Origin of the sequence: uncultured Phascolarctobacterium sp. (assembly GCF_905212365.1) — a bacterium.
In the GTDB taxonomy this organism is placed as follows: Bacteria; Bacillota; Negativicutes; order Acidaminococcales; family Acidaminococcaceae; genus Phascolarctobacterium_A.
On the sequence record NZ_CAJMEH010000006.1, the window covers coordinates 1 to 55,383 of the forward strand.

Here is a 55,383-nt window from a genome sequence, read left to right on the forward strand (position 1 = left end):
TTTTTACTGTCGCCGCCGCAGCCTGTCAGCATCATGGCCATGGTCAGAACCGCCATGAGCACAACTAAAATCTTTTTCATCGTGAACATCTCCTCTTTTTATATAATTTTTATAAATTAACGCTGTCGAGCTGGACGCAGGCAATATTCTGCCGCTTCCAGGTATAGGTAATATAAAGCGTATCGCCCTGAGCGATAATCGCCGGGTAGGAAAATTCCGCAGGCTCCGTTTCTAAATTCAGAACCCTGCGCCAGCTGCCGCCGTCGTCGTCCGACTTGAACAAGCTCAGGGGAGAACGCAGACCCCAGTTGGCTGCCACAGGATTGCAGACCAAGAACAAGACGCCGCGCTCCGTGCGCACTAAATCCAGGCCGCTGTTATTATTGGGCAGCTCCGTGGCGTAAGCTTCGCTCCAGGTTTCTCCGCCGTCGCTGCTATCGCTGCGGTAAATAAGGCCCTCGCTGCTGCGCAACAGCATATGCACGCTGCCGTCGCCGCTCTGCCACAGGCTGGGCTGAATCACGCCGCGGCCGTAAAAGGATTGCTGGCTGACGGCAATATCGCTTTCCGATGTTTTTTCTCCCTGACAGTAGTGCAGATTTTTGATAGCTACTGCAGAGGATTTACGCCAGGTTCTGCCGTCGTCGTCGCTGATATCGGCAAAGGCCTGCCACAGCCCCTGCTCCGTCGACGCTCCTGCCAAAACCCGTCCATTGGCTAAACGCACCGGCTTATTGCGCACCGGCCCGCGCCCGCCGCCGCGATCTCCCGGCACCAGCTCCACCGGCTCGTTCCATGTACGCCCGCCATCATCAGATAGCATGGTCAGCGTCTGCCAGGAGGCAATTTTTTGCCCTTGCTTGTAAAAGAGCTGCAGCGTACCGTCCCGCCTGCCAAACAGCACTGGGTTCCAGTTAGCCGCCGCCCCATCCGCCAGCTTTACAGGGCTGCACCAGCCCGCTTCGCCGCGCCTGCTGGCATAAATCGCAACATCCGGCTCACCCTCATGGCTGCCGCCGAACCAGCAGCACAGCAGCTGTCCGTCCGGCAAAGCAGCTATGGTCGACGCATGGCAAAAATCAGTGGGCAGCTGCGCCATAATCAATTCCTTACGCATTAGTATACACCTTCAAGAATTTGTAAAATTCCAATAACACAAATATTGTACCATATATTTTATAAAGCGTAAACTGCTTTATTCACATTTTTGCCAAAAGCACAGCTATGCTGCTATAACAGTAATAACAGGCGCACTGCAAAACAGCTCCCTGCCTCAAGTCAGGGAGCTGCATGCAATATAAAATTTTCAGCGAATCAATATGCGTCCATACCGTTGCGGCCGCCGCCAACAATGCGCACATTATCCACGCCAAAGGCCGCTTTGATGGCCGGCAGCCATTTAGCAGTCAGCGCCGTGCGCACCTTTTCGTCGCCCGTCAGCATCAGCAAAGCGTTGTCGCCCAGATTAACATTTTCCAAGCTGTTGATAAGGCGATTGAACTCGTCGCTGCCCATGACCTCCTTTAAAGCCTTCAGCCCGGCCAGCAGCTGCGGCTTTTCCTTTGCCGCCCGTTCCTCCAAAGCTTCAAAGGCCACCTGCACCAGCTTTCCGTTTACTGCGCCGACAAAGCTTTCCTCTAATTTACCGCTCATGCCCAAAAAATCCTCTGCCATAATAAAAACCTCCTTACTCGCTTAACTCATAAAGCCTTTTATATATGCCCTGCGTCGGCAGGAGCTGTTGATGAGTTCCTATCTCGGCAATTTCGCCGTTGTGCAGCACCACAATTCTGTCGGCGTTGATAATCGTCGATAAACGGTGCGCAATTATCAGTGTCGTTCTATTAGCTGCCAGCTTATCCAAAGCCTGCTGCACCTGCTTTTCCGTTTTCGTATCCAGCGCCGAGGTAGCCTCGTCGAAAACCATCACCGGCGGATTCTTCAAAAAAGCGCGGGCAATGGCAATACGCTGCTTTTGCCCGCCGCTCAGCTTGACGCCGCGCTCTCCTACTTTGGTTGCGTACCCGTCCGGCAGTTGGGCGATAAAATAGTCCGCAGCTGCCAGGCGAGCCGCTTCCGCAATTTCCTCCGCCGAGGCCTGCGCTCTGCCGTAAGCAATATTAGAGCTTACGGAATCAGAAAAGAGAAAAACGTCCTGCTGTACCAAGCCCACATGATTGCGCAAAAATGCCTGACTATAACGGTTGATATCCACGCCGTCCAGCAAAATGCGCCCCTGCTGCGGCTCGTAGAAGCGCAGCAGCAGATTAGTCAGCGTAGTTTTGCCTGCTCCCGTAGCGCCTACAAAAGCTATCTTTTCACCCGGCGCAATATCCAGCGAGAAATTTTTCAGCACCGGTTTATCGCCAAGATAGCCAAAGGTGACGTTTTCAAAGGTAATATGGCCTGCAATTTGCGCCTCCGTCACCGCATCAGCCGAGTCTTCTATTTCCGCAGGCGCAGCCATCAGCTCGTTAAAACGATGAAATCCCGCCATACCGCGCTGATACATTTCCGTAAAGACCATCAGTCGCAGAATAGGCTTCATAAATAAATTGACGTAGAGGAAGAACGCGACAAAATCGCTGAAGGGCAGCCTTCCCATGGTAATCAGCACACCGCCGCAGACCAGAACCGCCAGATTAGTAAAATTGGTAAAAAAATTTACGATGCCGGAAAAGTAGGACAGTATACCGAAGGACTGCCGCCGCACGGCAAACAGCTCGTCGCTTTTCTCCATAAAGCGGTTCAGCTCCCGCTCCTCGTTGGCGAAGGCCTTTACCAGACGAATGCCGCTTAAAGCCTCCTCCGCCTGAGCCGACACCTCGCCCGACTTTTCACGGCTGCGGCGAAAGGCAGCCTTCATTTTTCTATTAATGTAAACCGTATGCACAGTTTTCAGCAGCAGCAAAAGGCTGATAACTGCGCCCAGCTGCGGATTCATATACAGCATCATGGCGATAGTGCCCACCATACTGATGCTGCACACCAGCAAATCGTTGGGCCCGCGAAAGGTAAGCTCGCTGATTTCCACAATATCGCTGGTCAAACGGCTCAAAAGCTGCCCCGTTCTGGCGTTATCGAAAAAGCGGAAGGACATGGACTCGATATGACGAAACAGGTCGCGGCGCATATCGTTTTCAATGCCCGCGCTCATCACATGTCCATAATAATTGATGCCGAAAAGTAAAGCGAAATTGACAAGATAAAGCGCTAAAAGCGCAGCAGCCCAATAAAGCATACCCTCTAAATCACGCTGCGGTATTTCATTATCCAGTAAACGGCGCACCAGCACAGGAAACAGCAAATCCAAAGCCGCCGCCAGGCAGGAGCCAAGCATGACGCCGATAAGCAGGCATTTATAGGGCTTGTAATAATGCAGATATTTATTGAGCATGGCCTGTCCCTTCCTCGCCTTTATTATCCCAGAGATGCAGCCGGTAAGCGCCGATAATTTTGCCCTCCGGCGTTACTGCCGGAGCCTCAACGCCCGCCACCTGCCTGCCGTCGCCGCTGATAGCTATTGCCTGCAAGGGTCCTTCCGTACCGAAGAAATTATACCTGCTGCCGTTTTCCAGGTTTACTACCAAAGCTCCGTGAGCCTTGTAATTATGGGTACGCACATTGCGCCCGACAGCGCAAGCCGCAAATTTACCGGCAAAGGCCAGCTCCTCCATGGTGCCGTCGGCCTTATATTGGTAACGGAAGGAGCCGTCCGTATTAAAAACAAACAGGCTGTTATTGCTGGGATGCTCTACCGGCGTCGGCAGCTGCCAATTTTCCCGGTTAAAGGTATTGATTGTAGTAAAGAGAACGCCGTAAGGCGTCACAAAGCCGTCGCGGCCGCTGGCGTTAATCCAGGCGCCGTCCACCTGAGCGGGCCGCGATATAGAGCGCTGCCACAGAATATTGCCTTCGGCGTCAAACAAAAAGCCGCGCCCATCGCTGCAGGAGGCAGCCAGATAACGCCCGTCGCCGCTGAAATTGGGACTGCCGCGCATAACAGTATTATCAAAGGGCGGCACCGGCGGCACAAAGGTAGAATTAAGCAGGCTGCCGCTGCGCTTATCCAAAAAGTACATGGTATCCTTGTAGTTCATATCGCTGCGAAAATCGTAGGCCGAGGTGGAAATAACAACGCGGCCGTTATTATCGTTAACGTCGCACCAGTTTATCCAGCTGTCCATGGGCTCCCGTTCAGGGAACTGCCACAGCCTTCCGCCATCCCTGCCGACGGCCAGCATACGCCCATTATAGCTGCGGGCGCCATCCTTGCGTATCAAAAAGCGGTACATATTGGCGTAAACATTATCATCTTTATCCACTACAATATGAACAACCGAAGGATACGAGCGCTGCGAAGCGTCAGTACCGACAAAATCAGAGGCCTTATACTGCCACAAAATATCGCCGGTGTGCGTGTTGACGGCGTACAGCCTACCCTCCGGGCTCTGCTCGCCTACAAAGGCCACGCTGCCGTCCCGCGTAAGACACAGGGAAATAAGCTTGCCGATGCCCAGATTGCGTTTCCACAGCTGGCGACCGTCCGTATCGAACAAAAAGAGCTCGCCCCGCTCCGTACCAACCAGCCAGCCCGGCTCCGCGGCAGCATACCGCACCACGGCTTTGGTAAAGCCCATGCGGTCGTAATTCTGCGTGGGAATATCGCCTAAATACACGCTGACGCCGCTCTGCCCGCCGCCGGTTTGAAATTGATTCCAGGGCGTGCGGCTGCCTGTTATCCAATATAAGGCGCACCAGGATAAAATTAAAATAAGAATGGCTGCATAGCCTTTAAGCTTACTCATAGGTATAAAATAGTCCAATCATAAATTTTACGGAAAACGCCAAAATAAAAGCCCTGCTCGCTCAAAAGATAGAGCACCTTACTGCCTGCCACCGCCGCAGTCAAAAGCAGCAGGCAGCAGCAGCCGAGCTTTTCACGCCAGCGCCATACGTCGCCCTGCCTGGCGGCTCCCGCCAGGAAAAATCCCCTGCTTACTACGGATAGAGCCAGCGTCTGCGCCCGCCGCAGGCAGCGGGCCAGCAAGGGCTTAGCGATATAGGGCAAATGCCGCAGCACCGCCGTGCGTCCGCTTTGACTATCGCTGCGCAATTGCAGCGCCGTAATTACCTCGCCCGTTTCTGCGGCCAGCACTGGCAAAAAGCGGATAGCTGTCACCAGCATAAACGCCAGCTGCGGCGACAAGCGCCATGCCAGCAAAGCCTTTAGCAGCTGCCGTGGGTCGCTGGTCCAGCACACCAGCAGCCCCAAGGTCAGCATGCTGGCAGAGCGCAGTCCCTGCACCGCGCCGTACAAAATACCCTCGCGGTAAATATACAAACCGCCCGTAAGCTGTCCCAAAAAGGAGCTGTCCGGAGCAATAAGCGTAAACAGCGGCGTGCGCGGCGTTTGGGCAAAAAACAACGCTTGACTGAACATGGAGCCCCACAGCCCTAAAAGCAGCAGCACCGCCAGCACCTTCCATTTATAGACGGACGTTCCCGCCGCCAAATGCAGCAGCAAGGTAATAGTGAATAAGCCGAACAACGTCCGCGGATTATCCACCGTAATCGTCAAAATAGCGAAAAGGAACAAGGCTGCCAGCTTAGTGCGCCCGTTAAGCCGCTGGGCCCAGCCGTTGGCGTCAGTTCCCTCCCACAGCTGTCTTACGGACATAACGCAGCACCTCCTTAACCGTAACGCAGGGCGGCAGCTTGAGACTACTGCAAATAGCCAGCAGCGGCGAGGGAGTCAGCCCGCCCTCCTGCAAAAGCCGCTCGTCGCTTAAAACGCTGTTTGCGTCAGAATCGGCTATAAGCTGTCCCTGACGCAGTACCAGCGCCCTGTCGGCCACCTCTGCGGCCAGCTCCACATCGTGGGTACAGAGCAGCGCGCAGCCGCCGTTATTTTTACAATCCAGCAAAAGCTGCTTAATTTCGCCCAGGCTTTGCTCATCCTGACCGGTAGTAGGCTCGTCTAATAGCAGCAGCGCAGGCCGTTTAGCCAGCATAGCGCCCAGCACGACGCGCAGGCGCTGACCCTTGCTCAGGGCTAACGGGAAATCATCGGCGTATTCAGCCAGATTCAGCTTTTGCAGCATCGTCTCCAGGGCGGCTGGCGACAGCGTTTTGTTTTTCCAGCATAATTCCTCCCGCACAGTGTCGGCCAGCAGCATCAAATCCGGCTCCTGCCGCAAATAGCCCACCTGCCCCAAAGCCTTCTTAATATTCTGCCCTTTAAGCATAATGCCGCCGCGTTGAGTCACGGTCAAGCCTCCCAAAAGATTCAGCAGCGTGCTTTTTCCCGCGCCGTTAAAGCCCATCAGCGCGGTTATCTCGCCTTCATGCAGGGCAAAGGAAACGCCGCGAAGCGTATGCTCCTGCGCTCCCGGATAGGTATAATACACGTCCTGCACCTGTAAAATTTTCTTCCCCACAACGTCAGGCTGCTTCGCCACACAAGCGCTGCGCTCCACAGCGCAGTCGTGTTCAATCATTAGCACAATAGCGTCCGCAGATGCCGTCAACCGCGGCAGCTGCAAGGCTCGGCACAGCTTGACGCTCTGCGGCTCGCGCACGCCCACGTCAGTACGGCCGGTCAAGGCGTACCAGGCTTCGCTGATGGAGCCGTCGTAAATAATCCGGCCCTCACGCATCACGGCCAGCCGCTGAAAATAACGGCACAGCTCGTTGACGCGATGCTCGATCATTAAAATAGCGATGCCTTCCTCACGGTTAAGGCGCGTCAAAAGCTGCATAAAGCTCTGCACGCCCTGCGGATTCATTTGGCTTACGGGCTCGTCTAAAATCAAAAGCCGCGGCTTGGTTATTAATATAGAAGCCAGGGCCAAACGCTGCCGCTGGCCGCCGCTCATTTCCATAGGCTTATGCTCCAAACGGTCGCCCAGGCCCACGGCCTCCAAAGCCTTTTTGGCGCGCTCCATGCGCTCCTCCTCCTCCACGCCCGCGTAAATCAGGGGCAGAGCCACATTCGCCTGAGCCGTCAGCTTGGCCAGCAGATTAAAGTTCTGGAAAACAAAGCCTATTTTAGCGTTGCGTGTATGTGCCAGCTCGTCGTCGTTATAACCGGCAATCTCCTTGCCGTCCAAATAATACTCTCCGCTGGTAGGCCGGTCAAGACAGCCTAAAATATTCATCATGGTAGACTTGCCGCTGCCCGACGGCCCCATAATGGAAGTAAACTCGCCAAAGCCAATTTCCACGTTGACATGGTCCAAAGCATGAACGATACTGTCGCCCATCACATAGGTTTTCATTATATCCTTTAATTGGATAACAGTAGCCATTACAGTCGCCTCCTTATTACATGGGAGGACCCATTCTGGTATTAGTCTGCTTTGCTACGGCCTTCTTCACCAGCAAGCGCTCGCCTGGCTGCAAATCTGCGCCGGAAATAACGATGCTGCTGTCGTTGCTCAGGCCCACGGTAACGTCAACGTCGCGGCTTTCCTTGGTCTTTTCATTATATACCTTAACATAACGGCGCTTGCCCTCGCTGTAAACGCAGTTCAGAGGCGCCATCAGCACGTTCTGTTCCTCGGCGATAATGAATTCCGCTCTTGCCGTCATGGTCGGCAGCAGTTTGCCCTTAGCGTCGTCAACAGTTACATATACCTTATAGTAAATTACATTGTTTTCGGTTTCTGCGCTCTTGGATACTAAACGTACCTTGCCGGTAAAGGTTTCTTCAGGAAAGGCATCGACAGTAAAGCGCACCTGCTGGCCCACCTTAACCTGGCCGATATCGGACTCGTCCACCATGGTTTCAATCTCCATATTATCCAGCGTAGCAACGGACATAATTACCTGAGGCTCGCTGATACCGGAGCTGATGGTCTGGCCTACGGGCGTAGGCTTGCCGATAACATAACCGCTGATAGGCGTAACGATAACCGTATCGCTGACGTCGGAGGCAGCCTTGTCATAATTGCTTTTAGCTACCAGATAATCGGCATAGGCTGTATCGAAGGTAGCCTGGCTGATAGCGCCTTGGTTTACCAACTGACGGTAACGGTTATAGGTCAGCTCGGCGTCGACCAAACGCGCCTGCATCTGCGCCAAAGTAGCGCGCAAGGAGGTGTCGTCCAAACGCACCAGCACATCTCCGGCATTAACGTGCTGATTTTCCTTAACCAGCACCTCTACGATACGTCCCGTAATCTTGGAGCTGATATCTACATTATCCAGAGCGGACAAAGAACCGGTAGCGGAAATGGTTTCCGTCAAATTCCCCTTTGTCACCTCGCCCAGCTTTACCGAAACGGCGTCAGCCTGAGAGCTTTGATAATATTGGTAGCCGCCATAGCTGCCTGCCAGCAGAATGGCGCACGCGATAATGACGTACTTATTGTTTTTAATAAATTTCAGCATAGCGTATCCCTCATTCATCATTTTTTGTATCTATTATATACCTCTCTCTTTTTGAGGTCAAAGTTATCATACCAAAAAGATGTGTTTTTTTTATGACGGTTTAGCGTCCCGATGACTATTTTTCTTCGCTGACGCTTTCCGCAATTATCAGATTACTCTGCCATTGTACACCTTCCCGTCACAATATACACAAAGCGTTACGTTTTTCAGCTTAGCAAAAAATTTGCTTGACAAATCCGCAACTTGTTGCCATAATGTAAAGAACACAATGATGTGTTGTTGCCAAATTTAATACTCATCAGTAAATGCAATGAACGGGAAAATTTACCTGACCCAAGGCTTTCAGAGAGACGGCGCACGGTGCAAGCCGCCACCTTCCAGGCAAAGAAGCTCGCCCGCAAGCAGCCGCTTTGAACGAAGTAGAAGCGGACGCCCGACAGCGTTAAGTCCCCGAACGAAGGCTTCGGAAAGAATGAAGTAAAAAATTAGGGTGGTACCGCGATTTTTCGCCCCTATCTGTTATAAAAAAAGCAGATAGGGGCTTTTTATTAGGTAATAATCAACACCATATCAAAAAGAAAACATTGGAGGTCTTAATCTATGGGTATGACAATGACAGAAAAAATCCTTGCGAAGCATGCTCATCGCGACAGCGTCAGCGCTGGCGATTTGCTGGTTTCCCAAGTAGACTTGGTATTAGCCAACGATATTACCGGTCCCCCGGCTATCACCGAATTTGAAAAAATCGGCAAGCCGGTATTCGACAAAAATAAAATTGCTCTGGTTCCCGACCATTTTTCTCCCTGCAAGGATATTAAATCCGCTACCATGTGCAAACGTATGCGCGACTTCGCCCGCAAGCACGAAATCAAAAACTACTTTGAGGTAGGCCGTATGGGCATCGAACACGCTTTGCTGCCGGACCAAGGTCTGGTTGCTCCCGGTGAAATCGTTATCGGCGCCGACTCCCACACCTGCACCTACGGCGCGCTGAACGCGCTGAGCACCGGCATGGGCCAGACCGATATCGGCTGCGCTATGGCCAGCGGCACCACGTGGTTCAAAGTACCCCAGGCAATTAAGGTCAACCTGACCGGCACGCTGCCCAGATATGTGCGCGGCAAGGATATTATTCTCACCATTATCGGCATGATCGGCGTTGACGGCGCCCGTTATCAATCCCTGGAATTCTGCGGCGACGGCGTTGCCCAGCTGTCCATGGCCGACCGTCTGACCATCTGCAACATGGCTATCGAGGCCGGCGGCAAAAACGGCATTTTCCCCGTTGACGAAAAGACCATTGAATTTTTGAAGGAACGCGGCGTAACCCGCCCCTGGGAAGCAGTAACTGCCGACGAGGACGCAGAATATGCCCGCGTACTGGATATTAAGCTGGACGAGCTGGTACCAGTAGTCGCTTATCCGCATCTGCCGGAAAACACCCATCCGGCCAGCGAAGGCCATAACATTAAAATCGATCAGGTAGTAATCGGCTCCTGCACTAACGGCCGTCTGGAGGATTTGGCGCAGGCTGCGGAAATCATCAAAGGCCATAAGGTTTGCGACCATGTGCGCATGATCGTTATCCCCGCTACCCAGGAAATTTATCAAAAGGCTATGCGCCTTGGCTATCTCGATACCTTTATCGAAGCCGGAGCAGCCGTTTCCACTCCCACCTGCGGCCCCTGCCTGGGCGGCTACATGGGTATTCTGGCAGCCGGCGAACGCGCCGTTTCCACCACCAACCGCAATTTCCGCGGCCGCATGGGCCATGTAGACAGCGAGGTTTATCTGGCCAGCCCCTATACCGCTGCTGCCAGCGCAATCACCGGTTATATCACCAGCCCTGAGGAGGTAGTAAAATGAGTAAAGTTTGGCGTTACGGCGACCACGTCGATACGGACGTAATTATCCCCGCAAGATATTTGAATATCGCAGATTTCACCGAGCTGGCAGAGCACGCTATGGAGGACGCCAAGGAAAATCTAGTAGAAAACTTTGCCGCAGGCGTTCAGCCCGGCGATTACATTGTGGCAGGCAAAAACTTCGGCTGCGGCTCCTCCCGCGAGCACGCGCCCATGGTTTTAAAGGTTAAAGGCATCAAATGCATCGTTGCCGACAGCTTCGCCCGCATCTTCTATCGCAATGCTATCAACATCGGCCTGCCCGTTTTGGAAATCGGCGCTGACGTAGAAAAAATTCAGCCCGGCGATATCATCGACGTAGATATGAACGCCGGCGAAATTCATATTACCAATAAAAACATCACCATCAAAACTAAACCGCTGCCGGAATTTATTCAAAAAATCGCCGACTGCGGCGGTCTCATCAACTATTTAAAAGGAGAGCAGTAATAATGAAGATTTGCTTACTTCCCGGCGACGGCATCGGCGTAGAAATCGTAGACGCCGCAGTAGAGGTACTGGACGCTGCCGCAAAAAAATTCGGCTTTGCTATTGAATATGACAAGCAGCTCATCGGCGGCTGCGCTATCGACGCTACCGGCGTGCCCCTGCCGGAAGCCACTATCGCTTCCGCTAAAGCTGCGGACGCAGTGCTGCTGGGCGCCGTGGGCGGCCCCAAATGGGATAACGTAGAACCCTCCATCCGTCCGGAAAAAGGCCTGCTGGGCATCCGCAAGGCGCTGGGCTTATACTGCAACCTGCGCCCCATGACCGTTTCCAAATTCACCGCCCATTTATCCCCGCTGAAAACGGAACGTGCCGAAGGCGCAGACCTGCTCATCGTGCGCGAGCTGACCGGCGGTATTTACTTCGGCGAGCATAACGAGGCTCACCTCAACGCCGACGGCATTGAAGAAGCCAGCGACGTAGAGCTGTACACCCGTCCGGAAATCGAGCGCATTGCCCGCTTTGCCTTTGAGGCCGCTAAAAAGCGCCGCGGCAAAGTAACCAGCGTCGATAAAGCCAACGTGCTGGGCTCCAGCCGTATGTGGCGCAAAATCGTCGCTGAAATGCAGGCTAAAGATTATCCGGAAGTAGAACTGAACAATTTCTATGTGGATAACTGCGCTATGCAGCTGGTACTCAACCCCAGACAATTCGACGTTATTCTGACCAATAATATTTTCGGCGATATTTTAAGCGATGAAGCCAGCACCATCGCAGGCAGCATCGGCCTGCTGCCCAGCGCTTCCTTAGGCGACGGCACCGGCATGTACGAGCCCATTCACGGCAGCGCTCCGGACATTGCCGGTCAAGGTATTGCCAACCCGCTGGCTACCATTCTCAGCGTCGCTATGATGCTGCGTTATTCCCTCAACCAAAGCGCCGCAGCCGACGCTATCGAAGCCGCTGTGGACGCAGTAATGGAACAGGGCTATCGCACTCCCGACCTGTATGCCGAAGGCTTGAAGAAGGTTTCCACCTCTGAAATGGGCCGCCTTGTTGCCCAAGAGCTGTTGAAATAATGGCTTCGTCCCCTCGCAGCCGCGCCTTCCTCGAAGGTCTCCACGACGGTATTCCCATTGGCCTCGGCTATTTCGCCGTGGCCTTTTCCCTTGGCATCATTTGCCGCAGCAGCGGCCTCAGCGTTCTGCAGGGCTTCTTAGCCAGCCTGCTCAACAACACCTCCGCCGGTGAATTTGCGGCGATTACGCTCATCGGCGCAGGCGCAGGCTATGTGGAAATCGCTTTGGTGACGCTTATCGCCAACGCGCGCTATCTGCTCATGAGCTGCGCTTTAAGCCAGCGCTTTGCAGAAGGTACGCCCTTTGTGCATCGTTTAGGCGTCGCCTTCGCCGTCACGGACGAGCTGTTCGGCATCGCCATTGCCCGCCCCGGCATGCTTAACCCTTGGTACTATTACGGCGCTATGGCCGTAGCCATCCCCGGCTGGTCCAGCGGTACGGCGCTGGGCATTATTGCTGGCAGCGAGCTGCCTGCGCGTCTGGTAAGCGCTCTCAGCGTAGCCCTCTACGGCATGTTTTTGGCAGTCATCATTCCCCCGGCCCGCCAAAGCCGCGTCATTCTGACGGTCGTAGCAGTCAGCTTTGCCGCCAGCCTTATCGCCAACTATTGGCCGCTTTTAGCAGCTCTGTCCGGCGGCACGCGCACCATTCTGCTGACCGTCGCCATTTCTGCGGCGGCGGCGCTGCTCCATCCGGTGCGGCAGGAGGTGTAGCATGCAGGGCAATATTTATGTGCATATAGCCATCATGACCCTTGTGACCTACGCCATCCGCGTACTGCCGCTGACGCTGATCCGCAGGGAAATCAAAAACCCCTTTATCCGTTCCTTTTTATATTATGTCCCTTATGTAACGCTGGCCGTGATGACCTTTCCCGCCATCGTTTACGATACTCAAAACCCCCTGTCCGGCGCTTTAGCTCTGGCAACAGGCATTGCCGCTGCCTGGCGGGGTCTGAGCCTGTTCCACGTAGCCTGCTGCTGCTGCGCCGTCGTCTTTGCGGCGGAGCTGGCGCTGGTTCCGTAAAGCAGCAAAACACATTAAAATTGTTTACAATCCACACTAAGCTCAAGAGGACTGCCGCACAGCGCCAAAACGCTTCTGCAGCAGTCCTCTTTTTATTATCCTTTAATTTTTCTGCGCCTTTTTCTCCTGCGCACATTCTTCCCCGGCAAATTGGGGACGCGGGCAGTTAGACCCCGAAGGCTTCAAGGTAAAGCCGCGGCCAAAAACGTCGTTGACGTCGTTAATAATCATAAAGGCGTCCGGGTCTATCTCCCGGCAGATAGAGCGAATCTTCGCCAGCTGGGTCAGCTTAATCACCACAAACAAAATCTCCCGATGCTGATGGGTAAAGGCGCCTTCGCCGTGCAGATAGGTAACGCCGCGCCCCACCACCTTGATGATTTCCTCGGCAATTTCATAATGACGGTTGCTGATAATGATAACATTCTTTTTATAATCAAAGCCCGTAGTAAAGGCGTTACAGGTTTTGGTCATAATAAAGAAGGTCAGCAGGGTGTACAGCACGGGCTCAATACCAAAGAAGGACACGCTGGCAACCAGCAGGCATAAATTAAATAAAAAGCCCGTCGTACTGATGCTGATGGAATAATTCTTCTGGATGATAGCGCCGATAATATCCGTACCGCCGCTGCTGCCGCCTACGCGGTACATACAGGCCGCGCCGATACCGTAAAGCACGCCGCCGGCAATGCAGGCCAGCAGCTTATCATGCACCACCGTATATGAGGACAGAAAATGGAAAAAGTCCAGCGAAGCGGAAAACATTACGATACCAAACAACGCGCTGATGGTATACTGGCGGTCCATGAATTTATAGGCCAGGAAAAACAGCGGCACATTGCAAATCAGGCTGGTGGCGCCCATGGGCAGCCCGCCGATATAATAGGCCAGCACCGCTACGCCGCCGATACCGCCGCTGAGCATTTTATTAGGCATATAAAATACGTTCAGCGCCACGCCCATAATAACGCAGGCCAGCGTAACCATAAAATATTGATAAGCTATTTTTTTCAGATTTGTCGACATAAGCTTCTCCTTAAATTCTTTACTTCCTAGTATAGTAAACATTTTTTGCCAAAAAAGCAACCGGCAGATAAAGAATTTTTTCATGATTTTACATAAGCCGCGATGCTCAAAACATTACAGCTGTAACAGCCGGCGCATTTCTTACTAATAATATCTAAAAAAACTTGCGGTGAAGGCTAAAGCAGTATAAAATAATACTGTATACACTTATGGGCAGGTGAGCTTAGATGAAAACGATAACTGAAACAGCTTATGCTAAAATAAATCTCGGCTTGGACATTATCGGCAAGCGCTCCGACGGCTATCACGAGGTCAGCATGATTATGCAGAGCGTCGGCCTGAGTGACGAGGTCGTCATCAGCGCTGGGCAAAACAACGAAGCCATTACCGTAACAACGGATATGGCAGGCCTCAGCTGCGGCCCCGATAATCTGGCTTACAAAGCGGCAGAGCTTTTAGCCAAACATGCCGGTATCAAGCCCCATGTTCACATTGCCCTGAAGAAAAAAATCTTTTTAGCCGCAGGACTGGCAGGCGGCAGCAGCGACGCGGCGGCTGTGCTGCGCGGTCTCAACAAATACTGGCGGCTAAAGCTGAACGCAGACGAATTGAAACGGCTGGCAGCCCAATTAGGCAGCGATATACCCTTCTGCATAGAAGGCGGCACGGCGCTGGCTACAGGCCGCGGCGAAATCCTGACGCAGCTGGACGAGCTGCCCCCGGCCGTGGTAGTACTGGCCAAGCCCAAAGGCTTGGAGGTTTCTACCGCCTGGGTCTACCAGCATTATAACAAAGGCCGCGTAGTGCATGCACCCTGCATTTGGCAGCTGCAAGCCCGTTTGCAGGACGGAGCCCGCGCCTTAGTTCCCTATATGGGCAACGTACTGGAAACGGTAACTATTCCGGCGCACCCGGTCATCGCTTCCATTAAAGCCGCTATGCTCAGCGCCGGCGCTTATTACGCGCTGATGAGCGGCAGCGGCCCCACAGTTTTCGCCCTGGCCCCCGACCAAAAAACGGCGGCCAATATCACGGCGGCCTTAGCCGACTTTTCCGTAGAAACAGCCATTACTACTACCGTAGGGAGGATAAAATAATTATGTCTGGACATTTACAGCCAATACGACTTGACAGCTACAAGCCCTTGCGCGAGCTGGTATGTGAAAATATCCGTCAAGCCATCATCGACGGCACCTTTAGTCCCGGTGAACGATTGATGGAAATTCAGCTGGCCGACGAAATGGGCGTCAGCCGTACTCCCGTGCGCGAGGCTATCCGCAAGCTGGAGCTGGAGGGCTTTGTGGTAATGATTCCCCGCCGCGGCACCTATGTAGCGGATATTTCCATTAAGGATATTACCGAAATTTACGAGGTACGCACCTGCCTGGACGTACTGGCCGCAGGCCTGGCTGCCGAGCGCATTACCGACGAGGAGCTGGAAACTCTCAATGTTTATCTGCATGAAATCAGCCAGCACGTCGCCAATATGGATATCGACAAAATCGTTGAAATAGACACAGCCTTTCACGACGTTTTATATACCGCTAGCCGCAACGAACGGCTGCGCAGCATCATCAACAATCTGCGCGAGCAGCTGACAGGCATCCGCGGCCGCACCATGAGCTATCCCGGACGTCTGGTGGAAACCATGGACGAACACCGTTATCTGGTAGACGCCATTGCCGCCCGCGACGTAGAACGCGCTCAGCACGCCGCCCGCATTCACATTGAAAACGCCGAGCATACGCTGATGCGTTCGCTAGCTGAGCACGGCAATAAGAAGGCGTAAGCATGCAGCAATACGACGCCTTTATTGCAGCCGGGGGAAGCAGCCCCTGGCTGCAGGATATCTGCGGCACGCCATACCGCTGCCTGGCAGTTATTGGCGGCCGCCGTCTTATCGATTATATTACCGACGCCTTACTTGGCAGCGGCCGTATACACCGCATCGTAGTCGCCGCTGCACCGGAGGCTCTGGCTCAGCTGGAGGGTACGCTGCCAGCCAGCGTCAGCCTGTGTCCCGCAGCGCCTACGTTATCAGTTACAGCCTGCGACGCGGTGCAGTATTTTGGCGAAAGCTGCAGCCCTAAAATTTTAGGAGTCTGCGACGATATTCCGCTGCTGACGGCGGCAGGAGTGCAGGATTTTTTAAGCCAATGCGAAGCTTATCCGAACGGTCAGGTTTATTATCCCATTATTCCTCAAGCCGCCTGTCTGGAGCAATTTCCTCACGCTCAGCGCACCTACGGCAGACTTCGGGACGGCGCGTTTACCGGCGGCAATATGATGCTTATTGATAAAGCCGTCATACCACTGGCACGGGTCAAGGCCGACGAAATCTTTGCCCTGCGCAAATCGCCTCTGCGCCTGGCTAACTGGCTGGGCTGGAGCTTTATCTTTAAAGCGCTGCTGCACCGGCTGACTATTGAAGAAGCAGAACAGCGCTTCAGCAAAATTATGGACATGACCAGTAAGGCCGTCATTACCAGCCACGCCGGTATCGGTATGGATATAGACAAGCCAGCTGATTTACGCTTGGCAGGAAAATATTTAGCAAAATAAATTCCGTATAGGGAGAGGAGAATAGATATGTCTGATTTAGTTGCCGTTATTCTTGCCGCAGGCAAAGGCACCCGCATGCGCAGCAAATACCCCAAGGTGCTGCACAAGGTAGGCGGCAAGCCCATGCTGCAGCACGTTATCGACGCGGCCACCGCTGCAGGCTGCACGGAAAAGGTTGTTATCGTAGGCCATGAGGCCGAATTAGTAGAAGAAATGGTAGGCGCACAGGGCAAAATCGCTTTGCAGGCTCAACAGCTGGGCACCGGCCACGCCGTTATGCAGACAGCCGAAGCGCTCAATGGCTTTACCGGTACGGCGCTTATTTTATGCGGCGATACGCCGCTTTTAGAGGGCGAAGAGCTGAAGCGCTTTTGCCAGGCGCATAAGGAATCCGGCGCGGCAGCCACCGTGCTCACCGCCGTTATGGACGACCCCTTTGGCTACGGCCGCATTATCCGCGACGAGCAGGGCAATGTGCAAGGCATCGTGGAACAGAAGGACGCTACGGAAGCGCAGAAGGCCATTAAGGAAATCAACACCGGCATCTACTGCATGGAATGCCCGCTGATGTTCGACGTGCTGTCGACCTTAACCAACGACAACGCGCAGGGAGAATACTACCTGACAGACGTACTGGCTAAGCTTAATCAGGCAGGTCAAAAGGTGGGCGGCGTCAGCACTGCCGACAGCGATATGGTTATGGGCATCAATTCCCGCAAACAGTTGGCCACCGCCGAAGGCGTAATGCGCCAGCGTATTTTAGACAAGCTGATGGACGCAGGCGTAACCATTATGGACCCGGCCAGCACCTTTATTGAAGCCAGCGTAAAAATCGGCCGCGACACTGTAATTTATCCCTACACCTGGCTGGAAGGCAGCACGGAAATCGGCGAGGACTGCGAAATCGGCCCCAGCTCCCGTCTGACCAATGTTAAGGTGGGCGACGATAACCATCTGCAATTTATTTACGCCCACGACTGCGAGGTTAAGAGCCACGTTACCGCCGGGCCTTACGTACACCTGCGCCCCGATACGGTTATCAGAGACCATGTAAAAATCGGCAATTACGTAGAAGTAAAAAATTCCAACGTCGGCGAAGGCAGCAAGCTGCCGCATCTTACCTACATCGGCGACAGCGATATCGGCAGCGGCGTCAATATGGGCTGCGGCTGCATCACCGTCAACTATGACGGCAAGAAGAAGCATCGTACAGTAGTCGGCGACAACGCCTTCGTCGGCTGCAACACCAATTTAGTTGCGCCCGTCACCGTAGCCGCCAACACCTACATCGGCGCAGGCAGCACTATCACCAAGGAAGTGCCCGAAAACGCATTAGGCATCGCCCGCGCCCGGCAAAAAAATATCGAAGGCTGGGCCGAAAAATACAGAAACAGTTAAAAGCGTTACAAAAAACTTGTTAAAAGGCAGGCTTTTAGTGTATAATTGATGCTAGACAAAGCCTTTCGCACTACAAGAACAGCAAGGCGATTTTGGAGGGATTGGAAATGTTGTCTGATGAAAATAAGTTAAGAATTTTTACTGGTAATGCAAACCCTGATTTAGCGCGCGAAATTGCCGCTTACCTGGGAACCACCGTGGGCGATTCCGTAGTTAACCGCTTTAACAATGGTGAAATTCAGGTAATGATCAACGAAAGCGTGCGCGGCAAGGATATCTTTATCGTACAGCCTACCTGCGGCCCCATTGTTAACGACAATGTTATGGAGCTTTTGATTATGGCCGACGCCTTCAAACGCGCCAGCGCCAACCATATTACCGCAGTTATTCCTTACTATGGCTATGCCCGTCAGGACCGCAAGGCCCGCGGCCGCGAGCCCATTACCGCCAAGCTGATGGCCGACCTGCTGGAAACCGCAGGCATCACCCGCGTAGTGACCATCGACCTGCACGCAGCACAAATCCAAGGCTTCTTCAATATCCCCTTTGACCATATGCCCGGCGGCCCGCTGCTGGCAGAATACATTAAGAGCAAAAATCTGGACAACATGGTTGTCATCTCCCCCGACCTAGGCGGCGTAAGCCGTGCCCGCGGCTTTGCCGAAATTCTTAACGCCCCCATGGCCATCATCGACAAACGCCGTCCTGAACCCGGCGTAGCCGAGGTTATGAATCTTATTGGCGACGTTAAGGGCAAAAACTGCATTTTGGTCGACGATATGGTGGACACCGCAGGCTCATTAACCGAAGGCGCACGCGCACTCAAAAAATTCGGCGCTAACGAAATTTACGCATGCTGCACCCACCCCATTCTGACCGACCCGGCGCTGTCTCGTATCGCTCAATCCGATATCAACGAGCTGGTTGTGACCAATACCATTCCGCTGCCTCCTTCTAAGAAGCATCCGAAGATTAAGGTATTGTCCATTGCGCCTATTTTGGCAGAAACCATCCTGCGCATTTACAATGATTGGTCTGTAAGCCAATTATTCGACATTAAGAAATAAAAGCGCACAATCCAATAGTCTATTAAAGGCTTGCCTCAGGCAAGCCTTTTCTTTTAAAACGCTATGAGAATTATTTATATTATTATCACCAGCGCTTTGCTGAGCACAGCGCTGCTGTGGCTGGGACGCTTCGGCAAATTACAGCGGCGCACAGCCGCCATGCTGGCAGCCGTAAGCATGCTGTGCAGCGGCGTGCTGCTGCTTTTGGCCGTGCTGCCCGGCAACAGCTTTTACGGCCCTGTTCTGACCCACGGCATCAGCGGCAAAAAGCAAATCGCCCTGACCTTTGACGACGGCCCCTATCAGCCCTATACGCAAAAGCTGCTGCAAGTTCTAGCAGCTAAAAATGTCCGCGCCACCTTCTTTATGGTAGGCGAAAACGCCGCCCGCCATCCGGAAATAGTACGCTTAGTGCAAAGCCGGGGACACCAAATTGCCTTGCATGCCGGTTATCACCAGGACCTGCTGAAGCTATCTGCGCCGCAGCTCCAGGAAAATATCGCTTACGGCAAGCGCACTTTAGAACAGCTTACCGACCAGCCCGTGCGCTATATGCGCCCGCCCCACGGCTTTAAGGACTGGCAGGTTATGCACGCTATGGAAAGCGCAGGACTGCAGGCCGTCAATTGGAGCGTTATTCCCCGCGATTGGACCAACCCCGGCACGGAACAAATCGTCAGCCGCGTTTGCAGCAGCGCCGAGCCCGGCGCCATCGTCCTGCTTCACGACGGCGACAGCCCCAAGCAAACAGCCCCCCGCGAGCAAACCGTCGCCGCCACGGCGCAAATCATCGACCGTTTACGAGCGGATGGTTATGAATTTGTCACGATAGAGCAGCTTGTAAAATAACGTAAAATAAGCCATTACTTTATTTCTGAGGGAATTAGAGGTTTAGCTCATAAGTGCTTAGAACCATAGAAGCGAGGGCGTACCTTCCTGCGCTTATGCTGACAAATTTTCCCGCAAGCTTCGTTATGGTTCTGCACGCAATGAGCGTAAAAAACCGGAGTTGACCGAAGAAATATGTAATGGCGTGAACATAGTAAAATAAATTTACAAAGGAGAAAAAAGTAATGAAACTCATCGTCGGTCTGGGCAATATTGGCCGCGAATACGCCAATACCCGCCACAACATCGGCTTTATGGTAGCGGACGAGCTGGCCAAACGCTATGGCGTAGCCTTCGGCAAGGAGGACCGCAGCGCTTACTGCGCCGAATACCGCGCCCCCGAAAAAATTTTAATTATCAAACCCACCACCTATATGAATCTCAGCGGTATCGCCGTTGGCGCTTACGCCAATTTCTATCATATCGCGCCGGAAGACATCGCCGTTATCCAGGACGATATGGATATGCCCGTGGGACAGCTGCGCATTCGCCGCAAGGGCAGCGCAGGCGGCCACAACGGCTTAAAATCCATCATTGAGCATTTAGGCACCAGCGACTTTGCCCGTTTTAAAATCGGCATCGGCCATCCCGCCCGCAATAATCAAGCCGTTATCAGCCACGTACTGCATCAATTCCAAGGCGCAGATAAAGAAGCCATCGACCAAGCCGTGCAGGAAATGGCCGACGCTTTGCAGCAATGGGTTAAGACAGGCGATTTGGAGGCAGTAATGACCCAGCACAATAAAAAGAAGCCTAAAAAAGAGGAGCAGCCCGACGCTGCTGCAGTTGATAAGTAAGCCTGATTATAAAATTGCTAATGCAGATGAAGATAATTTTTATATTGCTACTTTTCAGAAGCTTACTTTCTTGCTAAAATATATTTAAGAAACAAAAGGAGGTAGCTCGCATGAAAAAATTTATTCTTTGCATTCTTTGCTTACTAATCTGTTCCATTGGCGCAGCGGCAGCTCCCGCCAAAAAGGTTGTGCTGTGGTATCAGGTACCGGACGTAATTTTAGAAGCGCAGAATCCGGAAAACGATACGGAAAAAGGCCAAAAGGAACTGGAAGCCTTCATTCAGGAACAATACGGCAAACGCTTCGCCATTCAATCGCTTAAACGCGCTCCGCAAAAAGAGCTCACCGTCGAAGACGTTTCTTTAATCACTCGCCCTGCCTGGATACCCGTAATCGTTAAAATCGATTTGGCAGGCGCAGGCACCGGAGAAAAATTAGTCGGCAAGTACGCCACCGTCAAGGTTTCGCTGCAAGAAAGCGTCGTTGCAGACGGTCAAATCTTTACTTACGATTACGGCATTAAGGAATACGACAGCAGTATGCTGCGCGTTGCCGGTTATGTTGTCGCCAGCGAGGACGACCCGCGCATCAATACCAAAAACGCCGTCAACGATTGCCTTACGGAAGCCTGCACCTTGAATACTAAAGTAAATCGCTATGCCGACCCAGCGGCTTATGAAAAAGAGAACGCTCGTTATAACGGCGAATTTCAAAATATAAAATAATTCAGGGCCAGCGCCCTTAGTAAAAAACAAAAGCTCTGAAGCTTAGCGCACCGCAGCAGCAAACTGCGGTCCAAGGCTTCAGAGCTTTTTATTTATCGTACATTATCTGCGACAGAGCTTTAATGATAAGCTGCAAAAGCTGCGCCGATTTTTCCAATGGCAGCGCCAATTTTTCGTCCAGCACCATTTCCGGCAGCAGCGGCACATGGACAAAGCCCACCTTCACAGCGCTGCCGGCAAAATGATGACAGGCCATAAAAAAATATCGTTGCACACATAACCGCCGGTAGTATAGCCCAGCTGCACCGGGTAATGCGCTGCCTGCAGCCGCCGCACCAGCTCATGCACCGGCAGCGTGGCAAAATAAGCCGCAGGCCCACCTGCAACAATAGTTTCATTCCACGGCTTGCGCCCCAAATTATCCTCGATTAAAGCGTCCCGCACATTAACAGCCACCGTATCCATATGCACATGACGGCTGCCGCTGTCCATTCCCGTCAGCAAAATCACGTCCGGCTGCACCTGCTCTGCTCGTTCCAGCAGCATTCTGCCAGCCAAGCCAAAAATATTGGGCAGCCGCAGCTTTTCAATTTTAAAATCGCCCACGCTCTCCGGCTGCGCACGCACCGCCTCCCACGAAGGATTGATTTGGTAATGGGCGAAAGGGTCAAACCCTGTTAATAAAAGCTTTTTCATTATTCGTTATTTCTTTCCAAATATACAAGCTAACCCTTAAGACACAAAATAAGACAATAAATGAATTATAAGAGCTATACTAATTATAAAAAAGCCCCTAGAGCCAGTCTAGGGGCGGTTTTACATTGGAGCTACTGACGGGACTCGAACCTGCGACCTGCTGATTACGAATCAGCTGCTCTACCAACTGAGCTACAGTAGCATGGAAAGTATGCGGTTATTAAGGTTTCTGGGCCGCTTCGCTTTCGGCAGCCTTAGCCGCAGCCATCTCTGCCTTCGTGCGGCGCTTTCTTGTCTTCTTCGCGCTGTTAATGCCGGATTTTTTAATGACCTTAGCCAGCTCGGAAATAATATGCAGCTCGTCCACCGAACAGCCTTTAAGTAAATCGGACAGCTCGTTGCAATAAATCTGCTCGCTGCGATGAATATTATCACATAACAGCTCGTCTACCGACACATCCAGCACATTAGCCAAATGAATAATCGTAGGCAGGCCCAACTTAGTATTACCAGTTTCTATATTGCTGATATGCGGAGTCGACAAACCGGTTAAACCAGCTATATTCCCTTGGGTTAAACCCTTACGCGCACGCGCAGCCTTAATCCGCAGGCCGATAGCCTTATAATCAATGTCTAACTTCACAAAAGTCTCTCCTTTTAATTAACTTACCGTGTTGTAATAACATTATGATTATAGCCGAAATTCTCTTAAAAGGCAAGATGTATCCACAATATTTTTTAATAAAACAGCATTTATTTTTTCAGCACCGGCACAGTCAAGCTGCCTTGAGGCATCAGCAGGATTTTATAATCGGATCCAACATATTTTTCAGCCAAAGCGATGGCCTCGTCCACATCGTCCACAGCTTCAAACAGCAAATCCTTGGCCAGCTTTTTATCAAGCGCCGACACCAAAATAAAACGCGCCTTTTTCATCAAGCGAGTGATAGCGAAGGCCTTATGCGCGCCAATGACGAAATTCTTAGCCAACTGCTCCTTAATCGCATCGGGAGAAGGATGTTCCTGCAAAGCCTTTTCCAAGGCGGCGCTGCCGCTGCCCTCCTCGCATTCGCCCAAAATAATAACCACGCCGCCTTCCTTTACAGCGCACCAGGCGTTATCCATCGTTTTTTGCAGCTGGTAAATATTGATATCCTTAGGATAACCGCCGCAGCTGGCGATAACGATATCCGCTGGCTGCTCGATAGGCGCGCCGTAAACCTGCTCCACAAATTTGCAAGCTTCCAAATGCGCCGTCTCCCAATGTCCGGCAAAAATTTTTAAGAATTGCTTCTGCGCGTCCAAAATAACATTGAACAGGAACATCTTATGCTCCTTGGCAAAAAGGCGCACGCCCTCTATCTGATCGTCGTACACCGGATTGCCGTGCAGCTTGCCCAGCTGCGAATCAGGGCTCATCATCAGGCTGTGATTTTTGCGCACGGTTTCCATAGCCGCCACGCCGGGCAGCACTGCCTTGCGCCCACCGCCAAAGCCGCTGAAGAAATGATACACAATAGTCCCGGTTAAAATTACCAGGTCGACGTCGCAAATCAATTTATTCAGCCACACCGGCGTGCCAAAAGACGTTTCGCCAAAATAAACGAAATCCTCCTGCGCATGGCAATCGCTGTTGTACATTAGCAGACGAGCCGCCGCGTCAGCGCCGACCTGCTCCACCATCTCCTCACGGCTCATGTTGCGATGCGTACCCAGAGCGAAAACTATGCGCATATCCTCGTCCTTTACGCCCAGCTTGTTCATCTCATTCAGCAAAATTGGCATAAAGTCATGCGTATTGGCGACGCGGGTAGAATCGTTGCAGATAAAAGCTACTTTCATTCCCGGTTTCACAAGCTTATCAATAGGCTCGCTGTCAATCGGGTGATAAAGCGCGTCCAGTATGGCAGCCTCTAAATTTTCCAAAGGAGGAAACTGCGCGATTTTAATTTCGTCCAGCACGCGCTCGCGCTCCAAAGTAAAAGTTTTGTAGCCACGCCCATATTTGTACTTATAAGTTGCCTGTGTCATTGTCCCACCTCCGCTTATTTTTAATAATATTTTACCATGTTTACTGCCGCTCTGTCACCATTACTCAATTCATCAGTTGTAAGTATAAGCCGAACTTTATAGTTGCCAGGCACAAGCTTTATCGGCTATTTCAGCTCCTACTTCTTCGGCAGCGACAAAAGCAGCACCGTAAAAATAATGCAGCCCATGCCGATTAAATCCGGCAGCAGCAGCTTCGTATCCAGCAACAGCACCACGGCGATAATCGAAGCTAAGGGCTCGGCGCAGGAAATCAGGCTGGCTTTAGTCGGCCCAACAATTTTCAGCCCCTGCAAATACAAAGCGTAGCTGGCCACAGTCGCGCCTAAAATCAAATAGCCCATCGCCAGCACCGCCGCCGTATCCCAACTGCCGACAGGCGCGAAAGGATTGCGCCAAAGCAGCAGAAACAAACCGGATAACAGCTGCCCCCAACCGATAATCACAGTCGCGTGATATTTTTTTAGCATCTCTACCGGCTTAATGCTGTAATATGCGTAGGACACCGCTGATGCCAAACCGATGGTCAAGGCCGCGGGCGACAGCGCCAGGCTGTCCAGGCTGCCATGGGTAGCAATCAAAAATACGCCCGCCACCGCGCCCACAATGCCTAACAGCTCGCGCCCCTCCGGCAGGCGGCGGTTCTTATAGCTCATCCACAGCATCACATAAATGGGCGCCATGTATTGCAGCACGGTAGCCGTCGCCGCGTTGCACAAAGCTATAGTGTAATAAAAGCCCAGCTGCGCGCCTAAAATACCTAAGAACGAAAATTCCAGCAAATCCCTGGGATTGGAATGCAAAGCCTGCACAATATTCTGCTTCTGCACCACAACGGCAAAGCTTAAAAACAGCAGGCCGCCGATAATCTGACGCACCATAACCAGCCACACCGCGTCCGCCTGATGATATTGATATAAATATTGACCGGATACGCCGCCCATGCCCCAGCAAGCCGCAGCGCCCACAATCAAAAGAATACCCTTAAGCACGTTGTTACTCCTCGTATACTAAAGTAATATAAATTTACTATAACACTTTTAACGCTACTTGTCTATGGAAGGAAACCAGAGTATTATTCCAAAATAAAAATACACAACAGCTGCTGATGTCCGTTGTGTATTGAAGCTCTGAGTTTTGGAAAAACGGGCATCCTACGTTGTGTTCTTTACTGACGTTTTCTCCCTATCCACAAGCTTTTGTTCCTCAACTTTGCGTAACCGCCATAAAAATAGCAGGACTACAAATAGGCGACCTCGACGAAAGGGGGCAGAGGTACGGATCTAATATAAAACAAGAAATTGTGCCCGCCGCCACATAACGCGGACTCTGTCTCTAAATTAAAGTCTAAAATTAAAGTAAAAAGCAGAGTAATGCGCTACACTTCTGTCGCATTACTCTGCTTTTATTTTCTCAAAATAAGCTAGTATTCTCCCCTTACTTTTCTAATTTTTCCAAACACTTCCGCAGGCATGCGAACCTTTCGGCCTCCAAAGCAAAAGCGCCCGCTGTAACCGCCTCGACTAAGCTTGCTCCCGCATATTTTTCGGTAGCTGCCAAATAGGCATACAATACGTGACGGCTGCGGTTACTTAATTTATTTTGCTGCCCGCGGCAATTATTTACGCTATCCACATATTCCTGACACACATTATATAAATTTATAAACTCGCCGCTTTCCGCCGTTTCAGGGCGCAGCACTTCCAAAAGCAGATCTTCCAAATAGCCGCTGCGCCATCTTTTCCCTTGCAATCTGCCGGGAAAGAAAAAATGCGCGCAATAAGGTATTTTAAAGAAGTAAGCGCTGCCGCGAACCACATCCAGCAGCTCTCTGCGCTCCTCCAAATTATTCCCGGCGTCGGCAAAAACAATAATTCTGCGCACTCGCTCGCTGCCCGGTATCAAGGGCAAGCGCTGAGCCAAAACAGAAAGCTGCTCCATACTGCGAAAAATCAAAAACTGACCTTGCGGCAAAGCTACCTTTTGTTTCTGCAAATACTGCATATAGGCCTGTACAAACTGCGCTATTTCCCTGCGCTCGCACAGCAGCAAAAATTCGCTGTTAATAACAAGCTGCTGCTTAGGCATCGGCAGCACCTGTAGCTAAAATAGTCAAAAACTTTTTCAGTTCCCCTAACGCTACATTATCCCAATCGTATGCACCCGCTCTAGCCGCTTCTCCTACCTTCATGCCAACATATTTATCTGTAGCCGAAAGATAAAAATGCAGTTGATTTTTATGCTGCCGTTTAAATTTATGCCCGCGCAGCTTTACGCATTCTTGCAAAAAACTACTGCTTAACGCTCGCGCTTGCCTTTTACTTAACTCATGCTCTTCGCTTTCACGAAAAATTTCCAAGCATAAATCCTCCAACGTACCATTTTGCCAATTACCTTGCTCATCCTTTCCCGGCAATAAAAAATAAGGATATGGGCTTATAATTTTCTGCAGCTCTGGGTCATTTGCCAAAACCGTATTCAAACTGCTAACTGCCGCCAAACTATCGGTTTCCGCATCCCGCATAATGGCAATACGTTCTACTTCATCAAAATTACCCGTGCCTTTAAGCGCAAGTAAATATTTAGCTAAATCCCTAATGCCGCCAAAATCCAGGATTTGAATTTTATCATACGCAAAATTTTCCCGAAGCAATTTATCATTTAAATACCATATCAGGAATTGCATTTCATCCATGCCTTCGCAAAGCAAAAGACACGGCTTCTTAATTTCGTCTTTTCTGTTATTATTCTCCTTCCTCATTGAATCACCTTACCTCCATCTCAGCGTTTAAGGCAAATTCTATCATCTCGCTATCAAAATAATGCGCTTTAATATTTTCGTTTCTTTTATCTAATCTTATATAAGCCATTTTCTCCAAATGTCCAGAAGTTCTTAAAGCATCAACAGCCCCCTGCAGCAAATCCCAACTGTGCGTATTAGCAATAATTTGACAACCATGTTCTATTGCAGTGTATCCTAACAATCCCCACATTTTCTGATACATACTATAATGAAAACCGTTTTCTATTTCATCCAACAAAATAATACTGCCAGGATTAGCGATAATGCCAAGCAAAATATTTAATAGCCGATTCATGCCGTCGCCCATATAGGAAATGGGCATTTTACGTCCGTCCTCTAAAATAGCATAAAGATATCCCGCAGCGCCTTTCATAATCGTTTGCACATCTTTCAATGTCGGTTCAAATATGCGTAACGCTTTGATAATCATGTCTTTTTCATCATTTAAGACTAAGTTTCCAAACCATTGCGCCAGCATATTAGCGTCAAAAAGAGTTTCTGATTTAAATAGCAAAACCATTTGCAGTTTTTGTTTATCCAGCTCTTTCTTGTGAGTATAATTAATACTCAGCCCACTTTCAGAAATATTATAATAACCTCTTTCTTCTAAGTTTGGAGATTGATATTCTAAATACAAGGGGTAATTATTAGGTATGCCTCCTGTTTGCAGGAACAAATTATTCGGCAAAGATATTTTTTCATCAGAAGAAGCTATTCTACCATCTTTCACCAAGGTTAATTGATTTTTATTTCCATCATTATGATGCAAAGCTATTCGCAGTTTTTCCTCAGAGTTAAAATTATAGAATAACGGCTCCCATAATCGCTCTGCTGTCATCAACGGCTGATCATTCATGTGACGCAAAAAATTCATCTGAAAAAAACAATTGGGATTAGCGTGAGCATAGATAAACAACAAAGCTTCTAAAACGCTCGTTTTTCCAGAATTATTTTTGCCGCCAAAAATAGTAATTGGAGCTAACTCAGTATTAAATTTTTTAAAGCCGCGGAAGTTCTCTAATTCAATTTTATTGATCATGATTCTATCCTCGCTCTTCCAGCATTTTCTCCGCCGCCGCTGCTACCTGCTCCACCGTCAAGCGCGTCATGCACTGCATATCATCGCATTTATGCTTCATGCCGCCGGCGCAGCCCAAGCACGGCGGTTTGGCCGTTACAATAAGAGCGTCCTCGGTATAAGGCCCGTATAGCTTAGGACTGGACGGCCCGTACATAGCAACAATAGGCACTTTTTGGCTGATAGCTACATGCATCGGCCCGCTGTCGTTGGTAATAATCAGGCTGCAGCGGCGCATAGCGGCTGCTAAGCCGCCGATAGTAAAGCTTCCCGTCGCCACAACGGGAATTGTCTTCATATAACCGACAGCCTCCTGCACCATTTCTTCATCCATCGTACCGCCAAAGAATACCGGCTTATAGCCCTTGCCTGCCAAAATATCCGCTACCCTGGCAAAGCGCTCCGGCGCCCAGCGTTTAGTCACCACCGCGCTGCCAATATTAAAGCCCACCAATTTATCGCTGCCGAACACGCCATGCTCGCGCCAAAATTCTTCGGCGTGCTGCATGTGCTCCTCGCTGGGAAAAATCTCCAGGCCGTTATGCTCCAGCTTTGGCACGCCTAACTGAGTCAAAACGTCCAAATACATATCGGCAGCATGAATCTTGCGATTCAAAGGCGTAAACACATCCCACAAAGGTTTAAACAGCGTATGCGTAGTGCCTGCGCGCAGTTTGGTTTTAGTCAGTGCGCAAATAAAAGAACAACGCTCGTTAGGATGCAGATTTATCAGCACGTCAAAATCCATTTTGCTCAAGCGGCGGGCGCAAGCAGCTAAAGCCAGCAGGCTGTTGTCGCGGCCTTTTTTATCTATGGTGATTACCTCGTCTAAATACGGATTATGCAAAACCACGTCCTTGAGCTTTTCATCCGCCAGAAAAGTAATATGCGCCGTAGGCGCAGCCTTGCGCAGCGCATGAATAAAGGGCGTAGTCAGCGTTAAATCGCCCAGATGCATTAAAAATGTAACTAATATTTTCTTTCCATCTAACTCAACCGCTTTAACCATCAGCGTTCACCTTTTTTCGATAGATTTCGTATACCATTTCCGGCGTAATATCATGCATACAATGCCAATTATCACATTTTTTCTTCAAACAGCCTGCACATGCCGCCGGAGACAGCAGCACCGTAGAATTTGTACTGCCGTACGGCCCGGTACGGTCGGCTTTCGTCGGCCCGTACATAGCGACCAAGGGCTTTTTCAAAGCCGCGGCAAAATGCAAAGGACCTGTATCCGCGCTGATATAAAAACTGCATCCTTTAATAAGCGCCGCCAGCTCTCGCAAGGAAGTTTGTCCGGTCAGGTCGATTATCAAAGGAGAAGCGCACTGCTCAGCAATAGCTTTACCTTTGGCCGCATCGTCAGGCCCGCCGGCCAAAACTATACAATCGCCTGCCGCGGTAATTTTTTGCGCCAAAGCCACATAATGCGCCACAGGCCACTCCTTGGTAACCCACCTTGCGCCGGGCACAATGACTACATAAGCGCCTCCTTGCCAGCCACGCTCCCGTAATTTCGCCTGCACGCCAGCGGTTTCTTTGCTTAAATCAGGCATGGGAAACTGCACGTCGTCCAAGCTGTCTATCTGCGCGCCCAAATAGCGAGCTACATCCAAATAGCGTTCGATAACGTGCGCCTTGCTATGGCTGCCGCAGATAGCCTTACTGATGAAGCCGCTGCCTTCGCGCATTTCGCAATAACCAATGCGATTATCGCAGCCGCTGATCGCCGCCAGTACCGCGCTTTTAAACAAGCCCTGCATATCGATTACCAAATCAAAACGCTTGCTGTGCAGCAAGGCGCGCATCTGACAAAAATATTTCAGCTTGTCGGCCACGCCCATTTTATTAAATTTTACCTTATCAAAATACAACACCTCGTCGATAACCGGCTGGTCTGGTACAAATCCGGCAAATTGCGGATGCACCAGCCATGTTATGCGGGCGTGGGGAAAGGGCTGCCGCAAAGCTGCCGCCAAGGGCAGCGTATGCAAAATATCTCCCAAGGAGCTCATTTTGATAAGTAAAATATTTTTGTATTCCATTCCCATGCTCTCTTTCAATCCTAAGGGAAATTATCCAAGTATGCCTTTAACAAACTCCAGCAGATTACCGCCCTTAAACAAATAGCCCTTGATACCGGCAGCCTCCGCCGCCTCCACATCGCGCTGGCCGTCGCCAATTAAAAAGCTCTGCTCTTTATCGATATCATATTCGTCAAAGGCCTGCAGCAGCATGCCCGGCTTTGGCTTGCGGCAATCGCAGTCGCAACTGTATTCCGGCACAACGCCCTCCTTATGATGGGGGCAATAATAAATCTTTTCAATTTTGCCGCCGGCCGCAGCAAGCTCCCGCTGCATATAAGCGTGCAGCTCCTGCATTTGCTCCACAGTATAATAACCGCGAGCGATGCCGCTTTGATTCGTCACGATAAAGAGCTTGTATCCCAAAGCGGTCAAATAAGCCGCCGCCTCTTTAGCGCCGTCAACCCAGCGCAGCTCCTCAATTTTATAAAGATAGGCCACGTCCACATTGAGAACGCCGTCCCTATCAAAAAAGACAGCCTTATCCTTCATAAACATAATAACCGCCGGTCTTATCCAAAAGCTGGCAATATTCCTCAGCCGCTTCTTCAATAGGCGTAAAGCCGCCGTCATAGCCTGCGGCTAATAAATTAGTCGCATCCGCTTCCGTAAAGCTTTGATATTTACCCTTCAAAATTTCCGGGAAGGGCACGTATTCCAGCTCGCCGCTGCCAAAATGCTGCAGCACGGCCTTCGCCAATGTGTTGAAGGGATGAGCGTGACCCGTACCGCAGTTGAAAATGCCGCTGATTTCCGGATGCTCCCAGAAGTAGAAGTTTACCTTCACCACGTCCTTAACGTAAATAAAGTCGCGGGTTTGCTCGCCGGGGCCGTAGCCGTCGTACTCGCCGAACAGCTTTACCTTATGCTCAGCTTTCCATTGATTGTACATTTGGAAAATCATAGACGCCATTTTGCCCTTATGATTTTCCTGCGGACCGTAAACATTGAAATAACGCAGGCCCACTACCTGGCTTTGAGCGGCAGGCAGCAAGCGGCGCAAATAATTATCAAAGAAAAGCTTGGAAAAAGCGTAGACGTTCAGCGCCTCCTCGCAGGCTGGCTCCTCTTTAAAGCCATGGGCGCCGCTGCCATAGGTGGACGCAGAGGAAGCGTACATCAGCTGAATTTTGCGGTCCAGGCAGAAATGCAGCACATTTTTCGTATACTCAAAATTATTTTCCATCATGTACTTGCCATTATACTCCATAGTATCGGAGCAAGCGCCCTCATGGAAAATAACGTCGATTTTATCATGATTGAATTTACCGGCCTTCAGCGCGTCCATAAAGGCGTACTTATCCATATAATCGTGTACCTTCAGGCCCTGGATATTTTTAAACTTCACCATATTGGTCAGATTATCGACTACTAAAATGTCGTCGATACCGCGGTCGTTCAAACCCTTGACAATATTGCTGCCGATAAAACCGGCGCCGCCAGTTACAATAATCATAATTTACCCTCCTTAACCATCTTAGCAATCTTTTCTACTACGCCAGTAGTGGAGTAGCCGTCTTCAAATTCTATAATGCGCACCTCGCCGGCATATTCGCGTCCTGCAACCTCCTCCGGCTTATAATCGCCGCCCTTAACTAAAATATCAGGGCGGATTTTTTCAATAAGCTCCGTCGGCGTATCCTGATCGAACAGCACCACCGCGTCCACACAGGCCAAAGCCGCTAAAACCCGCGCCCGGTCCAGCTCGTGTACCAGGGGCCGCGTTTCTCCCTTCAAGCGGCGCACGGAAGCGTCCGTATTCAGGCCCACAATCAGGTGCTTGCCCAGATTGCGCGCCTTTTCCAAATAAGTCACATGACCAACATGCAGGATATCAAAGCAGCCGTTGGTGAAAACAATTTTCTCACCGCAGGCTTTCCAGGTAGCGGCCAAGGAAGCAATCTCCTGCCAGCTCAGCGTGCGGTAGCCCCTTCCCTGCTTACGTTCCTCCGTCAGCAAATCCTTAAGCAGCTCGTCCCGATGCACGGGATAAGTGCCAACCTTAGCCACTACGATGCCGGCAGCACGGTTAGCCATATAAATAGCGTCTTTCAAAGGCAGCTTGCCCGCCGCACCGGCCAGCAACGTTGCCGCTACCGTATCGCCTGCGCCCGACACATCGAAAACCTCGATCGCCGTTGCCGGACTGTGCAGCACCTCGTGATCGTTAATCAGCGACATGCCCCGCTCGCTGCGGGTTACTACTACATTTTTTATATAGTACTTATCCTTAGCGGCTCGCCCCTTTCCCACAACCGCCGCATCCTCATTGTCCTTTTGGCAGCCTGCTGCCTCGCACATTTCCTTTAAATTAGGCGTAATGAAATCGCAGCCGCTGTACTTCGTCCAATCTGCGCCCTTAGGGTCGATGAGCACGGGAATATTATAAGCGTGACCTTCGTTAATCACCCACTGGCAAAAATCGTCGGAGCAAACGCCTTTGGCATAATCGGACACAATAATGCCGTCCAGCCCATCGTCCAGCAATCCGGCCAGCCACTGACGCAACGCCACTATTTCCTCCGGATACAAATCTCCAGTTTCTTCAAAATCAAGACGCAGCATTTGCTGATTGCCGCCCAATACACGCAACTTAGTAATGGTTTTGCGGCGCTCGCTTTTCACCAAACCGCTGTAATCGATACCGGCGTCGGCCATTAAGCGTTCCAACAGGACCCGGTTATCATCGTCGCCGGTAACGCCGCCCATAAATACTTGGCATTCCAAATGCGCCAGATTAGCCGCTACGTTAGTCGCTCCGCCCAGCACCGATTTAATGCGGTTGATTTTTGTTACAGGCACCGGCGCTTCGGGAGAAATACGCTTTACCTCGCCATGAAAATAACGGTCCAGCATCACGTCGCCAATAACGGCGATTTTTAATTTTTTTATTTGCTCTGCTAAAAAAGTTGTTACAGCCAAGCCTGCCACTCTATTCACCATCCACCAGCTCGCACAAAATATGTCCGATTAAAATATGCATTTCCTGCGCCCGCGCCGTCACCTTAGCCGGCACGGCAATACATTGGTCGCACAGCTCTGCCATTTTGCCGCCGCCAGCCGCCGTCATGCCTACGCAGTACACGCCCATAGCTTTAGCCAGCTCAACGGCCTGCACCACGTTGGCGCTGTTGCCGCTGGTAGAAATGCCCACCAGCACGTCGCCGGGTTTAGCCAGCGCTTCCACCTGGCGCACAAAAACCTTGTCATAACCGTAATCGTTGCCCACTGCCGTTAAAATAGACGTGTCCACCGTTAAAGCGATGGCAGGCAAGCCGCGGCGCTCCTTTTGAAAGCGCCCCACAAATTCAGCCGCCAAATGCTGGCTGTCGGCAGCACTGCCGCCGTTACCGCCAAACAGCACCTTATTGCCCGCCGCCAGGGCTTTTTTTATCTCCGCGGCAATCACCTCGATCTGCGCCAAAATATTGCTGTGCAGAACGGCGTGCGCCACTTCCAGGTGGTCTAAAAATCTTTGCTCAATAATTTTTTGCATAATCGCTAACCTCAAATTTTAAAATGCTGTAAATTCATATTTCAGTTCGAAGGAGTGATCGTTCTTATAATGCTCGTCCGTATATTCCAAAACGACCTGCCAGCAGCAGAATTTATGCGTCCACCGGTAAATAGTTTCGTACTTGCTGCGGGAATCCAAATCATAACGGTTAATAACCGCTAAAATATTTTTGTCATCCGGCTTATATTGCAAGCCGTTGCGCAATTCTACCGGCATATCCGGCTGATCGTAGGTAAACAAGCGGGTCGTAAAATCTTCGCGATAGTATCCCACCCACGTATTCCATTTATCGGTAAGCTTTTGGTTCACCGTAGCGTAATAAACATTGGTTGACGACGTAGGGCCTTGTTCTTCGCTTTCGCGCGTCCACTTCTTGCCGATGGTCAAATCTATCGTCGTATAATCCTTAAATAAATATATCCTGTCATGGTTTAAAAAAGCGCCGTATTCCGTGTGCCAGCTTTGCACATTAGTATCTTCGTTGCGCCACAAACCGCGCTCGTAATAAGCGCTGTAGGAAAGCGGCAGCTTATCCGTAAAATGATGCGGTTTGTAATCGAATCTTATATCGCGCTGCTTCTTTACCCACTCGTCGTCCTTTTCGTCCCAACCGTCCTGCACGGTTATCTTAAAATTACGCTCGTCATGAGTCAAGCCGAACATGGGCTTATATCCGTCTTTAGTATAATAATTTAAATCGGCGTAAAACGTATCCCTTTCAGATAGCGGACGTTCGTAAGATACGTTAATGTAAGTGCCCTTATCGCTGTCCTTGAAGCCGATATGCGGGACAATTTTCTCCTGGCTTTTTCCGCTCAGCGTATTTTCCCAATAGTCGCGCGAATAGATATGCTTACCGCGAATAAAAACCTGCACATCCTTGGCCAGCATTTTTTCTCCAGGATAAACCTCGAAAGTTTTTGCCCTGATTTCCAGGCACTTGGGATGTTTAACGGCAGGACAGCGCGTCAGCGTGCCGCCTTCGTCCAGCGTCATTTTTTCAGGGTCGATAACCGCGTGCGGCGCATAGTAAAAGTCCTTGCCGTTGTAGCCGGACATTTTTTTCAGTTCGCCGGTCTTGGTATTAAAATTATAATGTCCCCATTCAGCTTTAGTAGTGGAGCCAATCTCCTCCAGTGTGCCGCCTTCCTTGAGCCACACGTCGCCAGTTTTCATATTGCCGACTACAGCGGTCGTATAGATAATCTGATTGCCCTGCGTCACTTTAATATTGCCTTCGGCATGAAAATCGCCGCTGACGCTATCGTATACGGCGTGCTCGCCGGTCAGCGTAATAGGCAGCGGTTGGGAGCCGTCATGCTTTTCACGATGCTTAACAGCATTATTGGGCGCCATCTCCATATCAGGACCGGCGAAGCGCTCGTCGCCCGTATTTGTATATTGAGCGGCATAAACCGGCACGCACAGACTGAGTGCCAACGCAGCTGCGAAAAATGTTTTCTTCATGAGTATGCTCCTTTGTATAGTAGGATAAGAAAAATTTGCATAATAATCCACTTAACATTATACCACAAAAAAATAAAAAGCCCACTTTTTTAGAGTGAGCTTTTTCAATGTTTTTGTGAGATTTTAAACGGCTGACGCCTTCTTTTTTAATATGACAGCGGAGAAGGCGCCAGATACAAGAAAAGGCGACGATAGCGTATCGTTAATACTCCGAGGAGCCTTGACGAAGTAGATGTCGGCTTATACGCTGTCATCACTCGCTGTAAACAACGCCCTGCATAGTTACATCCTCCGACGTCTGCACATAAGTTTCACAGCCTACGGGAATAGTTACGGAATTGCCTTTAACAAAAGCGCCGCCGACAACGCCTACGGGTCCTAAAATAATCATGCCGCCGATAGCTACGCCTGCCGCGCCCGCAATGCTTTCAGCCTTTTGCTTGGCCAGCTCGCCTACAGTCAAAGGAATTTTTGTCCCGTCAACACCGTAAATATACGTAAAGGTAATATCTATGCGCCCGTCCTTACCGAAAATACCGGGCTGCACAACTTTTTTAATTACGCCCACGCCGGTCGCGCCTTTAGGCAGCACCAGCACGTCGTTGACATACAAATTATCCGCAGCCTTAAAGTTCACCGTATCTCCCTGACGGCTCATCTTAGTGCTCAATTCCGAAGTAAAAGCGATTTTAAAAACGGAATCTTTAGGCAGAGTAACCTGCTGCACCGGCACGTTGCCGTCGCTGTAGGACGCAAGCTTCAGCAGCTCCTCTAAACGTCCGGAAAGAGAACCGCTCTGCGCCTGGCCAAACAGCAGCTTTTCCGTGGCCTCAATACGATTTTTTGCCGGACCGCCGGACATACTTTCATTCATGCGCCACTCCACCACGTTCAGCTTGGTAGCAAAGGAAGCTTCGCCGGATTCGGGTGTGCCCTCGAGATAATCGTACATATTATCCACGCGGTTTAAAATGGCATCAGTCGTTAAAGCACCGTAAACGTCGTCCTCCAGACTATCCATGCGCTGAATCAGAGAACCGCTCTGCTCCGTACCGTACAGCAGCTTTTCCATAGCGCCTATTTTATCGGCCACAGGCAGATTTACATCGTTGGCAAAACCGGGCATTACCATAGTAAAGCAGAACACAAAAGTCAGCAAAAGAGTTGCAAGCTTTCTTTTCAATTTACATACCTCCTGTCAGAGTAAGCTATATCATATTTATTATAGCATATTCCACAATAAAAGAATAGCTTGCCCGCAGGTTGCAGGTAAGCTAAAACAATTTATTTTTTATATTGAGCCACAGCGGCTGCTACTGCCGCCTCTATTTCGTCCATTTTTGCAAAACGGCGGCGGTGCTGCGCCCGTTTGGACGGTTTCAATTCCTCCATGGATTTGCGGTATTCGGCCGTGGGCATCACATAAAAACGGTGGTCGGAACACTGGCTGCCCTCGCATTCCTGCCAAAACGCGCCGAAGTCCGTCTTTAGCTTGCGGTCCGCGCGAATGTGGTTCATAGCGTAATAGCCCTCGTTAGCCACAGCGTAAATTTGCTCGATGCCCAACGCTTTCGCAAAGCTGCGCATACCATAAAAAATCAAATTCTTCGTCCGATAGCCGAAGAAAGCTTTCGTCAGCCCCTTAATCAAATCGTTGCCGTTCTGCGGCCCCTGCAAGGCGCCTATAAAAATTGCGGGCTTGCCGTCGGCGATATTCCTGCCCAGCCAGAACATAATTTGATACAAAGCCTCGTCGCCGTAAAATAACATCAGCGACAGGCAGCCCTCCTTGCGCTGCCCGGCATGGAAGAACAAGTCCAGGGTCAACGGTTTATCCTCATAAGAATCGCGCCACAGTTCCACGCGCTTATGCTCACCATATAATTTGTTCATTAGCTCCGGCTGAAAATACTGCTCCAAAAGCAAAATATGATTTTTTAGCAAAGCCACGCGCTCGTCCCAGGTCGAGCCCTTATAGAAGAAAGCTCGGGTAGTCTGCTCTAAAAAGGACGGCGTGCCTTTAAGCCAGCTCCAGCGTGCAGGCGTAGCGTCAAAAAATTCCAGCACATCGTTCACTGCGCCGCTGTGCAGGCGGCAGCGTGTGCGAAACACCAGATAGCGCTTCATCTCCTTCAGGATATGCGTTTGGTACAGGCTTTTGCCCACGTATTCTAAAATATCTTTTTCCATGAATTACCTCTGCGTCGTTTGAGTATGATTTTATATATTATATCATATTTATCATGGCTCTGTCATCGTCTTCGACTCGCCAATCGCCGGGCAACAGTAAGCAATCCCCTTATTTTACAATAGTGAGCCCATTCCTTGTCGGCTTTGCCGGCTTTGCTTGCCTCTTTACTTTCAGCTCCTCATACGCCCAAGGAAAGTAACCTTCGGCTAGAGAAAACATATCCGGGTACTCGTTGATTTCCATGGCAAATTCGTCCATCGTAGACGGGCGGTAGCTTTGTGGTATTTCGTCTTCGTCGTAAAAACGATCTATCAATTCCTGCACGCCACCGTCTTGCAGCGCTAGTTTAATAAACTTCTTCGTATCTTTATTGCTGCTTGCCAAACGCTTTAAGTAATCCGCAGCTAAATCCATTTCGCCTGATTTAAACATTAAAATCGACAACGGCAACAGCATTTGCGTTTCGTTAGGCTCGCCAAATTTTTTATACAAAGCCAAAGCTTTATCTTTTTCTTCTAAGATAGCGAAAATATGCATCAATTTGTGCCTGACTCCCAAATTGTCGCCTTCGCATAAACGCAACAGTTCTTCACATTCGGCAGCGGCTTTGCGCAACATTCCGGACCCAAATAAAACGTTTATATAATCTGCTTTCGCCCGCATATAAGGGCGCGTTTCGGTAATCAGCCAGTAATCTCCAATATACTCTTGGGCGTCCCAGCCTTTTTGCTGCATAACTTTTTTACCATGCTCCACTACTTCCTGCAATTTATTAAGCAACTCCCAATGATTTTTACAGGTAAGTATCGCTATGCTGCTCAAAGCGTCTATATGGTTCGGGTCCAGCTTAATCGCTTCTTTTAAATATTTCAGTATTTTGGGTTTGCTTCTGCTTTCCGAAGCTAATTCAAAATAATCGTCCGCCGTTTTTGCCGTCTCTTCCGTAAGCGGAACGCGCGGGTTAATATTATGCATCTGCATAAATTCATCGATTGCCTGCTGCGCTTCTTCCTTGCTCATGTCCATCAAACCTCGCTCTTCCAAAAAAGCGTGCAGCTCTTTAAAAATTTTTTCCGTTTCTCTTGACATACGCATATCCTCCCTAAATTCATAGATACTTCTAACGAACTTTATAACTAGTGGATGAAAGTGAACCATACTTTATTATTAGCATATCCGACTACTAGCTAAAAAGCAAGAAATAATTTTTCCTGCCTTACTTATCTATTTTATAATACCATTCGTGAGATAGCTGATAGTCGACTTTCCTTTCAAGCTAACATTCTTTCCCATAACGTTTCGTTACCCTAACCCTCAAGTAAATTTTATTTATAATTTTCCAAAAATTCTCTTGCCATCCGCTTCCTCGTCTGCTATAATATACAAAAGTCAAAAAATCAAAAACGTAATCGTATCTCTTACCCGTTCCCCCAAAACTTTTTAAGAGATAATGCAGTACCTAGCCGGTTGCCCTGCCAACGCACCGGCGGTACTGCTTTTTTTGTTTTACCGGTAACCGCCGCCCACATATATTTCACGCCCGCAATTACCGTTTCACAGCCGGCTATATGAACCGCGCACGCTATTTTACAATGCAAAATCCATGACAGAACCGCTATTAGCATGCTATAATTAAGGAGGAAGAGGATGACTAAAAACAGCTTTGACACACTGCCCATCAGCAACGATTTCATGTTTAAAAAGGTTATGGAAAACAAGCGCCTGTGTAAAAAACTTGTCGGCGCAATTATGCAAAAGGAAATCGCCGACATAATCTACACCGAACCGTGCTGCTACTAAATTCTCAAGGTACGCAGGGCAACGTAACGCCGCTGGTTAAAAACTTTTTGCGTTATGTCAACGAGAATGTGCCTATCGACAAATTTACGCAAGAAGTAGAAGCAGAGGTAGTGCGGCTGCGGCAGGATAAGAAGGCGAGGCGAGAATATATGGTATTATCTACAAGATTAAAAGACGAACGCATGGAAGGTCGTAGGGAAGGCAGAGCAGAAGGCATAGCAGCAAAAACACGTGATATAGCGCTCGATATGCTCAAGGACAAGTATACCTTAGCGCAGATTCTCAAGCTTTCCCGCTTGAGCAAGGAAGAAATTTACGCTTTGGCGCAGGCCAACGATTTGCAAGTAATTGAATAGCTTCTCGCTTTAGGCGGACGCAAAAGCTGAACGCCCCGACGCACTGCAAAATTAAAAGCAGTACGCCGGGGCGCTTTACTTTATACGAACATTTTTTCTGGTAACGTTTCGTTACCCTAAAGCCTTATCTATTTTTTCTTTTGTGCTCCTCCAAATACCGGCCTACAATCTTCACGGCACAATAATCGCCGCACATGGAGCAGGCCTCGTCGTCAGCCTGATTTTTGCTGCGGCGGTAAGCAGTAGCCTTCACCGGGTCCAGCGCCAGGCGCAGCTGCTCAGGCCAATTTAACTCCTTGCGCGCCTTGGCCATGGCCAAGTCCCACTCCCAGGCTTTTTTATTGCCCTTAGCGAGGTCGGCGGCATGAGCGGCGATGCGGGCCGCAATGACGCCCTCGCGCACATCCTGCAAATCCGGCAGGCCCAAATGCTCGGCCGGCGTTACATAGCACAAAAAGTCCGCGCCGCTGACGGCAGCCAGAGTGCCGCCGATAGCGCTGGTAATATGGTCGTAGCCCGGCGCTACGTCCGTAACCAAAGGCCCCAAAACATAGAAAGGCGCGCCATGGCACAAACGCTTCTGCAGCTGCATATTGGCAGCAATTTGATTATAGGGCACATGGCCGGGGCCCTCCACCATCACCTGTACGCCTCGCTCCCAGGCACGCTGGGTCAGCTCGCCCAGATTCAGCAGCTCCTGAATCTGCGCTCTGTCCGTCGCGTCGGCAATGCAGCCGGGACGCAGACCGTCGCCCAGGCTGATGGTTACGTCGTATTCGGCGCAAATATCGAGAATTTCATCGTAATATTCGTATAAAGGATTTTCCTTTTCGTTATGCAGCATCCACCCGGTGATGAAGGAACCGCCGCGGCTGACCACATCCATTACGCGGCCCTCCTCCGTCAAGGCCTTGAGCACATTTTTATTGATGCCGCAGTGCAGCGTCATAAAATCCGCGCCGTCCCTGGCCTGCTGGCGGATAACGTCGAAAATATCCTCCTTCGTCATAGCTACTACCGCGCCGCGCTTCAAAATAGTTTCCACCGTCACCTGATACATGGGCACGGTGCCTACCATCACTGTGGACGCGCCAATGATAGCCTGCCGTGAAGCGCTGATATTATCGCCCGTGGACAAATCCATCACCGAATCGGCTCCGGCGCTGATGGCGGCAGCCAGCTTTTCCAGCTCCGGCGCAGGGTCGGGATAGCTGCTGGAGGTGCCGATATTGGCGTTGACCTTAACGCTCAAGCCCTGGCCCACGCCCCGCGGCGTCAAATTCTTATGATTGATGTTGTAGGGAATGGCAATCGTTCCCTTGGCTACGCCCTCGCGGACAAATTCCGCGGTTATGCCCTCCTGCTCCGCTACCAGCTGCATAGCCTCCGTAATAATTCCCTGTCTTGCCAACTGCATTTGCGTTGCCATAATCTTCCTCCTTTACTTACGGCAAATAAAAAACCGCTCTCCTGACGGAAAGCGGTATAGCTGCGAAAACGGCAGGCGCTCGCTTTCCTACGCCGGTCTTAACCGGATCAGGTTCAAAGGGTCGGACGGCCGTCCTCTCAGCAGCTGCAGCTGCGCCCCTAGCGATTCTTCTTTAATTATTTATACTTTAGCACTAAATCCTGCTTTGCGCAAGAAAAAGCTGAAAATATTCGCTTTGTAAACTTTAATACAAAAGCGGCAAGAACACTGTATACATCAGCCTGCCGGGCAAATTTTGCTTGACTACTGAAAAAGAAGTGCTATAATTCAATTTAATATTAATATCGCAACGCAATGAAAGAGAAGCAGCGTGCCGCGCTTTCAGAAAGCTGCCGGTGGATGCAAGACAGCAGCAAGGCATACCTGTTCCGCTCGGGAGCGGCGAATGATGAATCCGACGGGTTCGCCCGATACAGCGAATAAAAGTTGGCCGTAGGCAAATTGGGTGGCACCGCGAGAAGTTCTCGTCCCATGTGGGATGAGGGCTTATTTTTTTAGGCGCGCCGGGAGCCGCGGCAAATTGGGTGGCACCGCGAGACAGAGAAGCTCGTCCCAAGGAGGACGCTTCTCTTATTTTATTTTAAGGAGCAACAAAAATGCAAAGAGCTTACAATTTCAACGCCGGTCCTTCCGCCATGCCCCTGGAAGTATTGCGGGAGGCTCAGGCTGAATTTCTTAATTATGCCGGAACAGGCATGAGCATTATCGAAATGAGTCACCGCAGCGCCGAATACGCCGCGCTGCACGCGGAAACCAAGGAGCTGCTGCGCCGGCTTTTGGAAATCCCCAACGATTACGAGATTATGTTCATTCAGGGAGGCGGCAGCACGCAATTTTTAATGACCGCCGCCAATTTCCACACCAAAAAATACGCCGCCTATGTCAACACCGGCGTATGGGCGAAAAAAGCCATGGCCGAAGGCAAATTTTTCGGCGAGGTTTACGAAGCGGCCAGCAGCGCCGACAAAAACCACAGCTATATTCCCGACAGCTTCAATATTAAGGACGGCACCTCTTACGTCCACCTGACGTCCAACAACACGATTTACGGCACGGAATACCGCAGCTTTCCCAAATTCGACGTACCGGTAATCTGCGATATGTCCAGCGATATTCTTTCCCGCAAAGTTGACGTTACGGATTTTGATTTAATTTACGCCGGAGCGCAGAAGAATTTAGGACCGGCAGGCGTGGTTATCGTCATCGCCAAAAAAGCGTTTTTAGCCACGGCGCGGCAGGAGCTGCCCACCATGCTGAAATATGCCACCTTCGCCGCCAACGATTCGCTTTATAATACGCCGCCGGTTTTCGCCATTTACATGGTCAATAAAACGCTGCATTGGATTAAAAAGCAGGGCGGCGTAGACGCCATAACGCAGAATAACGCCGCTAAGGCCAAGCTTATCTACGACGTAATCGACGGCAGCAACGGCTTCTACAAAGGCCACGCTGTTAAAGAAGCACGCAGCCTGATGAATATTACCTTTAATCTGGCAACGCCGGAGCTGGAAAAGGATTTTGTCGCCCAAGGCAAGGCCGCAGGCTTCGTGGGCATCGGCGGGCACCGGCTGGTCGGCGGCTGCCGCGCTTCGGCCTACAACGCCGTACCGCTGGAGACCTGCGCCGCACTAGCGGACTTCATGAAAAAATATCAGCGCGCACACGAATAAAGGCTGCCGTTCAAAATTAAAAGCGAGCAGCACTAAAGCAGGAGGAAGATAGCAATGAAAATTTTTGTCAGCAACGATATCAGCGAAAAAGGCGTGGCTCTGCTGCGCGAACATTTTGACGTGGACGTTATGCCCAATATGAAGCCGGAAGAGCTTATCAAAGTAATTAACGATTACGACGGCCTTGTTACCCGTTCCATGACCAAGGTGACGAAAGAGGTTATCGAGGCGTCCACTCGTTTGAAGGTTATCGGCCGCGCCGGCGTAGGCGTGGATAATATCGATATCTCCGCCGCCACCGCCAAGGGCATCGTAGTGCTCAACACGCCGGAGGGCAATACCATGGCCGCCACCGAGCACACCATCGCTATGATGATGTCCATGACGCGCCACATTCCCCAGGCCCACCAATCCATTCAAGAAGGAAAATGGGACCGCAAATCCTTCGACGGCATTCAGGTGCAGGGCAAAACTCTGGGCATCATCGGCGTGGGCCGCATCGGCAGCCGCGTCGCCAAACGTATGCAGGCCATGGAGATGACCACCATCGGTTACGACCCGTATATTACGGAAGAACGCGCGCATCAGGTAGGCGTAGAGCTGGTGGACTTCGATACGCTGCTGGCAAAGTCCGATTACATTACCATCCACACGCCGCTGACGAAAGAAACGGAAAAAATGCTAAACGCCGAAGCTATCGCCAAGATGAAGGACGGCGTGCGCATCGTCAACTGCGCCCGCGGCGGCTGCATGGACCCGGACGCTATCGCCGCAGGACTCAAGTCCGGTAAAATTGCCGGCGCAGCCATCGACGTATATCCTAACGAGCCGCTGACTAAAGAAAATAATCCTTTCCTGGGCCTGTTCAACGTAGTACAGACGCCGCATCTGGGCGCTTCCACCATCGAAGCGCAAATCGGCGTGGCCGTGGACGTAGCCTACGGCGTTATCGACGCGCTGGAGGGCCGCCCCGTTATGACCGCCGTGAATATGGCTCCCATTCCCAAGAGCGTGGCCCGCGTTATCCAGCCCTATTTCAGCTTGGCCGAGCGCATGGGTACCGTGGGTATTTATCTGGCCGACGGCCCCATTAAGAGCATAGAGGTGGAATACACCGGCGTGCTTGCCGAAACGGAAACCTCCGCCCTGACCACCGCCTTCCTCAAAGGACTATTGAATCCCATTCTGCAGGAAAGCGTCAACTTCGTCAACGCGCCCGGCATCGCCAAAAAGCGCAATATTGAAGTCAAAGAGGTGAAGGCCAATAAAGCAGGCTACTTCTCCACCGCCATCAACGCCCGCATTACCACCACCAAGGGTACGCATAAAATCGAAGGCACGCTGTTCGACGGCAAAACGCCGAAGATTGTGCAAATTGATAAATATTATATCGACTTTAAGCCCGAAGGCTATCTGCTGCTGGCCCCCCACATCAATAAGCCCAATATGATTGGCCAGATGGCAACCATCTTAGGCAAAGCGGGCATCAATATCAACAGCATGCAGGTAGGCAGCACGCCCAAATCCGATACCAATATTATGGCTATCGCCGTCGGCGACGATATTCCCAACGATATCATGCTGCAGCTGCGCGGCATCGACGGCATTTTAGACGTTAAGCTCATCAACTGCGAAAGCTGATTTACATCACACAGAAAGGCGGCGGGGCCAAACGCCCTGCCGGAAGGAAAATGACGAGAATAATTTTAGTTCGCCACGGCGAAACCACCTGGAATATTGAAGGCCGCTATCAGGGTCAGGAGGATACTCCTCTCAGCGAGCGCGGGCTGCAGCAGGGACAGCTGCTGGCTGAAGGCCTGCGCCATATTCCGTTGGACGCCGCCATCTCCAGCCCCTTGCAGCGCTCCTGCCAAACCTGTCAATTCTGCGCCGGGCTCCACGGCCTGCCCGTCGCAACCGACGACCGCCTGCTGGAAATCAATCACGGCAGCTGGGAGGGCGTGCTAGCAGGCGATATCCAAAAGCAATATCCCAAGGAAATTGCCCAATGGCACACAGAACCCCATAGGGTGCAAATGCCCGGCGGCGGCGAAAGCCTGGAGGACGTGCGCCGCCGCGTGCGCGCCGCTTTCGACGATTACGCCACGCGCTACCAAAACAAAACCGTACTAGTCGCCGCCCACGACGCGGTCAACAAAGCCATCATCTGCGACCTGCTGGGACTGGGCATGGAGCACTTCTGGCAGATAAAGCAGGACAACACCTGCATCAACGTGCTGGAATATAACGACGGAATATGGCGCATCGTGCTGCTCAACTCCACCAACCATCTGGGCTTTTTATTCAGCGGCATCGAGCAGGCGGGGCTGTAAATATTTCACAAAAAGGACGCCAACCGGCGTCTTTTTTATTTTCAGACATAAAAATGCGGCGCCGCCGAAGCGACGCCGCAATCAAGACACTCGCACTTAGATTTGTCCCAAGGATTTTAAAATGGCCTGCGCGATAATCGCACTGCCGATATAAGTGCCGACGAAAACTACAATCGCCAGCACGCAGATGCGCCAGCCGGTTTTGGCAAAGGCGTCCAAATCCTTGCCAATGGAAACGCCGGCATAAGCCAAAATCGGCGTACACAGAGCCACAAAGCCCACGTTTTTAACATAAGCGTTAATGACGTCGCTGCCGGGAACGCCGGGGATGGTCAAAATGCAGCCGATGGTTACAACATAAGCGGCAGCGGGAATCCCACCGGGCAAATATTTGGACATCAGCATGCCCGCCAAAGCGATAACCGCCAGAATCAGCAGGCCGGGGATGGAATCCACGATAGTAGCCTTCGTACCCAAAACATTGGAGAACAGGCTCATAAAAGAAACGATGGCCAGAACAATAATGGTATCCTTCAATTTCATTATGCTTCCTCTCCTTTCTCAGGTGCTTCGGGAAGAACGCCGTATTTCAGCTTATAGAATTTTTTGTACAACCATTCGGTCATGGGCAGGCCAATCCATACGGACATATACAAGCCGTCCAAGCCGGAAAGCATATTGGAAGCCGCGCCGAAAGCCGCCAGCTGGTCGGCCATATCGGGATACATAGCCGCAAGGCTGCCTACGGCTGCGGTCATCATGCTGGCAGAGCCAACGCCTGCGGCCATAGCCAAAGCATAGGGATGAATGGGCAGCATGGAAGCGGCTACGCTGGCCATAATGCCGAAGAAAATTGTACCGAAAACGGTACCGGCGATATAAACGCCCATAACGCCGCGGCCTTCGCTGCCGTCGAGGCCAAATTTTTCGCCAATCAGCGCTACGTTCGGCTCGCGGGCGATGGAGTGAGCCGCGCCGATGGTTTCACGCTTCAAGCCCAGGTACACGGCCACAGGTACGCCCAAAAGCACGGTGCCCAAATTGCCAAACTCCTGCAAAACCAGCGCCGGAGAAGCGGCTAAAATTTTCGGCAGCGTGGGGCCTACTAAAGTGCCGTAACGCGCCATGAGCAGCATCAGCGTAATGCCGATGAGTCCGCTGGCGTCCACCATTTCTTTTTTGCTGGACAGATTCAAAAATTTCGGCGTGGTCAAAATACCCAGCAGCAAAGCGTACAGCATGGGCAGCAGCACAATGCGTCCGATGCCGATGGTAATTGTGTGCGTGCCGATCAATTCCGCCACGATGATCAGCGCGAGAATAATGGCATGTAATTTAATATTTTTCATTACATTCCCCTCCTTAAAATTTTTCTATAATGGCAAAACCGGAAAAGAGCCGCCGGCCGCGAAGTTGCCTGACGGCTCCCAAGCGATTTAACTAAAATAGCTTTCCATTTTTTCAATGTATTCTTCTTTTGTAAGAATGGGCTTAAAGTCCGCCAGAATTTCTTTGGCCTCTTTAGCGTCGTCAGCCAGCAAATCCACCAGCATCATAGCGAAAGCCTTGGCAGGCAGCAGCACGGCGGCGTTAAAATCAACCGCACGGAAGCCGCCGGTATGCAGAAGGCCTTCGGTGCCGCCGATAAAGGGATGGATAACCGGCATCAGGTGGGACACGTCGCCCATATCGGTGGAAGCGCTGAAATGCCCCGCGTCCTTAATATCCACACTGGGATAAGCCCTGCGGGAATTTTCCACCATCAGCTCGTTCATGCGACGGTTGCAGTTCAAGGGCAGCATACCCGGCAGCGTTTCCACAATGGTCTGCGCGCCTACGGCGTCGCCGCCGGCCTTTAAGGCCGCGTCCACGCGCTTGTGGGTGCTGTCGATGGCGTTCATGGTTTTAGCGCGCACATACAGCTCCATGCGCACGTCGTCCGGCACGGAATTTACAAAATCGCCGCCCTTGGTGATAATCGGATGGACGCGCACCACATCCTGCTCGCGGAAGGTTTCGCGCAGAGCGTTAATGCCCATCAAACCCAGCATTGCGGCGTTCAAAGCGTTGACGCCCTCGTGGGGAGCGTCGGCAGCATGAGCGGTTTTACCAACATAGCGCACCGTTTTGCCTACGAAGCCGTTGCTGCTTTCACCGATGGAAACGGTGGGACGCGGCATATTTTTGTCGGCGTGCATCTGCATCGCCATATCGATATCGTCAAAGGCTCCCTCATAAATCAGCTGACCCTTGCCGCTCAAAAAATGCAGCTTACCGGATTTCACCAGTTTTGTACGGTACTCGATTTCAATATATTCCTCGGCGGGAACGCCGAAGAAAACTACGTCGCCGGTCAGCTCGCTCAGCACACCGGACTTCATAATGCCGCAGGCCGCGCCCAGCATGGTGGCGATTTGCAAATTATGGCCGCAGGCATGAGCCGCGCCGGTCAGCGGGTCGGCCTTTTCGCTTTCAGGGCAGCCCACAGCGTCCAGCTCGCCAACAACTGCGGCGGTGGGGCCGGGCTTGCCACCCTTGGCGCGGGCCTTCACGCCGTTGATAGCCAAACCGGTTTGCGGCTCCAGCCCCAGCTCGCGCATAAACGCGGCCACCTTCGCGGCAGTTTTCGTTTCCTTAAAGCCCAGCTCCGGCTCGTCGCCGATGCTGTCGGCCACAGCTTTAATTTTATCAGCGGAAGCGTCAATAGCGGCGCACACCTTTTGTTTTAAAAGCTCCTTGTCCATAAAACAGTTCCTCCTTTGAGCCTTTGTCTTTAATCAAAAGACATCGCTTGTTGAAACTTAATATATTTACTACAATTATAGCACAGCAGATACAAATGTCAAACATTCCAAGCCTGTATACAAGATATCTCTTACAAATTCAGTAAGATTTTTATTTACCTCTATCTATTCCTGTGCTATGATATATGGATAGCATATCAATATTATGATAAAATTAGAAGAAAGGAGTCTTGAACATGTTTGCTCAGATAAGTAAAGATATTGACGCTATTATGCTGCGCGACCCTGCCGCCAAAACAAGACTGGAGGCCGCGCTCTGTTATCCGGGCCTGCATGCAATCTGGCTCCATCGCATAGCCCATCATTTCTATTTAAAGGGCTGGGTGCTTGTGCCCCGTCTTATCAACACCTTTTCCCGCTTTCTTACGGGCATTGACATTCACCCCGGCGCCAAGCTGGGCCCCGGCCTGTTTATCGACCACGGCATGGGCCTGGTCATCGGCGAAACTGCCGAGTTGGGCAGCAACGTCACGCTGTATCAGGGCGTAACCTTAGGCGGTACCGGTAAGGAAAAGGGCAAGCGTCATCCCACCATCGGCAATAATGTGGTAGTGTCCAGCGGCGCGAAGGTACTCGGTTCCTTTAAGGTCGGCGATAATTCCAAAATCGGCAGCGGCAGCGTCGTGCTCAAAGAAGTGCCGCCTAATTCGGTAGTCGTAGGCGTTCCCGGCCGCGTTGTGACTAGGGATGGCGTACGTATTACCGCGGCTTCCGACAACAGCGACGCCGAAAGCATGATCGACCTGAACCACGATAAGCTGCCGGACCCTGTAGCCGATTACGAGGATTTGCTGTCCAAGCATATGGAAGAGATTAACAGCCGCTTGAAGGAGCTGGAAAATCTAATCTACGATACCCAAAACAAACAGCAAGAGCAAAAGAGGTAAAATTATGAGCAGAGTAATGACCACCGCCGAAGCCATTCAGGAAGCACGCCGCTGCCTGAACTGCGCCCGCCCCATGTGCCGTACAGGCTGTCCCATTGAAAATAATATTCCCGGCTTCATCCGCGCTCTCAGCGAAGGCAATATCGGTATGGCCTACGAAATCATTTCCGAGCGCAGCAATCTGCCCGCCATCTGCGGCCGCGTCTGCCCCCATGAACGCCAATGCGAAGCCCATTGCGTGCTGACGAAAAAGCAATGCGGCATCGAAATCGGCAGTTTGGAAATGTTTATCGCCGATTTTTCCCACCAAAACGATTTAATGCCCACCTCCCCCTCCAGCAAGCGCCGCGGCAAGGTAGCCGTTATCGGCAGCGGCCCCGCCGGGCTGACGGTGGCAGGCGATTTGGCGAAAATGGATTTTGACGTAACCATTTTCGAAGCCCAAAGCGAGCCGGGCGGCGTGCTGCTGTTCGGCATCCCCGAATTCCGCCTGCAAAAGGACGTGGTGCGCCGCGAAATTACCGAGCTGCGCCATATCGGCGTAGAAATCAAAACCAAGCAGCTGGCAGGCGTGGACTTTACGGTGGACGACCTCTTTGCCCAAGGCTATGACGCCATCTTTATGGGAACGGGCACCTCCCTGCCCCGCACGCTGGATATTCCCGGCAAGGAGCTCAGCGGCATTTTGACCGCCACCTACTTTTTGCGTATGGTAGTGCTGTCCGACGAAGGCAAGCTGGACGCCAGCGAAACGCTGCTGCACACTGGCGATAATGTTATCGTCGTCGGCGCGGGCAATGTAGCTATGGACGCGGCCCGCACCGCAGTCCGCCGCGGCGCCAAGAACGTAACCATCGTTTACCACAAAACCGAAGCCGAAGTCAGCGCTTTCCCTTCCGAGTATGAAGCCGCTGTAGCCGAAGGCGTACAGTTCCGCTTTTTACAGCAGCCCATCGCATATTTTAATAAGAAGCAAATGCGCGCGGTCAATAACATCCGCCGTCAATCCACCCCTGCGGACGAAACGGAGCTGGCGGGACTGCTGCTGCAAAATATTGTAAAAACTGCCGACGGTAAATTTATCGCCGAAGGCGGCCAGGAGGTTATCCCCTGCGACTGCGTAATTCTGGCGGTGGGGCAGAAGCCGGCGGCCCGCATCGTGTCCACCACCAAAGGCATTCAAGTGGACGCCCGCGGCTTTGTCATCACCCGCGAGCGCCCCTACGGCATGACTACTCGCGCCGGAGTTTTCAGCAGCGGCGACGTAGTCCACGGCCCCGCTACCGTAGTGCTGGCCATGAAGGAATCAAAAAAGGTAGCCGCAGGCATCGCCCAATATATCGACGCCAAAAAGCTGCTGGAGGATTGCAATATTTAAAATCAATTTCACCGTCGCATAAAAAATCCCCTGATATCAACGTCAGGGGATTTTGCATATCTATTTTACTTACATAATCCTTGGAATATCGCGGCCTCCGTAAAAAATACGGATTATCTCCACTTTAAGTTCACTTTCATACACAATATAATAAACAATATATTTTCCGACTGGCATTTTATGCGTATTTCTGCTTTTCCACGGCTCCCAATCAACTAAAACAAAACGCGCAGGCATTTCGTCCAGCAAATATATTTCAGCTCTAATACGTTTTACCAGCTTTGCAGCTGCCATTGGCGCCTGCAGTTCAAAAGCAATGTAGGAATATATGCTTCTCAAATCCTCCAAAGCTTCAGGAGAATACACAACGCTATATTTTTCATTCATATACCAAACTCCTTGGCTAAGACAGCGTCAACTTCAGCCGCAGAATAAGCTCCTCTTTTTAACGATTCCAAACCTTTAGTTAATTCGGCATCCAGCTCCTGTCGGCTCATAGCGCCAACAGCAATAGGCCTTTTAGCAGGAAGCTTCAATTCTAAAGGCAGACCTTGGGTCAAAACAATCTGACTGTAAAACATTTGAATAGCGCTGGCAGGAGAAATACCTAATTGCTGAAGAATTTTCTCCGCATTTTCTTTTAAATCAGTATCTATTCTGGCATAAAGAGCAGTAGTGGTTGCCATAAGTCATCACTCCTTCTGTCTAAATTTTATCAAACAGTTTTATGTTTTGCAAGCTATTGCAAGCAAATACAGATATTTACTTATTATTTTCAGTATATCGCTTGTCCCCAGCGTTTGTTAAATCAATTTCATTTTTTGTTTCCATACTGCCAACCGCATAAACAAAAGCGTAAGCCCAGGCTCAGCCTAAACTTACGCTTTTGTTTTGCTATAAATTTTCTTTGGTCCAATCGTGCAGCAGTCCGGTAAATTCCTCCCACTGGCGCGGCAAGCGTTCCAGCGCGGCGTCCGCTTTGCCCCGCTCCCAACCGCTCAGCAGCGCTGCTTCGCAGCGCAGCTCAGGGTGCGCCGCCGCCAAAGCGTCCAGGCGTGCGCCATCGACGTAAGCATCGTGCAAAAATCCCAGCGTATCCTGCAAATATTTTACATTGCGCAAGAGGCGCGGCGAAACGGCCAGCTCCGGCACGGTCTGCAAAGCGTAGCGAAAACGCTTGAGCTTGATGCGGATGCAGTGCAACTGCTCCATATCGCGCAAGTCGGGATATTTTTCCGGCAGCCACAGCAGCTTATCAACCCAAACGGCAAAGCGGCGGCGCAAAAATGTTTCCAAATCCTGCCGCGCTTCCGCAGGCGCTGTGTGCAGCCACAGCAAGAAACGCGCCAACTCCAGCGTCAGCTCGTTAAGGCGCACTCCGTCCAAAGCCTTGTCCAGTTCTTCCTGGCGCAAACTCTGCAAGTGGGCCGTCAGCTGCGGCGCGGCCTCCTGCTCCCGGTTCAGCCCCAGCCGCGAACAGGCCAAAAGCAAAACGTCATACTCCCGCACTGCGGATAATCTCGCCGCCCGTTCCTTCAATAGCCGCTGCCATGTTTGCGCCGCTTCCTGCGGCAGCAAGGGTTTAAAAAACGTCAGCGACGAACGCAGGCGGCGCAGCTTAACGCGCAGTTGCCGCCACAGCGGACGCTCGCCGCCGCTGGCCAAAACCTGCGCCCACAGCTTGCTGACGCCGTACACCTGCCAAGGCAAGTGGCAGACCAAGGCCGAAGCGGCGTTATCCGCATCGTAATCGTACTGCTTATCCAAAGCGTAACAGCCGCGTAGCTGGTCCAGCCGCTGCGAAAAATCCGGCTCCTCCACAACAAAATGCAGCTTGCCGCTTAAAAGCCTGCCTAGCAGCCGCTCTGCCTCGGCGGCAGCCTCCGCCCGCCGCCTGTCGAACTCAATAATGATATCCGCCACCGCCACAGGCTTATCGCTGACCAGCAGCACGCCCCAGGCGCAGTACAAACGCACGCCCCAGTCTGCCTTGGGTTTAAAGCGGGCCCAGCGGCATTTATACATATCGTTGTCGCCGAAATATTTTTCTTTTACCTTATACTTAACGGTGTGGACGGGCAAAGCCTTCTTCACCAAACCTAAAAGCTGCGCCTGGTGCTTTACGTCCAAACCGTGCAGGCAAATTCTTCCTTTATTATTACTCATAGCGCGGCAGGCGTCGGCCGTTCACCTACCTTACCTGCGCGGGCAGCGGCTTCCCTTGCAAGCCCGCGAAAATATTTTCTACCGTCAGCAGCGCCATCGCGTCGCGGGTTTCCGCCGTAGCACTGGCCACATGGGGCGTAACCGTCACATTGGACAACGTCAGCAGCTTATGCTCGCCCGGCAAAGGCTCCGGGTCGGTAACGTCCAGCGCGGCGTAAGCCAAACGCCCGCTTTGCAGCGCGTCGTACAAAGCTTCCGTATCCACCACGCCGCCGCGGCTGATATTTATTAACCGCGCGCCCGGTTTGCATTTTGCCAAAGCCTGTGCGTCAATCATCTTTTTCGTCGACGGGTTCAGCGTCACAGCCAAAAGGATAAAATCTGCCTGCCGCAGCAAATCGTCCAGGCTAAAATATTTTACTCCCAGCTGCCCGTCGTCACCGCGCTGGCGGCGATTGTGATAAATAACCCGCATTTTGCTGGCCTGCGCCCGGCGGGCAACGGCGCTGCCAATATCGCCCATACCGATGATGCCCAAAGTTTTACCCGCCAGGTCGGTCGTCAAGCCGAAAGGTTTGCGCTGACCCCATAAGCCGCTCTTGACATGAGCGGCGGCTTTTACTAAATTACGCGCGCTGTCCAGAATTAAAGCGTAGGCCCAATCGGCCACGGCGTCCACCAGCACGCCCGGCGTATTGCCGACGACCACGCCCCGCGCCGCGCAAGCCGCCACATCGATATTATCATAGCCCACCGAAGCCTGCGCAATTACTTTTAACTTAGGCGCTTTAGCCAACAGCGCTTCGTCAATGCGCAGGTTGCCCGTCGAATAAAGGGCGTCGGCCTCGACCAAAGCGGCTTCAAACTGCTCCTGCGGCATCCGCCCGCCCTGCTGCCAGCCAATCATCCGCACTGCGTCGTTCAATTTATCATAAGCGCATTGGCGCATTTTGCCGCTGGCTACCACAGTGCATTCCTTTAAATTCATAATACCGCCTCCGTCGTAAATTTTCCTTTGCCAAGCCACCGGCCGGTTTATTTTTTCGGCAGAATCTCCAGCCAATAATTATCGGGGTCGGCAATAAAATAAATTCCCATCGCCGGATTTTCGTAACAAATGCAGCCCATCTCCTTGTGCTTGGCATGAGCCGCTTCGTAATCCTCGACAACAAAGGCCAGATGAAATTCGTTCTCGCCCAGATTATAAGGCTCCTTGCGGTCGCGCAGCCAGGTCAGCTCCAGCTGATGGGGCGTTTCCCCGTCCGCCAGGTAAACCAAAATAAAGCTGCCGTCGCTCGCCACCTTGCGGCGCGCCTCCTTCAGCCCCAAAGCCTCCTCATAAAATTTCAGGCTTTTTTCCAAATCCAGTACGTTAAAATTATTGTGCGCAAAAGTAAATTTCATAATTCTCACCTCGTATGTTAATTGCGGTCTGCGCCGCTTAAAAAAATACCTGCTTAACCAACAGCGCCGCCAGCGCGATACCCGCGGCCAGCTTACCGATCAACGCAAAGAAACGCATTTTGGCCGCCTCCCACGCCAAGTGCAGTGCGTCGCCGCGGATACCGGTACGCGCCAATTCGTACATAAACGCCATAGCCGCCGCACCCATCATACCGCCGATAATCGAGCCCAAAACCGGCAGCAGCGCCGTGCCCAGCACCGTACCGATAAAGCCGCCCGCGCCGATAATAAACACCGCCAGCCAGGACACCTTTTGTTTTTTTATGCCAAAGAGCGACACGCAAAACTCCCAGGCCTCGCCCAAAGCGTAAATCAAAATCATAGCCGAAAGCAGCCGTCCGCTGAAATAAATATTCTCATAAAAAAAGGCAAAGCCTAAACCCGTCAATAGCAGAAGCGTATTGCCGGGCAAATCAAAAATCGTCAGCAAAGGTCCCAGCACCGCGACAAAAGCGGCCAAAGCTCTTTCAACAACGAAGTCCATAGTTGCCTCCAAAGAATTTATTTTATTCATTATACCACATCGCAAAATTTTCTAGAGCAATTATCTGTCACAAGAATTTGAAATAAATGCAAAATCGTTGTCTGTAACCTGTTTAAATGTTAAAATGAAAGAACAAGATTACTAGGAAACGAGGTATGCCCCTGTGAACGAAATACTGTCCACGCTCCAGCCCTGGTACCCGTCTATCAGCGCTTTTTGCTTTTTCACGCTGCTGCGTTATATTTACAAACATTTTTTATTGAGGCTGCTGCACCGCATCAACAACATCATCTCTTTTAAAAACGGCGAAGACCTGATTAACGCCTTCGAGCATCCCATTAACGTGGTGTTGTTCGTCATCGCCTTTTATTCCGCCATCAATTTAGCTCCCATCGCTTCGCTGAATAATTTACAAATCGTCGACCGCATTTTGCGCAGCACCATCGTACTCAGCTTTTTCTGGGGCTGCTATAATGTCAGCGACACCACCCACGGCATCATGCTGGACGTGCTGGAAAAGGCCGGCATCCGCTCCGAGGAATCCTTGTCCAATATTTTTTCCACCATTCTGCGGCTCATCATCGTTGTTTTGTGCTTCGTCACCGTAGCGCGGGAATGGAATTACGATATCAGCGGCTTTATCGCTTCTTTAAGTATCGGCTCCGTAGCCGTGGCTTTCGCCGCCAAGGACGCGCTGGCCAACGTATTCGGCAGCCTGATTATCGTATTGGACAAGCCTTTTAAAAACGGCGACTGGATTATGGCCAACGGCATCGAAGGCGTCGTGGAAAAAGTTTCTTTCCGCAGCACCTGTATCCGCACCTTCCCGCAGGAACTCGTCTACATTCCCAACTCCCTGCTCAGCAATACGCCCATCACAAATTTCACCTTGCGCGAAAAACGCCGCGTCGATTTTACTTTAGGCTTGACCTACGGCACTACGGCGGAGCAAATGGAAAACGTCATCGCCAAAATAAAAAATTATTTGCAAAGCAATCCTAAAATTTACGGCGACAATGTGCGCGCGCACTTCGTCGCCTATAACGAAAGCAGTCTGGACCTGCGCGTCACCTGCTACGCTCGCACCGGCGACCACGGCGAATATCTGGATATCTTACAAGAAATCAACCTGCAAATTATGAAGCTGATGGAAGAAACGGGCGTAAGCTGCGCATTCCCCAGCCGCAGCGTTTATCTGGAAACGCCGCCTGCGGAAGAGCCGAAGCAGCAAAAGCAGCCTGCAGCCAAGGAGGCCTGAAAATTGATAGAACAATTCCAAGCGATTATCATCGGCGGCGGGCCTGCCGGAGTATCGGCGGCGCTTTATTTGTGCCGCGCCAATATCCGCGCC

Annotated in this window: 57 protein-coding genes, 1 tRNA gene, 1 riboswitch and 1 other annotated feature; of the genes, 21 read left to right on the top strand and 37 right to left on the bottom strand. The window is 51.2% G+C overall.

Going from position 1 to position 55,383, the window contains the following annotated elements:
• Positions 1-109: 109 nt before the first annotated feature.
• The 7 genes from QZ105_RS01965 to QZ105_RS01995 all read right to left on the bottom strand — a co-directional run bounded on the left by QZ105_RS01965 (position 110) and on the right by QZ105_RS01995 (position 8,394).
• On the bottom strand, positions 110-1,117 hold the full coding sequence (locus QZ105_RS01965; RefSeq protein WP_293728172.1) for an exo-alpha-sialidase: 1,008 nt from the start codon (positions 1,115-1,117) through the stop codon (positions 110-112).
• A 197-nt stretch (positions 1,118-1,314) separates the two neighbouring features.
• Positions 1,315-1,674, bottom strand: coding sequence for a hypothetical protein (locus QZ105_RS01970; protein ID WP_293728173.1), 360 nt, complete (start codon positions 1,672-1,674; stop codon positions 1,315-1,317).
• A 13-nt stretch (positions 1,675-1,687) separates the two neighbouring features.
• Complete coding sequence (locus tag QZ105_RS01975) at positions 1,688-3,397, bottom strand: ABC transporter ATP-binding protein (RefSeq protein ID WP_293728174.1); 1,710 nt, start codon at positions 3,395-3,397, stop codon at positions 1,688-1,690.
• A complete protein-coding gene (locus tag QZ105_RS01980; protein WP_293728175.1) occupies positions 3,387-4,808 on the bottom strand; it encodes a PQQ-binding-like beta-propeller repeat protein in 1,422 nt (473 codons plus the stop codon). Before QZ105_RS01980 ends, QZ105_RS01975 begins: the two co-directional genes overlap by 11 nt.
• Positions 4,805-5,680: an energy-coupling factor transporter transmembrane protein EcfT gene (locus QZ105_RS01985; RefSeq protein WP_293728176.1), complete on the bottom strand. Its 876-nt coding sequence runs from the start codon at positions 5,678-5,680 to the stop codon at positions 4,805-4,807. The genes QZ105_RS01980 and QZ105_RS01985 overlap by 4 nt, the downstream gene beginning before the upstream one ends.
• Positions 5,649-7,310 (bottom strand): ATP-binding cassette domain-containing protein, encoded by a 1,662-nt coding sequence (locus QZ105_RS01990; protein WP_293728177.1) that lies wholly within the window; start codon positions 7,308-7,310, stop codon positions 5,649-5,651. The genes QZ105_RS01985 and QZ105_RS01990 overlap by 32 nt, the downstream gene beginning before the upstream one ends.
• 16 nt (positions 7,311-7,326) lie before the next feature.
• Complete coding sequence (locus QZ105_RS01995) at positions 7,327-8,394, bottom strand: efflux RND transporter periplasmic adaptor subunit (protein ID WP_293728178.1); 1,068 nt, start codon at positions 8,392-8,394, stop codon at positions 7,327-7,329.
• A 301-nt stretch (positions 8,395-8,695) separates the two neighbouring features.
• Positions 8,696-8,911: a binding site (T-box leader), on the top strand.
• 83 nt (positions 8,912-8,994) lie between these two features.
• Here QZ105_RS01995 and leuC point away from each other — a divergent pair.
• The 5 genes from leuC to QZ105_RS02020 are packed head-to-tail and all read left to right on the top strand — an operon-like array spanning position 8,995 to position 12,850.
• A complete protein-coding gene (gene leuC, locus QZ105_RS02000; protein WP_293728179.1) occupies positions 8,995-10,260 on the top strand; it encodes a 3-isopropylmalate dehydratase large subunit in 1,266 nt (421 codons plus the stop codon).
• Positions 10,257-10,748, top strand: coding sequence for a 3-isopropylmalate dehydratase small subunit (locus QZ105_RS02005; protein ID WP_293728180.1), 492 nt, complete (start codon positions 10,257-10,259; stop codon positions 10,746-10,748). The genes leuC and QZ105_RS02005 overlap by 4 nt, the downstream gene beginning before the upstream one ends.
• 2 nt (positions 10,749-10,750) lie before the next feature.
• A complete protein-coding gene (gene leuB, locus QZ105_RS02010; protein WP_293728181.1) occupies positions 10,751-11,824 on the top strand; it encodes a 3-isopropylmalate dehydrogenase in 1,074 nt (357 codons plus the stop codon).
• Positions 11,824-12,537 carry an AzlC family ABC transporter permease gene (locus QZ105_RS02015; protein ID WP_293728182.1) on the top strand — a complete coding sequence of 238 codons (714 nt, stop codon included), beginning with the start codon at positions 11,824-11,826 and terminating at the stop codon, positions 12,535-12,537. Before leuB ends, QZ105_RS02015 begins: the two co-directional genes overlap by 1 nt.
• Before the next feature lies 1 nt (position 12,538).
• The gene (locus tag QZ105_RS02020; protein ID WP_293728183.1) at positions 12,539-12,850 is read left to right on the top strand and encodes an AzlD domain-containing protein; all 312 of its coding nucleotides are present in this window, start codon (positions 12,539-12,541) and stop codon (positions 12,848-12,850) included.
• 102 nt (positions 12,851-12,952) lie between these two features.
• On the opposite strand, the gene QZ105_RS02025 is transcribed toward QZ105_RS02020, so the two are convergent.
• Positions 12,953-13,876, bottom strand: coding sequence for a YitT family protein (locus QZ105_RS02025; RefSeq protein ID WP_293728184.1), 924 nt, complete (start codon positions 13,874-13,876; stop codon positions 12,953-12,955).
• 227 nt (positions 13,877-14,103) lie between these two features.
• Between QZ105_RS02025 and ispE the strand changes: the two genes are divergently transcribed.
• The 8 genes from ispE (at position 14,104) to QZ105_RS02065 (ending at position 21,313) form a co-directional block, all read left to right on the top strand.
• A complete protein-coding gene (ispE, locus tag QZ105_RS02030; protein WP_293728185.1) occupies positions 14,104-14,973 on the top strand; it encodes a 4-(cytidine 5'-diphospho)-2-C-methyl-D-erythritol kinase in 870 nt (289 codons plus the stop codon).
• Between the two features lie 2 nt (positions 14,974-14,975).
• Positions 14,976-15,665 (top strand): GntR family transcriptional regulator, encoded by a 690-nt coding sequence (locus tag QZ105_RS02035; protein WP_293728186.1) that lies wholly within the window; start codon positions 14,976-14,978, stop codon positions 15,663-15,665.
• 2 nt (positions 15,666-15,667) lie between these two features.
• Positions 15,668-16,438 (top strand): NTP transferase domain-containing protein, encoded by a 771-nt coding sequence (locus QZ105_RS02040; RefSeq protein WP_293728187.1) that lies wholly within the window; start codon positions 15,668-15,670, stop codon positions 16,436-16,438.
• Positions 16,439-16,465: 27 nt separating this feature from the next.
• Positions 16,466-17,836: a bifunctional UDP-N-acetylglucosamine diphosphorylase/glucosamine-1-phosphate N-acetyltransferase GlmU gene (glmU, locus tag QZ105_RS02045; protein WP_293728188.1), complete on the top strand. Its 1,371-nt coding sequence runs from the start codon at positions 16,466-16,468 to the stop codon at positions 17,834-17,836.
• 107 nt (positions 17,837-17,943) lie between these two features.
• Positions 17,944-18,903 carry a ribose-phosphate pyrophosphokinase gene (locus QZ105_RS02050; protein ID WP_293728189.1) on the top strand — a complete coding sequence of 320 codons (960 nt, stop codon included), beginning with the start codon at positions 17,944-17,946 and terminating at the stop codon, positions 18,901-18,903.
• Between the two features lie 63 nt (positions 18,904-18,966).
• A complete protein-coding gene (locus QZ105_RS02055; protein ID WP_293728190.1) occupies positions 18,967-19,752 on the top strand; it encodes a polysaccharide deacetylase family protein in 786 nt (261 codons plus the stop codon).
• A gap of 224 nt (positions 19,753-19,976) precedes the next feature.
• Positions 19,977-20,588 carry an aminoacyl-tRNA hydrolase gene (gene pth, locus QZ105_RS02060; RefSeq protein ID WP_293728191.1) on the top strand — a complete coding sequence of 204 codons (612 nt, stop codon included), beginning with the start codon at positions 19,977-19,979 and terminating at the stop codon, positions 20,586-20,588.
• Between the two features lie 110 nt (positions 20,589-20,698).
• A complete protein-coding gene (locus tag QZ105_RS02065; protein ID WP_293728192.1) occupies positions 20,699-21,313 on the top strand; it encodes a hypothetical protein in 615 nt (204 codons plus the stop codon).
• 88 nt (positions 21,314-21,401) lie between these two features.
• Here the strand turns inward: QZ105_RS02065 and QZ105_RS02070 are convergent, their stop codons facing one another.
• The 19 genes from QZ105_RS02070 to QZ105_RS02160 form a co-directional block, all read right to left on the bottom strand.
• Complete coding sequence (locus QZ105_RS02070) at positions 21,402-21,569, bottom strand: hypothetical protein (RefSeq protein WP_293728193.1); 168 nt, start codon at positions 21,567-21,569, stop codon at positions 21,402-21,404.
• Positions 21,536-22,009: a hypothetical protein gene (locus QZ105_RS02075; protein ID WP_293728194.1), complete on the bottom strand. Its 474-nt coding sequence runs from the start codon at positions 22,007-22,009 to the stop codon at positions 21,536-21,538. The genes QZ105_RS02070 and QZ105_RS02075 overlap by 34 nt, the downstream gene beginning before the upstream one ends.
• Before the next feature lie 126 nt (positions 22,010-22,135).
• A tRNA-Thr gene (locus QZ105_RS02080) sits at positions 22,136-22,211 on the bottom strand.
• Between the two features lie 18 nt (positions 22,212-22,229).
• The gene (locus tag QZ105_RS02085; protein ID WP_293728195.1) at positions 22,230-22,652 is read right to left on the bottom strand and encodes a helix-turn-helix transcriptional regulator; all 423 of its coding nucleotides are present in this window, start codon (positions 22,650-22,652) and stop codon (positions 22,230-22,232) included.
• 110 nt (positions 22,653-22,762) lie between these two features.
• Positions 22,763-24,040 (bottom strand): nickel-dependent lactate racemase, encoded by a 1,278-nt coding sequence (gene larA / locus QZ105_RS02090; protein WP_293728196.1) that lies wholly within the window; start codon positions 24,038-24,040, stop codon positions 22,763-22,765.
• Between the two features lie 137 nt (positions 24,041-24,177).
• On the bottom strand, positions 24,178-25,050 hold the full coding sequence (locus tag QZ105_RS02095) for an EamA family transporter (RefSeq protein WP_293728197.1): 873 nt from the start codon (positions 25,048-25,050) through the stop codon (positions 24,178-24,180).
• A 445-nt stretch (positions 25,051-25,495) separates the two neighbouring features.
• Entirely contained in the window at positions 25,496-26,146 is a 651-nt protein-coding gene (locus QZ105_RS02100) for a hypothetical protein (protein ID WP_293728198.1), read from the bottom strand.
• Positions 26,139-26,819 carry a DUF3226 domain-containing protein gene (locus QZ105_RS02105; protein ID WP_293728199.1) on the bottom strand — a complete coding sequence of 227 codons (681 nt, stop codon included), beginning with the start codon at positions 26,817-26,819 and terminating at the stop codon, positions 26,139-26,141. The genes QZ105_RS02100 and QZ105_RS02105 overlap by 8 nt, the downstream gene beginning before the upstream one ends.
• 4 nt (positions 26,820-26,823) lie before the next feature.
• Positions 26,824-27,900, bottom strand: coding sequence for an ATP-binding protein (locus tag QZ105_RS02110; RefSeq protein ID WP_293728200.1), 1,077 nt, complete (start codon positions 27,898-27,900; stop codon positions 26,824-26,826).
• A 4-nt stretch (positions 27,901-27,904) separates the two neighbouring features.
• Positions 27,905-28,948: a glycosyltransferase family 9 protein gene (locus tag QZ105_RS02115; protein WP_293728201.1), complete on the bottom strand. Its 1,044-nt coding sequence runs from the start codon at positions 28,946-28,948 to the stop codon at positions 27,905-27,907.
• The gene (waaF, locus tag QZ105_RS02120) at positions 28,941-29,987 is read right to left on the bottom strand and encodes a lipopolysaccharide heptosyltransferase II (RefSeq protein ID WP_293728202.1); all 1,047 of its coding nucleotides are present in this window, start codon (positions 29,985-29,987) and stop codon (positions 28,941-28,943) included. The genes QZ105_RS02115 and waaF overlap by 8 nt, the downstream gene beginning before the upstream one ends.
• Before the next feature lie 30 nt (positions 29,988-30,017).
• Positions 30,018-30,518: a D-glycero-beta-D-manno-heptose 1,7-bisphosphate 7-phosphatase gene (gmhB, locus tag QZ105_RS02125; protein WP_366935961.1), complete on the bottom strand. Its 501-nt coding sequence runs from the start codon at positions 30,516-30,518 to the stop codon at positions 30,018-30,020.
• Positions 30,508-31,482, bottom strand: a complete 975-nt coding sequence (gene rfaD / locus QZ105_RS02130) for an ADP-glyceromanno-heptose 6-epimerase (protein WP_293728204.1) — start codon at positions 31,480-31,482, stop codon at positions 30,508-30,510. Before rfaD ends, gmhB begins: the two co-directional genes overlap by 11 nt.
• A complete protein-coding gene (gene rfaE1, locus QZ105_RS02135) occupies positions 31,479-32,969 on the bottom strand; it encodes a D-glycero-beta-D-manno-heptose-7-phosphate kinase (RefSeq protein WP_293728205.1) in 1,491 nt (496 codons plus the stop codon). The genes rfaD and rfaE1 overlap by 4 nt, the downstream gene beginning before the upstream one ends.
• Positions 32,959-33,522: an SIS domain-containing protein gene (locus tag QZ105_RS02140; protein WP_293728206.1), complete on the bottom strand. Its 564-nt coding sequence runs from the start codon at positions 33,520-33,522 to the stop codon at positions 32,959-32,961. Before QZ105_RS02140 ends, rfaE1 begins: the two co-directional genes overlap by 11 nt.
• Before the next feature lie 18 nt (positions 33,523-33,540).
• Positions 33,541-35,010: an organic solvent tolerance protein OstA gene (locus QZ105_RS02145; protein ID WP_293728207.1), complete on the bottom strand. Its 1,470-nt coding sequence runs from the start codon at positions 35,008-35,010 to the stop codon at positions 33,541-33,543.
• A gap of 253 nt (positions 35,011-35,263) precedes the next feature.
• A complete protein-coding gene (locus QZ105_RS02150; RefSeq protein WP_293728208.1) occupies positions 35,264-36,193 on the bottom strand; it encodes a hypothetical protein in 930 nt (309 codons plus the stop codon).
• A 101-nt stretch (positions 36,194-36,294) separates the two neighbouring features.
• Positions 36,295-37,200, bottom strand: a complete 906-nt coding sequence (locus QZ105_RS02155; RefSeq protein WP_293728209.1) for a VirK/YbjX family protein — start codon at positions 37,198-37,200, stop codon at positions 36,295-36,297.
• Between the two features lie 109 nt (positions 37,201-37,309).
• Complete coding sequence (locus QZ105_RS02160; RefSeq protein ID WP_293728210.1) at positions 37,310-38,221, bottom strand: hypothetical protein; 912 nt, start codon at positions 38,219-38,221, stop codon at positions 37,310-37,312.
• A gap of 627 nt (positions 38,222-38,848) precedes the next feature.
• On the opposite strand from QZ105_RS02160, the gene QZ105_RS02165 reads away from it, so the two are divergent.
• A complete protein-coding gene (locus QZ105_RS02165; RefSeq protein ID WP_293728211.1) occupies positions 38,849-39,001 on the top strand; it encodes a hypothetical protein in 153 nt (50 codons plus the stop codon).
• Positions 38,989-39,357, top strand: coding sequence for a hypothetical protein (locus QZ105_RS02170; protein WP_293728212.1), 369 nt, complete (start codon positions 38,989-38,991; stop codon positions 39,355-39,357). The genes QZ105_RS02165 and QZ105_RS02170 overlap by 13 nt, the downstream gene beginning before the upstream one ends.
• A 124-nt stretch (positions 39,358-39,481) precedes the next feature.
• Here QZ105_RS02170 and thiC read toward each other — a convergent pair whose 3' ends face one another.
• Entirely contained in the window at positions 39,482-40,786 is a 1,305-nt protein-coding gene (gene thiC, locus QZ105_RS02175; RefSeq protein WP_293728213.1) for a phosphomethylpyrimidine synthase ThiC, read from the bottom strand.
• 67 nt (positions 40,787-40,853) lie between these two features.
• A riboswitch (TPP riboswitch) is annotated at positions 40,854-40,956 on the bottom strand.
• Positions 40,957-41,442: 486 nt separating this feature from the next.
• Here thiC and serC point away from each other — a divergent pair.
• The 3 genes from serC to QZ105_RS02190 are packed head-to-tail and all read left to right on the top strand — an operon-like array spanning position 41,443 to position 44,849.
• The gene (serC, locus tag QZ105_RS02180) at positions 41,443-42,516 is read left to right on the top strand and encodes a 3-phosphoserine/phosphohydroxythreonine transaminase (RefSeq protein ID WP_293728214.1); all 1,074 of its coding nucleotides are present in this window, start codon (positions 41,443-41,445) and stop codon (positions 42,514-42,516) included.
• A gap of 54 nt (positions 42,517-42,570) precedes the next feature.
• Positions 42,571-44,157, top strand: a complete 1,587-nt coding sequence (gene serA / locus QZ105_RS02185) for a phosphoglycerate dehydrogenase (RefSeq protein ID WP_293728215.1) — start codon at positions 42,571-42,573, stop codon at positions 44,155-44,157.
• Between the two features lie 50 nt (positions 44,158-44,207).
• Entirely contained in the window at positions 44,208-44,849 is a 642-nt protein-coding gene (locus tag QZ105_RS02190; RefSeq protein WP_293728216.1) for a histidine phosphatase family protein, read from the top strand.
• Positions 44,850-44,945: 96 nt separating this feature from the next.
• Here the strand turns inward: QZ105_RS02190 and QZ105_RS02195 are convergent, their stop codons facing one another.
• From QZ105_RS02195 to QZ105_RS02205, 3 genes are all read right to left on the bottom strand, one after another.
• The gene (locus QZ105_RS02195; RefSeq protein ID WP_293728217.1) at positions 44,946-45,392 is read right to left on the bottom strand and encodes a DUF340 domain-containing protein; all 447 of its coding nucleotides are present in this window, start codon (positions 45,390-45,392) and stop codon (positions 44,946-44,948) included.
• Positions 45,392-46,198 carry a DUF3100 domain-containing protein gene (locus QZ105_RS02200; RefSeq protein ID WP_293728218.1) on the bottom strand — a complete coding sequence of 269 codons (807 nt, stop codon included), beginning with the start codon at positions 46,196-46,198 and terminating at the stop codon, positions 45,392-45,394. The genes QZ105_RS02195 and QZ105_RS02200 overlap by 1 nt, the downstream gene beginning before the upstream one ends.
• 87 nt (positions 46,199-46,285) lie before the next feature.
• Positions 46,286-47,593 carry an amidohydrolase gene (locus tag QZ105_RS02205; RefSeq protein ID WP_293728219.1) on the bottom strand — a complete coding sequence of 436 codons (1,308 nt, stop codon included), beginning with the start codon at positions 47,591-47,593 and terminating at the stop codon, positions 46,286-46,288.
• A gap of 236 nt (positions 47,594-47,829) precedes the next feature.
• Here QZ105_RS02205 and cysE point away from each other — a divergent pair, with 236 nt between their 5' ends.
• Positions 47,830-48,540 (top strand): serine O-acetyltransferase, encoded by a 711-nt coding sequence (cysE, locus tag QZ105_RS02210; protein WP_293728220.1) that lies wholly within the window; start codon positions 47,830-47,832, stop codon positions 48,538-48,540.
• A gap of 4 nt (positions 48,541-48,544) precedes the next feature.
• Positions 48,545-49,918 carry an NAD(P)-dependent oxidoreductase gene (locus QZ105_RS02215; protein ID WP_293728221.1) on the top strand — a complete coding sequence of 458 codons (1,374 nt, stop codon included), beginning with the start codon at positions 48,545-48,547 and terminating at the stop codon, positions 49,916-49,918.
• Positions 49,919-49,987: 69 nt separating this feature from the next.
• Here QZ105_RS02215 and QZ105_RS02220 read toward each other — a convergent pair whose 3' ends face one another.
• The 6 genes from QZ105_RS02220 to QZ105_RS02245 all read right to left on the bottom strand — a co-directional run bounded on the left by QZ105_RS02220 (position 49,988) and on the right by QZ105_RS02245 (position 54,032).
• Complete coding sequence (locus QZ105_RS02220; protein WP_293728222.1) at positions 49,988-50,305, bottom strand: type II toxin-antitoxin system RelE/ParE family toxin; 318 nt, start codon at positions 50,303-50,305, stop codon at positions 49,988-49,990.
• Positions 50,302-50,604 (bottom strand): type II toxin-antitoxin system RelB/DinJ family antitoxin, encoded by a 303-nt coding sequence (locus tag QZ105_RS02225; protein WP_293728223.1) that lies wholly within the window; start codon positions 50,602-50,604, stop codon positions 50,302-50,304. The genes QZ105_RS02220 and QZ105_RS02225 overlap by 4 nt, the downstream gene beginning before the upstream one ends.
• Before the next feature lie 208 nt (positions 50,605-50,812).
• A complete protein-coding gene (locus QZ105_RS02230) occupies positions 50,813-52,084 on the bottom strand; it encodes a CHAD domain-containing protein (RefSeq protein WP_293728224.1) in 1,272 nt (423 codons plus the stop codon).
• Positions 52,085-52,109: 25 nt separating this feature from the next.
• Positions 52,110-53,072: a D-glycerate dehydrogenase gene (locus tag QZ105_RS02235; protein WP_293728225.1), complete on the bottom strand. Its 963-nt coding sequence runs from the start codon at positions 53,070-53,072 to the stop codon at positions 52,110-52,112.
• A 47-nt stretch (positions 53,073-53,119) separates the two neighbouring features.
• Positions 53,120-53,488: a VOC family protein gene (locus QZ105_RS02240; protein WP_293728226.1), complete on the bottom strand. Its 369-nt coding sequence runs from the start codon at positions 53,486-53,488 to the stop codon at positions 53,120-53,122.
• Between the two features lie 37 nt (positions 53,489-53,525).
• Positions 53,526-54,032 carry a DUF456 family protein gene (locus QZ105_RS02245; RefSeq protein ID WP_293728227.1) on the bottom strand — a complete coding sequence of 169 codons (507 nt, stop codon included), beginning with the start codon at positions 54,030-54,032 and terminating at the stop codon, positions 53,526-53,528.
• Positions 54,033-54,195: 163 nt separating this feature from the next.
• Here QZ105_RS02245 and QZ105_RS02250 point away from each other — a divergent pair, with 163 nt between their 5' ends.
• On the top strand, positions 54,196-55,290 hold the full coding sequence (locus tag QZ105_RS02250; RefSeq protein WP_293728228.1) for a mechanosensitive ion channel family protein: 1,095 nt from the start codon (positions 54,196-54,198) through the stop codon (positions 55,288-55,290).
• Positions 55,291-55,383 lie beyond the last annotated feature (93 nt).

What these genes read in the sequence shown, in the direction of transcription:
- QZ105_RS01965 (WP_293728172.1), bottom strand. Translation starts at nt 1,117, where the DNA reads ATGCGTAAGGAATTGATTATGGCGCAGCTGCCCACTGATTTTTGCCAT.
- QZ105_RS01970 (WP_293728173.1), bottom strand. Translation starts at nt 1,674, where the DNA reads ATGGCAGAGGATTTTTTGGGCATGAGCGGTAAATTAGAGGAAAGCTTT.
- QZ105_RS01975 (WP_293728174.1), bottom strand. Translation starts at nt 3,397, where the DNA reads ATGCTCAATAAATATCTGCATTATTACAAGCCCTATAAATGCCTGCTT.
- QZ105_RS01980 (WP_293728175.1), bottom strand. Translation starts at nt 4,808, where the DNA reads ATGAGTAAGCTTAAAGGCTATGCAGCCATTCTTATTTTAATTTTATCC.
- QZ105_RS01985 (WP_293728176.1), bottom strand. Translation starts at nt 5,680, where the DNA reads ATGTCCGTAAGACAGCTGTGGGAGGGAACTGACGCCAACGGCTGGGCC.
- QZ105_RS01990 (WP_293728177.1), bottom strand. Translation starts at nt 7,310, where the DNA reads ATGGCTACTGTTATCCAATTAAAGGATATAATGAAAACCTATGTGATG.
- QZ105_RS01995 (WP_293728178.1), bottom strand. Translation starts at nt 8,394, where the DNA reads ATGCTGAAATTTATTAAAAACAATAAGTACGTCATTATCGCGTGCGCC.
- leuC (WP_293728179.1), top strand. Translation starts at nt 8,995, where the DNA reads ATGGGTATGACAATGACAGAAAAAATCCTTGCGAAGCATGCTCATCGC.
- QZ105_RS02005 (WP_293728180.1), top strand. Translation starts at nt 10,257, where the DNA reads ATGAGTAAAGTTTGGCGTTACGGCGACCACGTCGATACGGACGTAATT.
- leuB (WP_293728181.1), top strand. Translation starts at nt 10,751, where the DNA reads ATGAAGATTTGCTTACTTCCCGGCGACGGCATCGGCGTAGAAATCGTA.
- QZ105_RS02015 (WP_293728182.1), top strand. Translation starts at nt 11,824, where the DNA reads ATGGCTTCGTCCCCTCGCAGCCGCGCCTTCCTCGAAGGTCTCCACGAC.
- QZ105_RS02020 (WP_293728183.1), top strand. Translation starts at nt 12,539, where the DNA reads ATGCAGGGCAATATTTATGTGCATATAGCCATCATGACCCTTGTGACC.
- QZ105_RS02025 (WP_293728184.1), bottom strand. Translation starts at nt 13,876, where the DNA reads ATGTCGACAAATCTGAAAAAAATAGCTTATCAATATTTTATGGTTACG.
- ispE (WP_293728185.1), top strand. Translation starts at nt 14,104, where the DNA reads ATGAAAACGATAACTGAAACAGCTTATGCTAAAATAAATCTCGGCTTG.
- QZ105_RS02035 (WP_293728186.1), top strand. Translation starts at nt 14,976, where the DNA reads ATGTCTGGACATTTACAGCCAATACGACTTGACAGCTACAAGCCCTTG.
- QZ105_RS02040 (WP_293728187.1), top strand. Translation starts at nt 15,668, where the DNA reads ATGCAGCAATACGACGCCTTTATTGCAGCCGGGGGAAGCAGCCCCTGG.
- glmU (WP_293728188.1), top strand. Translation starts at nt 16,466, where the DNA reads ATGTCTGATTTAGTTGCCGTTATTCTTGCCGCAGGCAAAGGCACCCGC.
- QZ105_RS02050 (WP_293728189.1), top strand. Translation starts at nt 17,944, where the DNA reads ATGTTGTCTGATGAAAATAAGTTAAGAATTTTTACTGGTAATGCAAAC.
- QZ105_RS02055 (WP_293728190.1), top strand. Translation starts at nt 18,967, where the DNA reads ATGAGAATTATTTATATTATTATCACCAGCGCTTTGCTGAGCACAGCG.
- pth (WP_293728191.1), top strand. Translation starts at nt 19,977, where the DNA reads ATGAAACTCATCGTCGGTCTGGGCAATATTGGCCGCGAATACGCCAAT.
- QZ105_RS02065 (WP_293728192.1), top strand. Translation starts at nt 20,699, where the DNA reads ATGAAAAAATTTATTCTTTGCATTCTTTGCTTACTAATCTGTTCCATT.
- QZ105_RS02070 (WP_293728193.1), bottom strand. Translation starts at nt 21,569, where the DNA reads ATGGCCTGTCATCATTTTGCCGGCAGCGCTGTGAAGGTGGGCTTTGTC.
- QZ105_RS02075 (WP_293728194.1), bottom strand. Translation starts at nt 22,009, where the DNA reads ATGAAAAAGCTTTTATTAACAGGGTTTGACCCTTTCGCCCATTACCAA.
- larA (WP_293728196.1), bottom strand. Translation starts at nt 24,040, where the DNA reads ATGACACAGGCAACTTATAAGTACAAATATGGGCGTGGCTACAAAACT.
- QZ105_RS02100 (WP_293728198.1), bottom strand. Translation starts at nt 26,146, where the DNA reads ATGCCTAAGCAGCAGCTTGTTATTAACAGCGAATTTTTGCTGCTGTGC.
- QZ105_RS02105 (WP_293728199.1), bottom strand. Translation starts at nt 26,819, where the DNA reads ATGAGGAAGGAGAATAATAACAGAAAAGACGAAATTAAGAAGCCGTGT.
- QZ105_RS02110 (WP_293728200.1), bottom strand. Translation starts at nt 27,900, where the DNA reads ATGATCAATAAAATTGAATTAGAGAACTTCCGCGGCTTTAAAAAATTT.
- QZ105_RS02115 (WP_293728201.1), bottom strand. Translation starts at nt 28,948, where the DNA reads ATGGTTAAAGCGGTTGAGTTAGATGGAAAGAAAATATTAGTTACATTT.
- waaF (WP_293728202.1), bottom strand. Translation starts at nt 29,987, where the DNA reads ATGGAATACAAAAATATTTTACTTATCAAAATGAGCTCCTTGGGAGAT.
- gmhB (WP_366935961.1), bottom strand. Translation starts at nt 30,518, where the DNA reads ATGAAGGATAAGGCTGTCTTTTTTGATAGGGACGGCGTTCTCAATGTG.
- rfaD (WP_293728204.1), bottom strand. Translation starts at nt 31,482, where the DNA reads ATGATTATTGTAACTGGCGGCGCCGGTTTTATCGGCAGCAATATTGTC.
- rfaE1 (WP_293728205.1), bottom strand. Translation starts at nt 32,969, where the DNA reads ATGGTGAATAGAGTGGCAGGCTTGGCTGTAACAACTTTTTTAGCAGAG.
- QZ105_RS02140 (WP_293728206.1), bottom strand. Translation starts at nt 33,522, where the DNA reads ATGCAAAAAATTATTGAGCAAAGATTTTTAGACCACCTGGAAGTGGCG.
- QZ105_RS02145 (WP_293728207.1), bottom strand. Translation starts at nt 35,010, where the DNA reads ATGAAGAAAACATTTTTCGCAGCTGCGTTGGCACTCAGTCTGTGCGTG.
- QZ105_RS02155 (WP_293728209.1), bottom strand. Translation starts at nt 37,200, where the DNA reads ATGGAAAAAGATATTTTAGAATACGTGGGCAAAAGCCTGTACCAAACG.
- QZ105_RS02160 (WP_293728210.1), bottom strand. Translation starts at nt 38,221, where the DNA reads ATGAGCAAGGAAGAAGCGCAGCAGGCAATCGATGAATTTATGCAGATG.
- QZ105_RS02165 (WP_293728211.1), top strand. Translation starts at nt 38,849, where the DNA reads ATGACTAAAAACAGCTTTGACACACTGCCCATCAGCAACGATTTCATG.
- thiC (WP_293728213.1), bottom strand. Translation starts at nt 40,786, where the DNA reads ATGGCAACGCAAATGCAGTTGGCAAGACAGGGAATTATTACGGAGGCT.
- serC (WP_293728214.1), top strand. Translation starts at nt 41,443, where the DNA reads ATGCAAAGAGCTTACAATTTCAACGCCGGTCCTTCCGCCATGCCCCTG.
- serA (WP_293728215.1), top strand. Translation starts at nt 42,571, where the DNA reads ATGAAAATTTTTGTCAGCAACGATATCAGCGAAAAAGGCGTGGCTCTG.
- QZ105_RS02190 (WP_293728216.1), top strand. Translation starts at nt 44,208, where the DNA reads ATGACGAGAATAATTTTAGTTCGCCACGGCGAAACCACCTGGAATATT.
- QZ105_RS02195 (WP_293728217.1), bottom strand. Translation starts at nt 45,392, where the DNA reads ATGAAATTGAAGGATACCATTATTGTTCTGGCCATCGTTTCTTTTATG.
- QZ105_RS02200 (WP_293728218.1), bottom strand. Translation starts at nt 46,198, where the DNA reads ATGAAAAATATTAAATTACATGCCATTATTCTCGCGCTGATCATCGTG.
- QZ105_RS02205 (WP_293728219.1), bottom strand. Translation starts at nt 47,593, where the DNA reads ATGGACAAGGAGCTTTTAAAACAAAAGGTGTGCGCCGCTATTGACGCT.
- cysE (WP_293728220.1), top strand. Translation starts at nt 47,830, where the DNA reads ATGTTTGCTCAGATAAGTAAAGATATTGACGCTATTATGCTGCGCGAC.
- QZ105_RS02215 (WP_293728221.1), top strand. Translation starts at nt 48,545, where the DNA reads ATGAGCAGAGTAATGACCACCGCCGAAGCCATTCAGGAAGCACGCCGC.
- QZ105_RS02220 (WP_293728222.1), bottom strand. Translation starts at nt 50,305, where the DNA reads ATGAATGAAAAATATAGCGTTGTGTATTCTCCTGAAGCTTTGGAGGAT.
- QZ105_RS02225 (WP_293728223.1), bottom strand. Translation starts at nt 50,604, where the DNA reads ATGGCAACCACTACTGCTCTTTATGCCAGAATAGATACTGATTTAAAA.
- QZ105_RS02230 (WP_293728224.1), bottom strand. Translation starts at nt 52,084, where the DNA reads ATGAGTAATAATAAAGGAAGAATTTGCCTGCACGGTTTGGACGTAAAG.
- QZ105_RS02235 (WP_293728225.1), bottom strand. Translation starts at nt 53,072, where the DNA reads ATGAATTTAAAGGAATGCACTGTGGTAGCCAGCGGCAAAATGCGCCAA.
- QZ105_RS02240 (WP_293728226.1), bottom strand. Translation starts at nt 53,488, where the DNA reads ATGAAATTTACTTTTGCGCACAATAATTTTAACGTACTGGATTTGGAA.
- QZ105_RS02245 (WP_293728227.1), bottom strand. Translation starts at nt 54,032, where the DNA reads ATGGACTTCGTTGTTGAAAGAGCTTTGGCCGCTTTTGTCGCGGTGCTG.